At 36.9% G+C, this 57671-nt stretch carries 41 protein-coding genes, 1 tRNA gene and 2 pseudogenes (1 of these 44 running past the window's edge); 23 read left to right on the top strand and 21 right to left on the bottom strand.

From position 1 onward, the window contains the following. Positions 1 to 919 precede the first annotated feature (919 nt). Together ACFINR_RS00925 and ACFINR_RS00920 are read left to right on the top strand one after the other, a co-directional pair. Positions 920 to 1295, top strand: a pseudogene (locus tag ACFINR_RS00925) (DUF5330 domain-containing protein). 108 nt (positions 1296 to 1403) lie between these two features. Continuing rightward, complete coding sequence (locus tag ACFINR_RS00920) at positions 1404 to 1814, top strand: SufE family protein (RefSeq protein WP_375611146.1); 411 nt, start codon at positions 1404 to 1406, stop codon at positions 1812 to 1814. Between the two features lie 98 nt (positions 1815 to 1912). On the opposite strand, the gene ACFINR_RS00915 is transcribed toward ACFINR_RS00920, so the two are convergent. Beyond that, a complete protein-coding gene (locus ACFINR_RS00915; protein ID WP_012754848.1) occupies positions 1913 to 2350 on the bottom strand; it encodes a MucR family transcriptional regulator in 438 nt (145 codons plus the stop codon). A gap of 855 nt (positions 2351 to 3205) precedes the next feature. Here ACFINR_RS00915 and ACFINR_RS00910 point away from each other — a divergent pair. Continuing rightward, positions 3206 to 5299 carry a S9 family peptidase gene (locus ACFINR_RS00910; protein ID WP_375652317.1) on the top strand — a complete coding sequence of 698 codons (2094 nt, stop codon included), beginning with the start codon at positions 3206 to 3208 and terminating at the stop codon, positions 5297 to 5299. Between the two features lie 82 nt (positions 5300 to 5381). On the opposite strand, the gene ACFINR_RS00905 is transcribed toward ACFINR_RS00910, so the two are convergent. Beyond that, complete coding sequence (locus ACFINR_RS00905) at positions 5382 to 5984, bottom strand: superoxide dismutase (protein WP_375628283.1); 603 nt, start codon at positions 5982 to 5984, stop codon at positions 5382 to 5384. Between the two features lie 875 nt (positions 5985 to 6859). On the opposite strand from ACFINR_RS00905, the gene ACFINR_RS00900 reads away from it, so the two are divergent. Continuing rightward, positions 6860 to 6934, top strand: a tRNA-Gln gene (locus ACFINR_RS00900). Between the two features lie 229 nt (positions 6935 to 7163). Here ACFINR_RS00900 and ACFINR_RS00895 read toward each other — a convergent pair. The 8 genes and pseudogenes from ACFINR_RS00895 to ACFINR_RS00860 form a co-directional block, all read right to left on the bottom strand. Further along, positions 7164 to 7628 (bottom strand): toxin-activating lysine-acyltransferase, encoded by a 465-nt coding sequence (locus ACFINR_RS00895; RefSeq protein ID WP_375645519.1) that lies wholly within the window; start codon positions 7626 to 7628, stop codon positions 7164 to 7166. A 295-nt stretch (positions 7629 to 7923) separates the two neighbouring features. Continuing rightward, positions 7924 to 8667, bottom strand: coding sequence for an HlyD family efflux transporter periplasmic adaptor subunit (locus tag ACFINR_RS00890; RefSeq protein ID WP_375652316.1), 744 nt, complete (start codon positions 8665 to 8667; stop codon positions 7924 to 7926). Between the two features lie 78 nt (positions 8668 to 8745). After that, positions 8746 to 13140: an autotransporter outer membrane beta-barrel domain-containing protein gene (locus ACFINR_RS00885; protein ID WP_375652315.1), complete on the bottom strand. Its 4395-nt coding sequence runs from the start codon at positions 13138 to 13140 to the stop codon at positions 8746 to 8748. A gap of 392 nt (positions 13141 to 13532) precedes the next feature. Then, a pseudogene (locus ACFINR_RS00880) lies at positions 13533 to 13934 on the bottom strand (DUF1499 domain-containing protein); the annotation flags it as partial. 1081 nt (positions 13935 to 15015) lie between these two features. Next, complete coding sequence (locus ACFINR_RS00875; RefSeq protein ID WP_375652314.1) at positions 15016 to 15801, bottom strand: DUF1499 domain-containing protein; 786 nt, start codon at positions 15799 to 15801, stop codon at positions 15016 to 15018. A gap of 535 nt (positions 15802 to 16336) precedes the next feature. After that, positions 16337 to 16876: a hypothetical protein gene (locus ACFINR_RS00870; protein ID WP_375652313.1), complete on the bottom strand. Its 540-nt coding sequence runs from the start codon at positions 16874 to 16876 to the stop codon at positions 16337 to 16339. Then, a complete protein-coding gene (locus tag ACFINR_RS00865; protein WP_375652312.1) occupies positions 16869 to 17465 on the bottom strand; it encodes a DUF1214 domain-containing protein in 597 nt (198 codons plus the stop codon). The genes ACFINR_RS00870 and ACFINR_RS00865 overlap by 8 nt, the downstream gene beginning before the upstream one ends. A 17-nt stretch (positions 17466 to 17482) precedes the next feature. Next, the gene (locus tag ACFINR_RS00860; RefSeq protein ID WP_375652311.1) at positions 17483 to 19633 is read right to left on the bottom strand and encodes a transglycosylase domain-containing protein; all 2151 of its coding nucleotides are present in this window, start codon (positions 19631 to 19633) and stop codon (positions 17483 to 17485) included. 346 nt (positions 19634 to 19979) lie between these two features. Between ACFINR_RS00860 and ACFINR_RS00855 the strand changes: the two genes are divergently transcribed. The 12 genes from ACFINR_RS00855 to ACFINR_RS00800 all read left to right on the top strand — a co-directional run bounded on the left by ACFINR_RS00855 (position 19980) and on the right by ACFINR_RS00800 (position 34441). Then, positions 19980 to 20216 carry a hypothetical protein gene (locus ACFINR_RS00855; protein WP_375622279.1) on the top strand — a complete coding sequence of 79 codons (237 nt, stop codon included), beginning with the start codon at positions 19980 to 19982 and terminating at the stop codon, positions 20214 to 20216. 21 nt (positions 20217 to 20237) lie between these two features. Then, the gene (locus ACFINR_RS00850; RefSeq protein ID WP_375652310.1) at positions 20238 to 20903 is read left to right on the top strand and encodes a response regulator transcription factor; all 666 of its coding nucleotides are present in this window, start codon (positions 20238 to 20240) and stop codon (positions 20901 to 20903) included. Further along, positions 20903 to 22321, top strand: coding sequence for an ATP-binding protein (locus ACFINR_RS00845; RefSeq protein ID WP_375611158.1), 1419 nt, complete (start codon positions 20903 to 20905; stop codon positions 22319 to 22321). Before ACFINR_RS00850 ends, ACFINR_RS00845 begins: the two co-directional genes overlap by 1 nt. Before the next feature lie 234 nt (positions 22322 to 22555). Next, a complete protein-coding gene (locus ACFINR_RS00840) occupies positions 22556 to 23326 on the top strand; it encodes a tetratricopeptide repeat protein (RefSeq protein ID WP_375652309.1) in 771 nt (256 codons plus the stop codon). A 77-nt stretch (positions 23327 to 23403) separates the two neighbouring features. Further along, the gene (ccmE, locus tag ACFINR_RS00835) at positions 23404 to 23883 is read left to right on the top strand and encodes a cytochrome c maturation protein CcmE (RefSeq protein WP_375611160.1); all 480 of its coding nucleotides are present in this window, start codon (positions 23404 to 23406) and stop codon (positions 23881 to 23883) included. A 7-nt stretch (positions 23884 to 23890) separates the two neighbouring features. After that, positions 23891 to 25870 carry a heme lyase CcmF/NrfE family subunit gene (locus ACFINR_RS00830; protein WP_375652308.1) on the top strand — a complete coding sequence of 660 codons (1980 nt, stop codon included), beginning with the start codon at positions 23891 to 23893 and terminating at the stop codon, positions 25868 to 25870. Position 25871: 1 nt separating this feature from the next. Then, on the top strand, positions 25872 to 26282 hold the full coding sequence (locus ACFINR_RS00825) for a cytochrome c-type biogenesis protein CcmH (protein WP_375652307.1): 411 nt from the start codon (positions 25872 to 25874) through the stop codon (positions 26280 to 26282). Between the two features lie 218 nt (positions 26283 to 26500). Next, complete coding sequence (locus ACFINR_RS00820; protein WP_375611163.1) at positions 26501 to 28012, top strand: Do family serine endopeptidase; 1512 nt, start codon at positions 26501 to 26503, stop codon at positions 28010 to 28012. 72 nt (positions 28013 to 28084) lie between these two features. Beyond that, positions 28085 to 28771: a response regulator transcription factor gene (locus tag ACFINR_RS00815; RefSeq protein WP_273791552.1), complete on the top strand. Its 687-nt coding sequence runs from the start codon at positions 28085 to 28087 to the stop codon at positions 28769 to 28771. Then, positions 28768 to 30150 (top strand): ATP-binding protein, encoded by a 1383-nt coding sequence (locus ACFINR_RS00810; protein ID WP_375652306.1) that lies wholly within the window; start codon positions 28768 to 28770, stop codon positions 30148 to 30150. The genes ACFINR_RS00815 and ACFINR_RS00810 overlap by 4 nt, the downstream gene beginning before the upstream one ends. A gap of 90 nt (positions 30151 to 30240) precedes the next feature. Then, entirely contained in the window at positions 30241 to 33165 is a 2925-nt protein-coding gene (locus ACFINR_RS00805; protein WP_375652305.1) for a bifunctional [glutamine synthetase] adenylyltransferase/[glutamine synthetase]-adenylyl-L-tyrosine phosphorylase, read from the top strand. 451 nt (positions 33166 to 33616) lie between these two features. Beyond that, a complete protein-coding gene (locus ACFINR_RS00800; RefSeq protein ID WP_375612993.1) occupies positions 33617 to 34441 on the top strand; it encodes an outer membrane protein in 825 nt (274 codons plus the stop codon). A gap of 1365 nt (positions 34442 to 35806) precedes the next feature. Here ACFINR_RS00800 and ACFINR_RS00795 read toward each other — a convergent pair. The 5 genes from ACFINR_RS00795 to ACFINR_RS00775 all read right to left on the bottom strand — a co-directional run bounded on the left by ACFINR_RS00795 (position 35807) and on the right by ACFINR_RS00775 (position 44118). Further along, on the bottom strand, positions 35807 to 36691 hold the full coding sequence (locus ACFINR_RS00795) for a metallophosphoesterase family protein (protein ID WP_375612992.1): 885 nt from the start codon (positions 36689 to 36691) through the stop codon (positions 35807 to 35809). A 595-nt stretch (positions 36692 to 37286) separates the two neighbouring features. Continuing rightward, positions 37287 to 39383 (bottom strand): glutamine amidotransferase, encoded by a 2097-nt coding sequence (locus ACFINR_RS00790; protein WP_375652304.1) that lies wholly within the window; start codon positions 39381 to 39383, stop codon positions 37287 to 37289. Then, the gene (locus ACFINR_RS00785) at positions 39380 to 42178 is read right to left on the bottom strand and encodes a DUF4159 domain-containing protein (RefSeq protein WP_375652303.1); all 2799 of its coding nucleotides are present in this window, start codon (positions 42176 to 42178) and stop codon (positions 39380 to 39382) included. The genes ACFINR_RS00790 and ACFINR_RS00785 overlap by 4 nt, the downstream gene beginning before the upstream one ends. Continuing rightward, entirely contained in the window at positions 42175 to 43086 is a 912-nt protein-coding gene (locus tag ACFINR_RS00780) for a DUF58 domain-containing protein (RefSeq protein ID WP_375612989.1), read from the bottom strand. The genes ACFINR_RS00785 and ACFINR_RS00780 overlap by 4 nt, the downstream gene beginning before the upstream one ends. Further along, entirely contained in the window at positions 43087 to 44118 is a 1032-nt protein-coding gene (locus ACFINR_RS00775; protein WP_375612988.1) for an AAA family ATPase, read from the bottom strand. A 245-nt stretch (positions 44119 to 44363) separates the two neighbouring features. Here ACFINR_RS00775 and ACFINR_RS00770 point away from each other — a divergent pair, with 245 nt between their 5' ends. Continuing rightward, positions 44364 to 45617: a CCA tRNA nucleotidyltransferase gene (locus ACFINR_RS00770; RefSeq protein ID WP_375612987.1), complete on the top strand. Its 1254-nt coding sequence runs from the start codon at positions 44364 to 44366 to the stop codon at positions 45615 to 45617. A gap of 485 nt (positions 45618 to 46102) precedes the next feature. Here the strand turns inward: ACFINR_RS00770 and ACFINR_RS00765 are convergent, their stop codons facing one another. Beyond that, entirely contained in the window at positions 46103 to 46579 is a 477-nt protein-coding gene (locus tag ACFINR_RS00765) for a tRNA (cytidine(34)-2'-O)-methyltransferase (protein ID WP_375612986.1), read from the bottom strand. A 726-nt stretch (positions 46580 to 47305) separates the two neighbouring features. On the opposite strand from ACFINR_RS00765, the gene petA reads away from it, so the two are divergent. From petA to ACFINR_RS00745, 4 genes are all read left to right on the top strand, one after another. Beyond that, positions 47306 to 47854 (top strand): ubiquinol-cytochrome c reductase iron-sulfur subunit, encoded by a 549-nt coding sequence (gene petA, locus ACFINR_RS00760; RefSeq protein ID WP_375611173.1) that lies wholly within the window; start codon positions 47306 to 47308, stop codon positions 47852 to 47854. Positions 47855 to 47858: 4 nt separating this feature from the next. Beyond that, positions 47859 to 49115 carry a cytochrome bc complex cytochrome b subunit gene (locus ACFINR_RS00755; RefSeq protein ID WP_375612985.1) on the top strand — a complete coding sequence of 419 codons (1257 nt, stop codon included), beginning with the start codon at positions 47859 to 47861 and terminating at the stop codon, positions 49113 to 49115. After that, a complete protein-coding gene (locus tag ACFINR_RS00750; RefSeq protein WP_375631636.1) occupies positions 49109 to 50005 on the top strand; it encodes a cytochrome c1 in 897 nt (298 codons plus the stop codon). The genes ACFINR_RS00755 and ACFINR_RS00750 overlap by 7 nt, the downstream gene beginning before the upstream one ends. Positions 50006 to 50115: 110 nt before the next feature. Continuing rightward, positions 50116 to 50556, top strand: coding sequence for a PRC-barrel domain-containing protein (locus ACFINR_RS00745; protein ID WP_375611176.1), 441 nt, complete (start codon positions 50116 to 50118; stop codon positions 50554 to 50556). 159 nt (positions 50557 to 50715) lie between these two features. Here ACFINR_RS00745 and ychF read toward each other — a convergent pair whose 3' ends face one another. Continuing rightward, entirely contained in the window at positions 50716 to 51819 is a 1104-nt protein-coding gene (gene ychF, locus ACFINR_RS00740; RefSeq protein ID WP_375652302.1) for a redox-regulated ATPase YchF, read from the bottom strand. Positions 51820 to 52084: 265 nt separating this feature from the next. On the opposite strand from ychF, the gene ACFINR_RS00735 reads away from it, so the two are divergent. Next, on the top strand, positions 52085 to 52828 hold the full coding sequence (locus ACFINR_RS00735; RefSeq protein WP_375611178.1) for a L,D-transpeptidase: 744 nt from the start codon (positions 52085 to 52087) through the stop codon (positions 52826 to 52828). A 176-nt stretch (positions 52829 to 53004) separates the two neighbouring features. Here ACFINR_RS00735 and pth read toward each other — a convergent pair whose 3' ends face one another. Together pth and ACFINR_RS00725 are read right to left on the bottom strand one after the other, a co-directional pair. After that, positions 53005 to 53631, bottom strand: coding sequence for an aminoacyl-tRNA hydrolase (gene pth / locus ACFINR_RS00730; RefSeq protein WP_375620694.1), 627 nt, complete (start codon positions 53629 to 53631; stop codon positions 53005 to 53007). Between the two features lie 75 nt (positions 53632 to 53706). Beyond that, positions 53707 to 54336: a 50S ribosomal protein L25/general stress protein Ctc gene (locus tag ACFINR_RS00725; protein WP_375611180.1), complete on the bottom strand. Its 630-nt coding sequence runs from the start codon at positions 54334 to 54336 to the stop codon at positions 53707 to 53709. Between the two features lie 292 nt (positions 54337 to 54628). On the opposite strand from ACFINR_RS00725, the gene ACFINR_RS00720 reads away from it, so the two are divergent. Further along, complete coding sequence (locus tag ACFINR_RS00720; protein WP_375611181.1) at positions 54629 to 56128, top strand: helicase HerA domain-containing protein; 1500 nt, start codon at positions 54629 to 54631, stop codon at positions 56126 to 56128. Here the strand turns inward: ACFINR_RS00720 and ACFINR_RS00715 are convergent. Continuing rightward, entirely contained in the window at positions 56125 to 57057 is a 933-nt protein-coding gene (locus tag ACFINR_RS00715; protein WP_375606345.1) for a ribose-phosphate pyrophosphokinase, read from the bottom strand. The genes ACFINR_RS00720 and ACFINR_RS00715 overlap by 4 nt on opposite strands. Positions 57058 to 57529: 472 nt before the next feature. Further along, on the bottom strand, positions 57530 to 57671 hold the 3' portion of the coding sequence (pgeF, locus tag ACFINR_RS00710; protein WP_375652301.1) for a peptidoglycan editing factor PgeF. 650 nt of this gene lie beyond the right edge of the window; the window shows 142 of its 792 coding nt (coding positions 651-792); its start codon lies off the right edge, out of view; it ends in the stop codon at positions 57530 to 57532.

Genomic DNA, 57671 nt, shown 5'->3' with positions numbered 1-57671 from the left:
AAAATGAGCGGCTTCATTATATCAATTTATAAGTTGATAAATCAACAAGAGTTCTTATCAACGTTTATTCATTTTATTTTATACAAATCTTTAATGTGTATAAAGAGAGCACCAAATGATTAGCATTCAAGATCATTTTGGTGTTTGCAAACTGCATTATCACATATAATTATCTAAACAATAATGCCACGTTATTCTTCATTTTGGGGCATATGTTTGCCTATTATTTAAAATAAAATTGAAAATATTTGCCTATAACGCTAAAAAGATGACAATCATTATCTATTCTTTATAATTTACATATAGATGGTTACTTATCCATAAACGGTTTGGTAATAATAATTATCTCTTAATATTATTATATTTTGGTATAAATTCCTTCTATTAAATAATTTTCATAAGTATTAATTAAATTGATGTTTACAATGTTATAGAAAAAACTGGCTTGAGATGTAATCATAAGAGATGCAGTTATTTTTTGATGTTTTTATTGACAGGTTGACTATTTTCATAACATTCCAGTAAAAATTTTATAGATAATATAAATATTTTATCGACACTAGAGTCAGAATAACAGAGTTTACTCTTTTTAGCTTTTTCAACTAAGCTAAGATGGTGGACTATTATTTAAAATAATTATGTACACCACACGATTATCTCTCTCATTTTTTATCATAGTATGTTCATTAACATGACCAGCTTGTAAGTGTATAATTTTGATGTTAATTTTTTACTGAATAGACAATGTATCCCATTTTATACAGCGGAATTGTGCCATATTTATAAAAAAGCCAATGATATAGATCCAATACATGAATACTCAATTTTATAAAAAGCACATTTTATAAATTGTTTATAAAGCAACAGTGTATAAAATGCTTCTTTTATTGTATTTACCACTGCGGTACATTGATTGTCCATGATACGTTTTTTAATCAAATTATCATTTTTTTTATTTTTTATTTTTGTCATTATTTCATTTTTTGTAGCAGATCCAAGCAGTAATCATTCTTCTAGCCCCCAAAATAATGAGACAACAACGAGCGATGTGATTGTTGCTTTTAAGGAAGCCTTAAATGACTTAGGCGCATTTTGTGACCGTAATATAAAAACCTGCAAAGTAGGAAAATCCTTTTTAAGTTCACTTGGTGAGCGCGCATATTACGGTGCAAGAGCTGCTTATGAATATTTAGGGAACATATTAGGAAACAAAAATGATATCAGAGACTTCCCCTAATGTTTCTTACAAAATCGAAATACAAGAGTTCTTACAAAACCATGCAATGTTATCTTGAAATAAGGATTTTTAACGTTCTTCGTGTTATTTATGTTAGGAAGAATAAATATTTATTTTTTATAAGTGTATTCAAGAATGATTATTCAAACGAAACAGGACTAAAATAATGGCGGAAACAATCGGTAATATTATAGAGAACTTTTCGCTTTTGGATAATTGGGAAGATCGTTATCGTTATGTCATCGAGCTTGGCTATGAATTGCCACCTTTTCCAGAAAGCGCTCGAAACGATGCTCACAAAGTTCCTGGTTGTGTTAGCCAAGTGTGGCTTCTATCTTCACGTAATAACTCAAAAGATCCAATATTGACGTTTCAAGGTGATTCCGATGCTCATATTGTGCGTGGACTCATTTACATACTTCTTGCTTTTTATTCAGGCAAAAAAGCTTCTGAAATTCGCAATTCTGATGCTCAAGAGCTCTTTGAAAAACTTGGTTTAAATGAAAATCTTACACCACAACGATCAAATGGTTTGAAATCAATGATTAAACGGATTCGTAACGAAAGCTATATGTAATCCCCTTGGTAGAAATTGCTATATATACAAAAGCTTCACACAAAACATGTATACTAAAATCAACTTTATGCACGAAACCATTTTTTCGCAAAATAAGATTATTTAGTTTTTTTCCGTTTGCTTTTGCGTCCAAGCCCCATTTCTTTGGCCAAAGCCGATCGTGTTTTTGCATAATTAGGCGCCACCATAGGGTAAGAACTATCTAACTGCCATTTTTCACGATATTCCTCTGGTAACATTCCATAATGTGTCATGAGATGACGCTTTAGAGATTTAAACTTCTTTCCATCTTCAAGGCAAATGAGATAATCAGGAAATACTGAACGCTTCGGATTAACGGCAGGCCTTTGTTTTTCAACTTCGACTTCTGTTAACTCTAGATTCCCTGCTTTACGAAAAGCAGCATGGACATCAGCAATTAAACTTGGCACTTCAGTCGGTCGAATAGAATTATTACTCACGTAGGCAGCAACAATATCAGCAACCAATGTAATAACTAAATTGCTTTCAGTCTCTAAGACTGCACGATGTTCCATTCTTGTTTCCTTTAATTTAAAATTGAGTAATTCAAAATCGAGATATAGTGCATATACTCATGATATAAAGATCTCATGCACATGAGTTTCATATTGTACAAAAATCTTTTTTGTCAATTCAATTATTCTATAAAATTGCCAAAACACAAAAAAATCAAATAAATACCTATTTTTTGTCATAATATACAATAAGAAAAACGAAATTATTACATGCTAAAATATATTTTTACCCTATAACATATCATACATAATATATAATACATCACAAATATAAAAAAATATATGATAAAATTTATTTATTTTTTTTGAGAACGTAAAAATAAAATTACTAATTATAAAAATATAATATATAAATTATTATATTTTGTTTTGAATACTTATAGTTTAGTAAGTTTATGTTTAATAAGTTTTAAATTTGTTTTTATTATTTATATTTATAAAATTTAATAATAAAAAACATGATATATTATAAATATGACATAATAGTATTATTTGTAATATAAAACTATTCATTAAAAGGAGATAGGACATTTTTATTTTTTATACAGTAATAATAATATTTTAGATATATTTATTCCTTTCTGTAAAATTATGCGATTATACTGTTTCAAAAAAAATCAATTCTTTTTCTAATAGTTTAATTGTTTTACCAGTCACTTTCATTATAAAAGTGGTGTTATATCCCTAGAAAACAATAGCTGTGATATGTAATGAACAGAAAGGTATTAGTTTTAAAAATTATCATGGTGCTATTTTTGCAAGTGAATAGAACTTATAGATTTTTACACTTGCATCAATCATTGTGATTCTAACATATAAACGAAGCTATTAACATATTTTAATATAGGATTGTGTATGACTCGCACTTTTGCAATTCCTCCCAAAGCATCTAGAATCACTCATAAGGAAATATATCATGGTATTTTTCGTGATGATCCCTATCATTGGCTACGTGCGTCTAACTGGCAAGATGTTTTTAAAGATCCTAACTGTCTTGATCCCAATATTCGACATTATCTTGAAAAAGAAAATGCTTATCAATCAGCTCAAATGGCTGATACAAAACCATTACGAGATTTGCTTTTTACCGAAATGAAAAACAGGATCCAAGAGAATGATAGTTCTGTTCCTATAAAACATGGTGCTTTTGCTTACGGATTCTCTTATGTTACCGGAGGCCAACAACCACATTATTTTCGGACACCAAGGAATGGCGGAGAAAAAAACGTGTACCTTAATGGTGATGTCCTAGCAGAAGGCAAAGAATATTTCAAATTTGGTTCAGTTCAAGAATCTCCTGACCATACACATGTGGTATGGACCTATGATGACAAAGGATCAGAGTTCTATACAGCTAAAATTCGTAATTTTGAGACATTGTCTGACTGTATGGACACAATTACTGATACATCTGGTCAAATTGTATGGGATGCTAGGTCTGAAGGTTTTTTCTATACTAAGATGGATAAAAACCACCGACCTTCAGAGCTCTATTATCATCAATTAAACACAGATCAATCACAAGATAAGCTTATTTTTCGTGAAGACAATCCAGGTTTTTTCTTAGATGTAAGCGGTTCTAAGCTTCATGATGTTATTTATATTAATATTCATGATCATGAAACATCCGAGATCTGGTTAATTCCTGCTGAGGCGCCTTTTACTGTTCCCCAATGTGTACGGAAACGACAAAAAGGTATTGAATATTCACTTACAGAGGGTGGTGATGTCTTTTATATTCTAACCAATTTAGATAATGCAAAAGATTTCAAAATTATGGTAGCGCCATATACATCTCCACAATCAGAAAATTGGTCTGAGTTTATCCCACATCAGCTTGGGTGCCTAATATTATCCCATGATGCTTATCAAGATTTTCTTGTCTGGATCGAACGTTTTGAGGGGCTTCCACGTATAAAAGTAATGGAACGTACCACTAAACAAGTTAATTCCATTGCTTTTACTGAAGAGGCTTATTCTTTAGGTCTGCAAGGAGTTGCAGAATATAACAGTCCAACTATTCGTTTTTCCTATTCGTCTATGACAACACCTGATCAAGTGTTTGATTATGAGATGAAAAATTGTAAACGAATGCTTTTAAAAACGCAAATAATTCCCTCTGGGCATAATAAAGATGCATATGTAACACGACGTATTACAGCAATAGCAGACGATGGTGAGAAGATTCCTATTTCACTTTTTTATCACAAAAATACTCCCCTTGATGGTGGTGCGCCTTGTCTGCTTTACGGTTATGGTGCTTATGGGATCTCTATACCTGCCAGTTTCAATAGTAATGTACTTTCTCTAGTAAACAGAGGTTTTATTTACGCTATTGCTCATATTCGCGGAGGAAAAGAAAAGGGAGTAGAATGGTATGAGAAAGGAAAACATCTCTTTAAGCACAATACATTTACAGATTTTATTGCTTGTGGGCGTTACCTTGTAAACAATAAATTCACTTCTCACGACCGGCTGATTGCTCATGGTGGTTCAGCAGGGGGGATGTTGATGGGAGCCATTGCCAATATAGCTCCACAGGATTTTGCTGGGATCGTAGCAAATGTGCCTTTTGTTGATGTCTTAGCGACAATGTTAGATGCTTCATTGCCACTCACTCCTCCAGAATGGGCCGAATGGGGGAATCCTCTTGAATCAGAAGAAGATTATAAGCTTATTGCTTCCTATTCCCCTTACGATAATGTCAAAGCTCAAAACTATCCCCCTATACTTGTGATGGCAGGATTAACAGATCCTCGTGTAACTTACTGGGAGCCTGCAAAATGGGTGGCAAAATTACGAGACCTAAAAACAGACGATAATGCAATTTTATTACGTATTAATATGGATTCAGGGCACGCTGGTGCAGCTGGACGTTTTTCAAAGCTAGAAGAAGTTGCCTATATCTATGCATATATTCTAAAGATAGCAGGAAAAGACTTTTGCTAATCCATAATATTTTGGTATGAAAGTCTCCGATAATTTATTGGATTATAGGGACTTTCATACACTAAAAAATTATTGAGACAGTTTAAAATTCACATTCTTCATAAAGTTTCAAAACATAGTCCCAATTAATTAAATGGTCTACAAAGGCTTCGAGGTACTTCGGTCGAGTATTGCGATAATCAATGTAATAGGAATGTTCCCACACATCGACACCCAAAATAGGGTGAGCATTGTGAATTAAGGGATTTTCGCCATTAGGCGTTTTCATAATTTCAAGCTTGCCATCTTTAACAGCAACCCACGCCCATCCAGAACCAAATTGGGCACTAGCAGCAGCAATAAAATCAGCGCGGAATTTGTCGTAACCACCTAGATCAGCGTCAATAGCTTTTGCTAACTTTTCAGGAAGTTTTTGGCCACCACCATTTTTTTTCATCCAAAGCCAAAAGTGGTTATGATTGTAATACTGCGCTGCATTATTAAACAAACCAATATTTTTTCCAAAACTTTTTTTAACAATATCTTCAAGGCTTTCATTTTCTAAGCCTAACTCTTTCACAAAATTATTGGTGTTGGTAAGATAAGCAAGGTGATGCTTATCATGATGATATTCAAGCGTTTCGCGTGACATATAAGGCGAAAGGGCATCGTAATCATAAGGCAACGGGGGCAATTCAAAAGCCATTTAAAAATCTCCTCGATTCTAATTGTTAAGCTTATTTCATAAGCCTAATTTGCCATTTACCGAATTTAAAAGCAAATGTTGAATACCTAGTTTGTATGAAATTAGTTTTAATGTCTCTCTTTTTGTAAAAGAAGCTTTTAGGAAATGTATATTCATCAATCAAAAAGGGTATTGGTCTACATAAAGATTGCTTCTGAAGATTTTTTACATCTATGAGCGGGTAATAAATATCATTATCTTTTGAATAAAAAGTAAATGGAAATAGCGATTATTCCTTGTTTTGGTATCTCTATTTTTTCAAATACCATATAAAATGTTTTTAATTTTTGCAAAACTTTTCCAGTTTATTGGTGTATCATAATGTTTTCAACAGAATATTAAGTGTTATTTTTAGGAAATATTTTTCAATGTGCTTGATTTCATTTTATGGAGCTACCCATGAATAATATAATGTAAAAATTAGTGGACATTACCATCTTTATGCTTAATGCAAGAGCACAGCAGCACTATCATACACTTACCGGTTGCCAATGTGGTGACAGCTTTTTTCTTAAATTGAGCAAGATGAGATTTTAATATATCAAGAAAAGTAAATCATATGCAAATTTATTAGATACATGAGTAAACTGCAAGATTTTCATTTTCTGTTCCTAGAAAATCAATACAAAGAGCAAAATAATTGATGGATAAATGGTTCCTACTTATGTTAAAATCACAACTGTATATCAGTTTCTGCTACGAATTTGTATCGATGGCAATGCCATACAAGACTCAGAAATTTTATGATAAAAAAGTAAAGTCTTTGATTTTCAGATATTGCGTCCAATCACAGGAATCGCTATAAGGTGCAAGAGTCGCTATAAAGCGTGTTTTTTTGGGGTATAGCCAAGCGGTAAGGCACCGGTTTTTGGTACCGGCATTCCCTGGTTCGAATCCAGGTACCCCAGCCAGTTCCGGTAAAATGTTAATAAAAGTTCGGCTTGAGAGTGGATCAATCCCCTTAACTATCTATTGCTATTCATAGAAAGTCTGGTAAGCTGAAAAACACCCATTTGTAGCGGGTTAGCTCTAAATATGGTAAGGTTCTCTTGCTATAGCTATCGCTTAAAGAGCTCTTTTAAAAGATTCTTTTCTATAAGACGAGGGGTAAATGATTTATGCGCACTTGCTTTAGAAAAACTATTTGGCTGGATTTTGCGCTCTATAGCAACACCAGCGTGCAATTTTTCGTATTCCACCATCTTCATTACGTCGTACAGCATAACAATAACGCTGATCAGGAAATATATTTCGTTGCATATCGCGTACAATATGAGCAGTATGGCCATAGGGTGCTACACAATCAATAAACCATACGTATTTTCCATTCTGCCAATTGGCATCAGGTAAAAATTCTCCCTTATCAAGCATAGATTGATGATTTTTCTCATCTAAAAAAGCCCAAGTGATAAAGGCACAAAATTCTCCGCGTTCATTTTTATAGAGCTTGTATTGCCCAGTCTGTAAAGCTGGTCCTAAATTTCGTTCGATATCCCAGATTCGCCAGCGGCGGTATAAGGGAGATGTGAGCATTAAAACAACCATGGCACCCAAAGCCGTAAGAGGGTCTATGAATGATGGTGATGAATTTTCATTTACAGACATTATCTTTCCTTTAGAGATTGTTCTAAAACTTTGGTAATAGGTTCAAAGAAATAGGAAATGAGACGCCGTTTTGAGGTGATGACATCCGTTGCCACAGTCATGCCAGGGATAAATTTAAGATGTTTGTTATTCAAAGTGATGTGATCTTGGTCAATTTTGATTAAAACAGCATAGACACCATTAATTTCTTTATTATAGCGCGCTGTAGCGCCTACATTAACGACTGTACCGTGGATAACACCGAAACGTTCAGGTGGAAAGGCAGAAAACTTGATGTAAGCACGTTGACCCTTTTCTAAAAACCAATATCTCGATTATCAAAAAACGCTTCAACAATGAGACCACCTGCATCAGGGACAATACGCATAAGCGTTTTACCAGCTTCTACAAAGCCGCCCAAAGTATGGATACTTAAATCATCGATATGTCCATCAACAGGCGCATAGAGTGATAAGTGGTCAAGATGGTATTGAGTGCTATCAAGCTTTGCTTTTAATCCTTGAAGATTCAGTTCTGTTTCACGCGAAAGTTGCCGATAGCGGGCGATTTCATCGGAAATGAGACTTTTCCGTTGTTGGCGGAGGGTGTTTATTTCGGCGGCATTTTCTTCCAAACGTCTTTGATTGGTTAAAATTTCATGCTCGACATTTTTAAAATCATGTAAACGCTCTAAATAAACGGCTTGGCTAATGACTTTTGTTTCCATCAGGCTTTTTGCAGCTTTTAATTTTCCTTGGCTTAATTGACGATCATCTTCCAACCTATCTAATTGCGCATGTTGTGTTGCACCGCTGCGCTCGACGCGGTCCGCTTGTGCTTTTAGCGCTCTTAATTTATCTTGGAGAGATTGAAGGGTAGCGCTAATAAGTATTTCTCCTTCTATTCTTGCAGTCTGATTGCCAGAAGGAGGAACTGGAAGATAGGCAAGTCCTTTGGTCACAAAATCTTTATCCAAAGGATTGCTTTCAGCAAGAAGTGTTGTAGGTATGTTATAAAGAAAAGAATAACCGGTATTCCACGGTAGGTTTGTGCAAATCAAAAAGGCCACACAGTATGGAGTTGTCCAGCCTTTTTATGCAAGCAAATGGGAAAATAACGCTCACTTTACAGCATTTTCTTAGAACTGATAACGTATTCCACCAGAAAAGCTCGCTCCTGTTATACCCGTTTTTTGTAGCTTTTGTTGGTAACTAACATCACCATGAAGTACGATATTGTGGGAGAGTTGTGCATTGATGCCCAAACCGCCTTCAATGGCAGTTCCGGCAGGATCAAGGTCAAATTCCTTACCAATCTGTATTTTCCCATCATCACTAAAGGTTTTAAGAAAGTTCACTTTTCCATAAAAAGAAAAGGGATAATCACTTTCGGCAGAAACAGTTTTAGTTAAACGTCCGCCAATCCGAACCAACCATTGGGAAGGATTTTTCATATCAATTTCTAGATTATCAGCATCTTTCATGGTGTCAAACGACAATTGTTGATAAACAATTTGTGCTTGTGGCTCAAACTCTATCCCTGCCATTCCTGTAGCAAATTCTTTTCCAATGGTAACCAAAGCGCTCAAGGTTTTGGCACCCTTCAAGTTTGCGGCATTCTTGATATCAGCCGTAGTGATATTTCCATCGATCATGCCATAGGAAGTTAGGACATCGACATATAAGCCATTGTTGTGTTGTATACTGCCATAAGCTGTAACCGCCCATTTATTGAGTGTGCTTTTGTCTGCACCCTCCATATCATTAGGTGTGAAAGAGAGTTTCCCATAGGTTCCCATAAGTCCAAAATGCATGGTGATATTTTGGCTTTCCATTGCAGCTAATGCACCACCTGCTTGTACGGCAGCATAGCGAATATCAGCGCCATAGCCATATTTGAAGGGACCACGCTCAGAGGTTAAGGTAGCATTGCTACCATAGGGTGAAAAGAAGAAAGAATAATTTTGTGTTGTACGGATATCAGCTAACAATTTGCTTTGCTTAGTAATGTCGGTAAAACCAGCGTAGAAGAGAGCGTTAGGCATCACGATATAGCTTGCCACTTGCGGTACGACAGCTTCCACATGTGGACCAGGGACAGAGCCACCGGAACCGCTACCGCCACCGGAGTCAAGAAATGCTTTATGCAAGCGAAAATCCCAGAAGTTTTCATTTTTTTCATCAAAGAGGTTTTGCTCAATATTGGCTGTGCCATGGCGTGATTCTGGTCCATAAGCAGTTAGTGTGTATTTATAAGGCAAACCATCTCTTGTGATATAACCATTGGCTAATTTGAAGGAGTCTTCCATCGCTTTTCCAGAGACTTGGATAAGGGAAATACCGCCTGTATTCGAGGGGGCCGCAGCATTTTCTACACTGTTTTTATCCCCTACATCACTCTTGATATAAACTGTTGTTGTACCTGATGCATCGCCATGAATGAGAACGCGATCGGTTTTTTGATCATCTACAGCAACCCCATCGTTCCATGCCATGTTAAAGTGGATTTCTGCGTTTCCAGAAGCGTTATAGATCTCTGGAGTATCTTTTTTACCAGAACCGATATGTAATGTGTGATAATGGTTTTCTACTGGCTTTTCAAAAACAATTTTGCTGTCATTGAGGTTGAGTGCAGAAACATCAGAACGTGATCTTTGAGTGATATCAAGTAACTTGCCCGCATCATCTTTTTCTTTTGTGCTGGTGTTCACAAACCATGTTGTATTGTTTTTGAGATCAAAGCTTGTTTGTCCATTTTCGTCATTTCTTACACCACCTTGTAAGACAGAACGGTCTGCGGAGAGTGAAAAGATTTGATTAGGTTTTGGTGTATCATGGATTATCCCTACGAATAACCTATCGGCTCTGATTTCTGAATCTTTGAGGTTGAGTTTACCATTTGATGAATTGTTGGCAACAATACCCGTTCCATCTTCGATGAGAAGGTTTGTATTGGTCAGGTTTATTTCTAAAGTTTGATCGTTTTTTGAGTTATCAAAGCGTATCCCATTGCGCTGTGCTTTTGCAGAAATATCTGTGACATCAATATGTCCGCCATCTTTTACGACAAATGCTGCTCCTTTTGCACTTACACTCCCTCCCGTCATTGTGATTTTGGCTTCTTCACCATCTACATGGAGTCCGTAATTTTTAGATGTTACTGTGACATTATCATTTAAAGTAATTGTGCTACCTTGCAGAGTTTGTACTTCTCCACCAAAGGAACCTCCGCCCATTACTGTTATTTGGGAATTATCATTAGCCAAGAGAGCTTTTTCTGCATTCTTAACGGTTACATTATTTAAAGAAACCATGCTTCCTTTGTCAGCACTTATTCCTTTCTCCATAAGAAAGCCATCTTTACCGCTTGATATTTTCACATCTTTCAGCGTGTTTTCTTTGCTTGTGGTTTCAAGGAATAATGCACCTACTGCTTCGCCTCCTGTGACCTCAATAGATCCTCCTGTCATCTTGATTGTCGCATTATCACTTTGGGCTTTAACACCGATCTTAGCATTTTTAATTGTTGTGTTTCCATTCAATTCAATGGTGCTGGAACCTCTTGCAAATGCGCCGAATTTTGTTCCTTTTCCATTTGCTGTGAGAGCAACGTCTTTAACATTAATATATCCACCAGCTTTTGTATATAATACACTATTGCTACCGGTAACAGTTCCCCCTGTCATAAAAATTTTTGATTGCTCACCAATTGCATGGAGGCCATCACCCTCAGATGATGTGATTTTAGCCTCATTGTCCAAAGTAATGGTACTACCACTTTGAGCATTGATTGCATCTTCTTTTGCCTCAAAAGATCCACTAGAAACCATTACTTGAGATTTGTTATCTGCATAGATGCTGCGTTTTGCTTTTGTGACGGTTACATTATTTAAAGAAACCATGCTTCCTTTGTCAGCACTTATTCCTTTCTCCATAAGAAAGCCATCTTTTCCACTTGATATTTTCACATCTTTCAGCGTGTTTTTTTTGCTTGCGGTGTCAAGGAATAATGCACCTACTGCTTCGCCTTCTGTGATTTCAATAGATCCTCCTGTCATCTTGATTGTCGCATTATCACTTTGGGCTTTAACACCGATCGTAGCATTTTTAATTGTTGTGTTTCCATTCAATTCAATGGTACTGGAACCTCTTGCAAATGCGCCGAATTTTGTTCCTTTTCCATTTGCTGTGAGAGCAACGTCTTTAACATTAATATATCCACCAGCTTTTGTATATAATACACTATTGCTACCGGTAACAGTTCCCCCTGTCATAAAAATTTTTGATTGCTCACCAATTGCATGGAGGCCATCACCCTCAGATGATGTGATTTTAGCCTCATTGTCCAAAGTAATGGTACTACCACTTTGAGCATTGATTGCATCTTCTTTTGCCTCAAAAGATCCACTAGAAACCATTACTTGAGATTTGTTATCTGCATAGATGCTGCGTTTTGCTTTTGTGACGGTTACATTATTTAAAGAAACCATGCTTCCTTTGTCAGCACTTATTCCTTTCTCCATAAGAAAGCCATCTTTTCCACTTGATATTTTCACATCTTTCAGCGTGTTTTTTTTGCTTGCGGTGTCAAGGAATAATGCACCTACTGCTTCGCCTTCTGTGATTTCAATAGATCCTCCTGTCATTTGAATGACACCATTGTCTTTTGCTTCAAGTCCAATGACAGTCTCTTTAATGGTTGCATTATTATGCAAATCAATCATGCTGTTAGGACCAGTGGATTTTGCGCCTGTTCCTTTGTTATATGCGGTGAGAGTGATATCGGCGACATCAATATATCCGCCATTTTCTGTCAACAGAGCACTTTTTTTCCCCTTTACAGTTCCTCCAGTCATTGTGATTTTAGATTGTTCACCATCTGCATGGAGTCCATCATTTTTAGATGTTACTGTGACATTATCGTTTAAAGTAATGGTACTGCATTGTTTAGCTTGTACCTCACCGCCAAAGGAACTGACAGATATTATCACATGTGCATCAGAAGATGCTGCTACGGATAAATCTGCTTCATTAACGGTTACATTTTTTAAAGTAATTATGCCTTTTCTAGCGGAGATTCCTTTGCTCATCGAAGTGTTGTCTTTACCGCTTGATAATTTCACGTTTTCCAATATCGTTGTGCCACTGTCATCAGTGTCTGATATAACGCCATAATCGGCTGCAATAACACCTCCTATCATCTTAAATGTACTACCATGCCATATTCCAACACCACTATGCAGCTGAGTATCGTTTGCACTTTTAATGGTTGTATCCCATAACTCAATTGAAGATTGGGTTCTAAGGACTACAGCATCCAAATCGTTGTTTATTGGATGACCTCCGGTCAGTGTTAAGTTTTTACCGATGACTTTTCCACCATTTGTTGTTTGAATATATTCATAAGTCTTGTTTGATACGTTTTTTACTTCTCCTTTATCAACTTCAAGAGATTCAGCATGTACGTTGAGATTTTTGCCAAAAAGCATAATTGCTGCGATAGCTGTACAGGAGAGTAAAGATTTTTTAGACATAGCTGTTCCTCCCTTATAAGCTCCGCATGTTCTCCCCGCTTAGAAGTAAGAAAAATAAACAATTTAAATTTTAATTACAATACTTACCTATTAGTTAATTTGTTATTATTTGTCAAATATTATAAATTTACTTTTTAATAAAATAAATCATTTTTATTGTTTAATACATAGTATATTAATAGTTAATATATATTAATACTTAAAATATTTTAAATAAAAACATCAAATGAGAGACAAAACAATATTTTTGTTATGAAATAAGTTAGGATTGAGATATTTTCGTTTAAAAGCTTTGTCCTGAAAGAGTAAAAGCACTTTCAGTAATAAGTAATAATAGTGCAAACAAATGACAGGTTGGTAGGGATTTTTCTGTTGGAAGTAAGTACAAGTTTCTACTCATCATCTTGAGAAAGAGGAAGTGACGAGATTTCTGTATCAAGCGCATCCATAAAATCGATAATAAAAACAGCATTAGTCCCCAAATCTCTTGGCGAATAACGAGAAGCAGAACGCATATCAACAAAAGTTGTATCCCCTTCACCAGTTAAACGAATAACAATATCTGAAATAAAGCCAAGGTAAAAAGTTTTTGCCATTGTTTCAATATAAAGCGCATCTTCTTCACCTTTAAACTTTTTTTGAGCCACAACTGGCCAATCATACGCAGCTAAAACATTGAGAACGGATTCGCGAATACGGTCAGGTGATCCATCATAACGGCGCCCCGATATTTCTGGCCATTGTGACATCTGTAATGTTGTTTGTTCAGTCAAAACACTTTTGAGCGGTAAAGCAATGCACAAGCTTGTAGGCATAATTATGTGTCTACAAACTTGACAGGAAGGTTTAGGTGCATAATTTTACAAAATTATATATTTAATTTGGATTTTTTTTATGAATGAGATTATTAGTATTATTGTAGAATTATTATTTTCTATAGGTGCTTTATTTATATTTTTCTATACATTGTTTTCATATTATAAATCTAAAGGTTATAGTAACAAAGAAATTGTGAAAAAAATGTTGTTAAGCACATTTTTGTTCATTATATTTGTTATATTACTTTCTATAACAGTTTTTATTTGTATACGTTATTTATATGAAAAATGATTATTTATTATCTTTATATAATAATGTTTTTGATATTTTATTTTCAATATTTGTTTTTATATTTTTATTAAGTTATAGATAAAGTGATGACAGTTGGAAAAATAGTATAAAGGAAGCAATTAAGACATTTAGTGGGTTATTTTTGGCGTTTTGTTTTATTTATGTTGCGTTTAAATATATTATATATTAGTATTTATATTTAAGTTATGTTTGATGAAAAATTATTTTCATTTAAATAAGTTTCTATTATTTGTAATAATATATATTTTTTTTTATTATTATGAAATTTCTTTATAAAATTGAAATAATCATTTATTGTAAAATACAGATGAATTTATGTGTATTTTATTGTTAATTTTTTCTGTAACTATATTACATATGCATCATATTTTATGATAAATGTATTTCATCTTTCTTGATGAGGGTGTATTTTTCTATTTTCATTGGAAAAATGCGCCTGTAAGAAATGCTTAATTTCCTTATTAGAGAAGTCTTCTTTCCTACTTTTATGATGAGATTTCTGAGCATAAAAAATATATGTAAAATCAATTATAGTATTTAAGTTTAGAATTTGAATTCAAATATTTTATCTATATGTCACGCGCTAAAAAGAGGCTATAAGTTGCTTTTGGGTGTTTAAAGAACTTGTCAGTAATGCTTATGGCCGTCGAGAGACGATAAATGTTTTGTGCGTTTCTGCACGTCTCAAAATTTATTTTTGAAATAAGCTAATTTAGTAAATGTAACTTACTATACTTCTAACCTCTACTCATTATCTTCAGAAAGAGGAAGTGAGGCGATTTCTGTATCAAGTGCATCCATAAAATCGATAATAAAAGCAGCATTTGTCCCCAAATCTCTTGGTAAATAACGAGAAGCAGAACGCATATCAACAAAAGTTGTATCCCCTTCATCAGTTAAACGAATAACAATATCTGAAATAAAGCCAAGGTAAAAAGTTTTGGCCATTGTTTCAATATAAAGCGTATCTTCTTCACCTTTAAACTTTTTTTGAGCCACAACAGGCCAATCATACGCAGCTAAAACATTGAGAACGGATTCGCGAATAAGGTCAGATGATCCATCATAACGGCGCCCTGACATTTCTGTCCATTGTGAGATCTGTATTGCTGTTTGTTCAGTCAAAACACTTTTGAGCGGTAAAGCATCACTGGGACGTATTGTGCGAAAAAAAGCCGGCGGGTTTTGTGTATCGGTAGAAATATCGTAAAGAGCTGGTAAGGTAAACCAAAGTCCCCAAAAGAGCATCAATGGTGTTGCAGTTATTAACGAATAAACGATCCCTTTTAAAGCTTTCATTCCCCCTAGGGCTCCATAGACCCACAAACTATGAAGTGCTTTAATAGCCAGAAAAAGAGAAATAATTACACAGCCAGTAGAGATACCTATCAAAATTATGAAATCGGTTACGTTAATAACGGAAAAACGTTGTAAAATGACTGAAAATAATAAAATAAAGAACGACAATCCACCAAATCGAGGGGACCATACTGCTGCTCTTGAAACGAACCGAACATATCTCTTCTTCATGAAGTTTTTTCCCCTCAATTGTAAACTATAAGCCAAGTTTTTTCAGAGTGCCTATCGTACAAAAAGCTTCTGCTTATAAGAGAAAAATAAAGCACTTATTTTTGAGGTCAAGGATGCGTAATGTCTTATAAGTTTCCAGCGATTATTTTCGCACTTTATTGAAGGTAAACAGTATTTCTTCTATAGTTTATCATGTCATTGATGCGAATTTTATGGGAATGTTTGTAAATAAAAAGAAATAAACTCAAATAACAAGTTTTACAATTGTTAGCAGCATATTTTTTTAGAGCTTTACTCTTGATTTTTCTCTTCTGATTGCGGGGAGTTTTTTCTGTCAGATAATGCGTATCAAATAGGATATGATGATGTGCAATAGAGATTTCATTCTACCTCAATAAAAAATTGAGGGATCTACAATCAGACAAATCTGAATTCGAATATTCAATTAATAGAGAAAAAAGATAACCATTTTGATAGGCTTCATGTATTTTGTATAGAAAGTAAGGTGTTGTACAAATGAGAGGTTAGTCGGTTTTTATTCATAAAATATACGGCAGGTCGCAGATGAAAGGAAAGCTTCACTTTCTTTTTTCGCAAGGGAAAAAGGGACAAAAGTACGTAAAATAACAAACCCTTCATTCAAATTTTTAGCAACCAAAACTGAATTGGTATTTTTTTTAGGTTTTGATTTTTTGAGTTCTATGATTTGTATTGGTTTTCCAATGATAAGATCGAGTGTCGCATCAGGGGCTGTTCGGTCATTAAGGCTATAGAAAATAATTCCGTTGTGTGTGTAGGCTGCTAGTGACCAAAATTGTCGTGTTTTCAAAGCTTTTAAATGAACAGGTCCATTTTCAAGGTTAAATCTGCAGACTTTAAGAAGAAAGAGGGGATCAGCAGATTGTTGAATAGGATTATCGGGAGTAAAAGCAACAAATTGATAAGGGGCTCCGGATTTTTTAAGTGCTGTCCATATATTATCCTGTGCCCAATAGGGGATCAGAAAGAGAACGCAAATATGAACGATAATAGCGCCAATGATTGCAAGAAGTGCGGTATGAATAAATCTAGTCACAATTTATTTGTCCTGATGGAATTTGTTCTATTGATGGCATTGTAAGCTTTTGTAATGCCGTTGCAGAGATGATTGAGGTATCGTATAAGGTAAGAATAAGCCCGAATTCTTTTTGACTAACTGTTGCAAGCCAATTGCCGGTTTGCGGTGTGGGTGAAATATTAATGCGCAATGAGCCATCATGCTCATAAATAATAGCGTTCGTGTGGAGTTCAAAAGGTATTTCTTTGGATGAAGTATAGGGTTTTAGGGATTTGTCAGCTGTATAAAGGGTAAAAAGACGGGTTTCAGGGATGGTGCCTTTGAGTAAATAATGACAGTGGGGGTGGAGTGGACGCCCTTGGTTATCTTGCCAAATCTGGAATTGAATACCTTCAGTTCGTCCGAGTGAAACAATGCCTTGTTTAGCGGTGCGGGCGCGGGTATAAGGATCCATATTGGCTGTTCCCATTTGTGGATAAGCACTCCATTTTCCAATTCTAAAGAGTCCAAAATGAGGAAAGGAATTGAGCACATAATCGACACTCAGTTTTCCACATAAAATGGAAAAAGCGAAGATAAAAAAGAAAATGGTGATATTAAAAAACATCAGTGAATATCTTGAATTCAAAATGTTGTATCTCCAGTTGTTTTCATTTTCAAAGAAATTGCAGATGTTTTTTTCAGATCTTTGTTAATCAATCGCACGATATTTAATGTTTCAGGAGAAAGCGTAGAGGGTATTGGAGGAGGAACTTCAGAATCTGCATGGGAAGAAAGTACTGGGGGCTGATAAGGAAGGAGAGAATCTTTAACACCATAGAGCTGTTTGAGCATGATATTTTGATGTGCAGCAAGCATGATGCGATGCCATATCATGGCAGGAACGCCACCCCCAAAAGCACGATTCATCGGTGAAAAGTTATCATTTCCCATCCATACCGCTCCTGTATAATTGCCTGTAAAGCCAACAAACCAAGCATCACGATAAGATTGTGATGTTCCAGTTTTCCCAGCGACGAGAGTCATGGGTAGAGCAGCACGCTTACCAGATCCTCGTGTCGTGACACCCACCATCATTTGGTTCATATAAGCTGTTGATTGTTCACTCAGAACTCGGTGTAGTTTTTTTCCGTTATGTTCGAAATCCCATACCACATGCCCATCGATTGTTCTGATTTGCGTGAACCCATGACGATTACCAGCTATCCCGCCATTGGCAAAGACATTAAAGCCAGTTGCTTGATCCATGGGGGTCATGTTGGAAGTACCAAGAACCATTGTTTTGTGTGATAAAATATGCGCGTTAATCCCCATATTCTTGATGAGATCTATGATGGGTTGGGTATCACGGTTAAGATATTGATAGGTGAGATACACAGGGACTGTATTAATAGAAAAAGCTAAAGCTGTTGCTAAATCAATTTTTCCCAAATAACGACCAGAATTATTTTTTGGTGTCCAACCTCCCCAATTGATAGGAGCATCTAAAACGATTGTCGAGGGAGACAGTCCGTGTTCCAGTGCGGTTGCGTAAACATAAGGTTTGAATGAAGAACCAGTTTGCCGTCCGCCTTGTGTTGCTCTGTTAAATTGGCTCTTTTTATAATCTTGTCCTCCAACAATTGCGCATACGGCACCGTTATTATCGAGTATAACGGTGGCAGCTTGGGTTACGCGATATTGTTGACCATATTGATGTAAATGATATGCGATTGATTCTTCTGCTGCTTTTTGAATATTCGGATCAAGGGTCGTTTGAATAATTAAACTATGGCTTGGAAGTTGATTACGCATTTTTTTGACTTCCTCGAATGCCCAATCAAGAAAATAATCTGGCTGATTATTTTCTCTTTGGGGAAGTGCCTTAGCAGGGTGGCGATGCGCATTGATAATTTGGCTCTTCGTCATAAAGCCACTATTAACAAGATTAGAAAGGACGATATTGGCACGTGTTTGAGCTGCAAAGAGATGACTATGAGGAGCATATTTTGTTGGAGCTTTAAAGAGTCCTGCTAACATAGCAGATTCACTTAAAGAGACATGACGTATGTTTTTTCCAAAATAAAATTTTGCCGCTGCGGCAATACCAAAATTGTTTCCTCCCATATAGGCTCGGTCAAGGTAAAGTTGTAAAATCTGCTTTTTGCTAAAATTTGCTTCTAGCCAAAGAGCAAGATAAGCTTCTTTGATTTTACGTGTTATGGTTCTTTCGTTTGTTAAAAATAAATTTTTAGCCAATTGTTGTGTGAGAGTTGAACCACCTTGCACCACACCTTTAGCTTGCATATTTTGTGAAATTGCCCGTGTAAGTCCTTGAAAATCAATGCCCCAATGATCAAAAAAACGACGGTCTTCTGTAGCGAGAACCGCTTTAATGACAGTGTCAGGCATTTCTTCAACGGGGATAGAGATTGCCGGCAGTGCACCACGGTGCCCAATGGAATTTCCATAGCGATCTAGAAAAAGAATGGAAAAGTTTTTAGGAGAAGACCAATCTGTTTTGGTCAGTTCAAAAACAGAAATGCCCAAAATAGTGAAAAGAGTAAATCCCATCAACCCTAATGTCAGTATTTCATCGAGAACTTCAACGATAAAACGTTTCCATCCTTGAAGATGAAAATTTTGTGAGACGATTTTTGCCTTTTTCCAGAAAAAACTGTTAGCAGAACGAATGTGATAAAGCGCTGTGTCTAATCGTGCGTCTAATTCAATGAGAGCAGGACTATGAAATGGCTTACGGTGTTGCCCTTTCTTTTTTTTAAAAAAATCAAACATTTAAAGAGAGCCTATGGCAAAGCAATACAACCAAACAAATCTACAATAATTATATGGAGTAGAAGTATTTTTTTTCTATAGTGCTAACAGAGAAAGAATTTGTTTTAGAATTATGCATTTTTTGTAAGATAGTATATTAATATTTTATTATTTTATTGAATAAATTTTATTCTCATTATTAAAAATATTTTTTTGATTTTTTAAAAATTTGGAGTAATGTTAATATGTTCTTCTGTAAGATAGAGGATAAATTGTTTTCATTTGTGATTTTTTAATCGACTAAAAAAAACCATTATTTCTTTTATCCTTTATCAAGGAAGAGAAGAGATGGGTTATTGAAATATTTATGATGAAAAAAAAATTCTTGTTCGTAATAATAGCAGCTTTTTTAGAAGCAGATTCTGTTCTAGCTTCTGGATGTGCTGAAGTAGGTAAGAAGGCTGCCGCACAAGAGAGCGGGGTTCTCGTCCGTTCAAAACCGGTTGTTCAGGATGGAAAGGACATGTGTGCAATTGTGGTTGTTGTACCAGCCCGTAATGGTGAAAAGTTACGTCGTGTTGAATTTTTTGTTCCTGCTGATTAGTTTTTGGCAGATGGTGTTGTGATGCGTATCTTAATCGTTGAAGATGATCGGAATCTTCACCATCAATTAGCAGAAGCTGTAAGACGTGCAGGATATGTTTCCGATAGTGCTTTCGATGGTGAAGAGGCTTATTTTTTAGGGAGCACAGAGTCTTACGACGCGGTGATACTTGATATAGGTTTACCGCAGATTGATGGTATTAGTGTTGTTGAAAAGTGGCGTCAAGAAGGGCTCTCCATGCCTGTTTTAATGCTAACGGCGCGAGACCGTTGGTCTGATAAGGTGCAAGGTATTGATGCTGGAGCTGACGATTATGTTGTGAAGCCATTTCATTTGGAGGAAGTGATAGCGCGCTTGCGAGCATTAATTCGTCGCACTACGGGACATGCGACAAGTGCATTATGTTGCGGAAATGTTTTGTTGGATACAAAGACGTCTCGTGTTTTTGTGGATGGTCAATTGATTAAACTAACATCTTATGAATTCAGACTGCTTTCGTATCTCATGCATCATTGTGACAGGGTCATTTCAAGAACAGAGCTTACTGAACATCTTTATGATCAGGATTTTGATAAGGATTCGAATACGGTGGAAGTCTTTGTAGGTCGGTTACGGAAAAAGCTTGGAGTGAATTTGATTGAAACTATTCGAGGAATGGGATATCGCGTGAGAACGCGAGGTGATTAATGAATGTTTTTGAAGAGAATAATTGGTATAGGAGGTTCTTTTTTGTAATTACTCGATCTCTCAGTTTACGTGTTATGATCTTATCAACATTATGGGTTGTTATTTCTCTTTTATCGATTTCTGCAGTAAGTATTTTATTTTATAAGCGTTCGACTGAACAAAGCCTAGAGCGTATCCTTTCTGCTCAACTCTACAGTCTTATTGCAACAGTGACGGTGTCATCGGAAGGTACTTTGATAGGAGGGGCTGGGATTGATGATATTCGTTATTCTGATCCAACAACAGGATGGTATTGGGAAGTTGTTGCGATATCCCATAATTTAAAAGGAAGATTGACATCTCCCTCATTGGGAACAGGCGAGATATTTACACCAAGTGATGTTGATATACCTTTTGACAATAAATTCTTTCGCTCTTATCGGATAACGGGGAACAATGGTCAAAAGCTACAAGTGATTGAGAGTGATGTTGTTCTTGATAATAAAAATCATATTGCACGTTTTCGGCTTGTTGGGAATATCGATGAAGCTCATGCCCAGGTAAAGGAATTTAAGCGAACTTTGCAAATTTTTCTTTGGAGTTTCGGTATCGGGAGTGTTCTTATTAATATTGCTATTATTTTCTTTAGTTTTCAACCGTTGAAGCTTATTCGACGTGCATTGAATGATATTCGCGAAGGAAGAGTTCATTATGTGAATACGGATTTAGTAAGCGAAGTGATGCCGCTTGTACAAGAGATGAATGCTCTCATTAATAATAATCAGCGTATTATCGAGCGATTTCGCACACAGGTTGGTAATCTCGCGCATTCATTGAAGACGCCTCTATCCGTGATTATGAATGAGACAGATAAGATGCGCGGAGAAAAGGCTAGTTTGTTGAGAGAGCAAACGCAAATAATGCAAGCTCAAATCAATCATTATCTTCAGCGTGCGCGGATTGCAGCACAATGCGATAGTGTTGTCTATCATACGTCTGTTCGCAGTGTGCTTGAACGCTTGGTGCGGGTTATGAAAAAGCTTAATCCTGAAAAACAAATTCAATTTATTATGGATGTTGATGATATTGTTTTTTCTGGAGAGAAGGAAGATTTAGAAGAAATTATAGGGAATTTGATTGAAAATGCTACTCAGTGGTCTCGCGCAAAGGTTTTGATCTCTTGTTGTTTAGAAGAAAATGCTGAAGAAACAGAATATTTTAGTATCTTTGTAGAAGATGATGGTCCTGGTTTAACAGAAGACAAAATTGATGAAGCATTAAAAAGGGGGCGGCGGTTTAATGAAAGTAAACTAGGATCAGGCTTAGGGTTAGCAATTGTTTCAGATATGGTCAGTGAATATGGTGGGAATCTCTTTTTATCCCGTTCTGATTTGGGTGGGTTGTATGCAAAAGTTTTATTACCTAAGATGGGAGAATAACATATTTTCTCCTTAAGCAAGAAATGTCTATAAAGTTTGTAAAGCAGTATTTTCAGATAATACATCAAAGAGTAGGGAAACATTGTTTTTAGTTTCTTTGTTTAATTGATATATATAATAGATTTTATAATATTCTCCATGAAAAAATGAATTTTTATTGATTCACATCACTTTTCTCATGAAGAGGATAAAATGTAAGCGAGTTATTCTCTGTTCGTATTGGAAAAAAACGATATGCTCTTATTGATTTTTGCAGCATTTTTTCTGATTTTTCTGGCAAGTGTTCTTTTTCTTTCACTACGTTTTGATGATGAGATAAAAAAAGAATGGAAAGTTCAAACCGTGGATGGTTATAGAAGCCATAAGCGTATGATTGAGTTTAACAAGCTTTATATGCATTATAAAAAAAGAAATATTCTTAAGGCTTTAAGTATCTTGTTTGTTCTCCTTATGACATGGAATATTTATGGGCTGACAGGCAATCCAGAAGTGAAAAGTTATTTTTTTAGCGAATTAATGGATAAGGATCCTCAAACTCTTAGTAAGCAAGAAAAGCTTATTCGTTTACAAGTGCTTTTTTTCCGTGCACCTCATGATGGCAAGCTAGCAGATGCGTTAGCGGTAGGGTATCTCGAAGAAAGCCTTTTTCAAGAAGCAGTGAATACTTATTTAGATGCACTTCGTTTGAATGGAGAAACAGCTCCAAGGCTTGTAGGATACGGTTTAGCATTGGTTGGTTATGAAGGGGGAGTGATAACGCAAGAAGCGCAAAATGCTTTTCAAAAAGCAGCAGATTTAGCGCCAACAGATTTTTATCCACGTTTATTGTTAGCCGATGCATTGCATCAAGCAGGAAAAACTGCACAGGCAGTGCAATTTTTACAAAGCTTTCTTGATACAATGCCTGAAAATTTTTCAGGACAATCACGTGTTAAAAAAATGATGATTCAGTTACGTGATTTATCGAGTAAGCATACAAAGAAAAGAAATCTTGCACCTATGTAGAAGATGTGCAAAGCTCTTAAAAAATAAAATATTGATACTTAATTATAACGTATTTAAAATTTTTTCGCAGAGTGTCTATGAACAGTCAATCTTTAAAGAATTCTGCCTCATGGAAGGTTATTTTAGAGCAGCGAAAAAAAAAGCGCTTACTGATCATATTATTATGTTGTTTGGTTATGACAATTGCAGCAAGTCTCATAGTGTATGCAATGCGTCATGCGGTCAGTTTTTTTAGAATGCCCTCTGAAATTACAAGAGAAGATATTTTAACGGAGCGCCCTTTGCGTTTGGGTGGCTTTGTTGAAAAGGGAACTGTTCAATATGTTGGAGAGAGAGGCGTTGTTTTTTTTGTAACGGATAACAAAAAACATGAAAAAGTAGTTTTCAATGGTGCCTTACCGGATCTTTTTCGTGAAGGTCAGGGGGTGATCGTAGAAGGGCATTTCGATAAACAGGGCTTTTTTATAGGGATGCGTATTTTAGCAAAACATGATGAAACTTATATGCCTAAAGAAACAGCTGATCGTTTGAAAAAACATTACATTATGGAGAAATAATTCGATTGTGCTTGTCGAACTGGGTCATATTTTTTTAGCTGCAGCATTTTCAGTAAGCTTATTAGGGGCATTTTTACCTGCTTTAGGTTTTTGGTGGAGAGAGCGTTTGTTAATGCAAACAGTTGTTCCTCTAACATATATTACTTTTACATTACTGCTTTTATCTTTTTTAGTGATAATTTATGCTTATGTTGTATCTGATTTTTCTGTTTTGAACGTTGTTGAGAATTCTCATTCAGAAAAACCGATGCTCTATAAAATTACAGGTGTTTGGGGCAACCACGAAGGCTCTATGTTGTTATGGGTTTTAAGTCTTGCTTTTTTTAGCGCATTGATGGCTTTTTTTAGCCAACATTTGCCAGAAGATTTTAAGACGCTTGTTTTAATTTGCCAAAGTTGGATTACAACTGCTTTTCTTTTATTTATTCTTTTTGTATCCAATCCATTTTTACGCGTAAATCCACCAGCATTGCAGGGAAATGGTCTCAATCCTCTTTTACAAGATATCGCATTAGCAATTCATCCACCGCTACTTTATTTAGGTTATGTCGGTTTTTCACTTTGTTTTTCTTTTGCCATTGCGGCATTGATTATGGGACATGTTGATAGAATTTGGGCGCGTGGGATTCGTCCGTGGCTTTTACTTTCTTGGTGTTTTTTGACATTGGGTATTATGGTTGGCTCTTATTGGGCTTATTATGAGCTAGGATGGGGAGGCTATTGGTTTTGGGATCCTGTTGAAAATGTTTCGTTTATGCCGTGGCTTTCAGGAACGGCTCTTTTACATTCTGCTCTTGTTCTCGAAAAACGAGAAATATTGAAAAGTTGGACTCTGTTTTTAGCGCTGCTTACTTTTTCCCTTTCTCTGATGGGAACTTTTCTTGTGCGTTCTGGGCTTTTAGTTTCTGTTCATAGTTTTGCTGTTGATCCAGCACGCGGGCAAGCAATTCTTGCTCTTTTATTTTTTTTTACGGGAGCTGCTTTTCTTCTTTTTGCTTTGCGTACCCCTATTTTAAAAACAGAAAGATTTTTTCAACCAATTTCACGTGAAGGGTTTATTGTTTTAAATAACTTGTTACTGACAACAATAACAGCAACAGTATTGATTGGTACGCTTTATCCTTATTTTATTGAGATATTAACAGGGCAAAAAATTTCTGTAGGGGCTGCTTTTTTTAACCTTACCTGTGGACCGCTAATGGTTTTGCTGTTGTTGTTTGTTCCATTTGGGACAATGATGGCATGGAAACGCGGTGATTTTCTTGCAGTTTTTGAACGCTTGTGGTTTGTTTTTGTATTGGTTGGTATCGTCTGTTTTATAATATTCTATGCGACATCTGTGCGTGATATTTTTGCAGTTTTAGGGATTGGGCTTTCAGCGTTTGTTTTTTTAGGCAGTTTAGCGGATCTATGGGGAAAGAGTGGATATGGCAAGAGAGCTTTTTCAGTACGCGTTAAGAGATTTCTTGGATTGCCATGGTCTACTTTTGGTGCAGCAATAGCACATATGGGATTAGGCGTTACATTATTTGGTATTGTTTGCGTAGCAAGTTTTGGGCAAGAACGTATTTTAATCATGAACGTAGGGGATAGGGTGACGATAGCGGATAAAACGCTTCATTTTGATGCAGTGTATGATGGTGTTGGTTCGAATTATTCGACAATGGAGTTTTATTTTAAAATATATGAAAATAAAAACATTGTAGGTCATGTAACAGCCTCAAAGCGATTTTATTCAAGCCAAAATACATCAACAACAGAAGTTGGTCTTAAAAATCATGGCTTATCACAGCTATATATTGTACCGGGACATATTGATAATCGGGGTCTCGTTGTGCACGTATGGTGGAAGCCTTATGTAATATGTATTTGGTTAGGGGCATTCATGATGGCTATGGGGGGATGTCTTTCTCTTCTGGGGTATTGGTTTCGCATTGGCATGTACAATAAGGTAGTGCTTGCTTTAAATTTTGGGAAAAGACATTGAGATGAAAAAAATTCTTTGGATTGTATTTTTTTTAATTGCAACGTTTCCTTTTCAATTAGCAATAGCAGTAGAGCCGGATGAGATTTTAAAGGATAAGATTCTTGAAGCGCGAGCACGCCATATTTCATCGCATTTACGTTGTCCGGTTTGTCAAAATCAATCAATTGATGATTCAGATGCTGCTTTAGCACGTGATTTACGGCTTTTAATTCGGGAAAGGCTAAAAATGGGCTATAGTAATCAGCAAGTCACTGACTTTCTTGTTGAGCGATATGGTGAATTTATTCTCTTGAAACCACCATTGAATAAAATAACTTGGTTTTTATGGTTCTCGCCTTTGATCATTATTATCATTGGCATAAGTATCATATTTTTCCACTTCAAACGGGATAATCATGCGTTATGTGAATGAAAAAGAACAGTCAAAAATATCATTGCATTAAAAAAAATGTTACATAAAAGAAAAAAATCAGATCATCTGCAATGAGCAGACAATCTTATTGTAATTATATTAGGGAATACTGAAACCTTACAAAACTTTAATAATTTAGACAGAAAACGGTAAGGTCTGGTATTTTATAAGTGATCGGAATTGAAATAAAGGTATGATTGAATAGGAGCATAGAATAAATGGTTAAAAAGGCTTTCTTTAAAACATTTGTCGCAGTGAGTTTTTCTGCGATATTGGAAAGTGCACTGTTTTTTAGTGGATGTACATCAAGCTTGTGGATGACAAAGGCTCATGCAAGTTCTGTATTTACTTCGTTAATGCAACAACAGGGATTTGCCGATATTGTTGCTCAAGTGAAACCAGCCGTTGTAGCAGTACAAGTAAAGAGCAATAAAAAGAAAGAAGATAGGTTCTTTAGCAACTTTTTTAGTGGTCCAGGGCTTGATCAATTACCAGATCAGCATCCTTTAAAAAGATTTTTTAAAGAGTTTTATGATTTTGATAAACCTAAAAATAAATTTCCGCACCAATCGCAGAGACTCCGTCCTGTTGCTTTTGGATCGGGTTTTTTTATTTCATCTGATGGTTACATTGTGACCAATGATCATGTGATTTCTGATGGAACAAGTTATACTGTTGTTCTTGATGATGGTACAGAATTGAACGCAAAGCTCATTGGGAAAGACCCAAAAACCGACCTTGCCGTATTAAAAGTGAATGATAAAAGAAAATTTTCTTATGTTGATTTTGGTGATGATTCAAAGCTTCGTGTTGGGGATTGGGTTGTTGCCATTGGGAATCCATTTGGTCTTGGTGGAACTGTGACAGCAGGTATTGTTTCTGCACGTGGACGTGATATTGGCACTGGTGTGTACGATGATTTTATTCAGATTGATGCTGCTGTTAATAGAGGAAACTCTGGTGGTCCAACGTTTGATCTTAATGGAAAGGTTGTTGGGGTTAATACAGCAATTTTTTCTCCTTCTGGAGGAAATGTTGGGATTGCTTTTGCTATTCCAGCAGCGACTGTAAAACAGGTTGTACAACAACTTATTGAAAAAGGTTCAGTTCAACGTGGTTGGTTAGGTGTTCAGATTCAGCCGGTAACAAAGGAGATTTCCGATTCAATAGGATTGAAAGAAGCCAAAGGTGCTTTGGTTACTGATCCGTTAAAAGGACCGGCAGAAAAGGCTGGTATTAAAGCGGGTGATGTAATTATTTCAGTGAATAATGAAAAAGTTGCTGATGCGCGTGAGCTGGCGAAACGTATTGCAAATATTAAACCAGGAGAAATGGTAACCATAGGGATTTGGAGATCAGGTAAGGAGGAGAGTATAAAGGTTAAACTCGCTTCAATGTCTGAAGATGAAAGTAAGAAAGAGACTTCAAAATATTCAAATGGACAGAGTGATTTAGATGAAACATTGGAAGATTATGGTTTGATTGTTATGCCTTCTGATGATGGTGTAGGGGTTGTCGTAACGGATGTCGATACCGATTCAGATGCTGCAGATAAAGGGATACGCCCTGGTGATATCATTGTGACAGTAAATAATAAACCAGTTAAACGAGTCTCTGATATTATTAACACAATCAAAAATGCTCAGCAGTTAGGACGAAAGGCTATACTCTTACAAGTGCGAACAAATGATCAAAATCGTTTTGTTGCTCTTCCAATTTTCAAAAAATAAAGCTTTAGTTGTAGGACAAATATTTATTAAACATTTGTCCTACAACATAATAAAATAATGGAGATACGTTTTATGAAGATACTCGTTATTGAAGATGATCATGAGACGGGGCATTATCTCGAAAAAGCATTTTTGGAAGTAGGGCATTCTGTTGATGTTGCTTATGATGGAGATACGGGATACGCTTTAGCAACCACGGAAAATTATGACGTTATGGTTGTTGACCGAATGCTTTTGCATCGTGATGGTCTTTCTATTATTGCTGAATTGCGCGCTAAAGGCAATGAAACACCGGTTCTTATTCTGTCTGCTTTAGGGCAAGTTAATGATCGTGTAACGGGGCTGCGTGCAGGGGGAGATGATTATTTGACAAAGCCTTATGCTTTTTCTGAACTTCTTGCGCGTGTTGAAGTTTTACAACGGCGGAAAAATCCTAAAGAAGCAGAAACTGTTTACTGTGTAGGTAATCTTGAGCTTGATCGGTTAGCACATACGGTAAAACGAGGTGATAGAAACATTCTATTGCAACCACGAGAGTTTCGTTTACTTGAATATTTGATGCGTTATGCGGGGCAGGTTGTTACACGCACTATGCTTTTGGAAAACGTTTGGAATTACCATTTTGATCCACAAACGAATGTCATTGATGTCCATATCTCTCGTTTGAGAGCCAAAATTGAAAAAGATTTTGATGTTCCCCTTCTCCATACAGTGCGTGGAGCTGGATATATGCTGAAAGTACCAGATAACAAAGCATGAATCGTTTGATTAATATAATGCGCACGACGGCGCTAAGGCTTTCAGCACTTTACATTTTATTGTTTGGATTGGTGGCAACAGGACTTTCTATTTATATGACGGCATTTTCTGCTTCATTGTTAACAGAGCAAACTGAACAGGCTTTACATGAAGAATTAAAATATATTGAAAATGCTTATAATTATGGGGGATTATCCTTATTAATGCGCACTATTGATTATCGTTCAAGACAACCAGGAGCATTTCTTTATCTTGTTACAGATTCTATGGGGCGTATTTTAGCAGGAAATGTAGCACGTATTGAATTAGGTCTTTTGAATCAGAGTGGTTTTATTTCTACCTCTTTTTTGTATTCCCGTTTTGGAGAACATGGCAAAACAAGTGAACATCGCGCTTTGGCGGTTATTGTTGATTTACCTAATGCTATGAAGATTCTTATAGGACGTGATTTGGATGAGCCAGAACGTTTTGCTGTTGTTATTCGCAAAGCTGTGATCATTGCACTTGCTGCAATGGTTGGAGGCGCTTTACTCATATGGTTTTTTGTTGGCAGGAGAGCTTTACAAAGGATTGATCATGTAACGGCTGCATCACAGCGCTTGATGGATGGTGATTTCAGTGGGCGTTTACCTGTTTCTGGAGTAGGGGATGAGTTTGATCGATTGTCAACCAATCTTAATGTTATGTTAGACCGCATTGAAGAGTTAAATATTGGTTTACGTCAAGTATCAGATAATATTGCTCATGATCTGAAAACGCCGTTAACGCGTCTTAGAAATCGCGCTGAAGAAGCGCTTTCAGGAAATAAGACAAAGCTTGAATATCGTCAGGTCCTTGATAGGGTTATTGCAGAATCAGATCAACTTATTTGTACGTTCAATGCGATTTTAATGATTTCACGTATTGAGGCCAGCAGTGCAATTGAACATCTTGAAATGATGAATATGAAACTGATCCTTGAGGATGCTGTTGAGCTTTACGAACCTTTTGCTGAAGAGTCAGGTGTTTTACTTCAGTTGGGAGATATATTTGATAAAGAGCTAAAATTGAATCGTGAGCTTGTTGCGCAATCAATTTTTAATCTTATAGATAATGCAATTAAATATGCGCCTAAAGGTGGAAGGCAAGCGAAGGTTTGCTTATCAATGGAATATCGTGATGAACATTTATTAGTTGTTGTGAGCGATAATGGACCAGGAATAGCAGAGGATAAACGTGAAAAAGTGACAGAACGATTTGTTCGTCTTGAAGAAAGCCGCACACAACCTGGGTTTGGGATTGGTTTAAGTATAGCAAAAGCGGTTATGAAGCTTCACGGGGGTGAATTGTTACTTGAAAATGCAAATCCAGGGCTTAGGGCTGTTTTGTTATTTCCCTAAAGATATTTTTCTTCACTTTCATACGTAACAACTATTTTAAAAGTATAAAGCAATAGAAAGGAAAGCAAAATGCTTTTCAAGGGAGCAGAGATGAAACAAGCTTTTTTAAAAACACAGCTTCTCCCTTTATGTCCTCTCGATAAAAGTGGTTCCCAATGGTTAAAAGACATGGAAGAACAAGCAAGGAAAGAAGGTTTAGAATCGCTTGTTTCCATCATTTCAGAGAGTGGAACGCAGATTGATTTTATCAGTTCGGTTATGACCTTATCTCCTTTTTTGCGTGAGGTTTTAATTGCCAACCCATCATATCTTAGTGCTTTATTAAATGTTGATATAGAAACAAGGCTGAGCGAAATTATAGATGATATTACAGCTATTGATAAAGATGAAGCTATAAATGAAACTTCATTGATGGCTGCTTTAAGGCGCAAAAAACGAGAAGCGCATGTTCTTATTGCTTTAGCTGATTTGGGTGGTGTTTTTACTTACGAAGTTTCATGTGCTTGGTTGACACGTTTGGGCGAAGCAGCATTAAGTGTAGCACTACGTTTTCTATTAAGAGAAGCGCATGATCATGGTAAGATCAATTTATTAAGCCGTGAGAATCCAGAAAAAGACTGTGGTTTAATTATTTTAGGGATGGGAAAGTTAGGAGCAGGGGAACTTAATTATTCTTCTGATATTGATCTTATTGTTTTCATTGATGAAACATCATCTCATATTGGTAATCTTTCTGAAAGTGTTAACGTATTTTCTAAAATGGTACGCCGATTAATCCGTATCATTCAAGAACGCACTGCGGAAGGATATGTTTTTCGTCTTGATTTTCGTCTTCGTCCAGATCCAGGTTCAACCCCTTTGGCCTTACCAGTAAGGACTGCATTGCGTTATTACGAAGGGCGTGGGCAAAATTGGGAACGAGCAGCCATGATTAAAGCACGTCCAGTTGCTGGTGATAAGAGGGCAGGTTTTAACTTTCTCAAAGAGCTTTTTCCCTATGTGTGGCGGAAATATTTAGATTATGCTGCTATTGCTGATATTCATTCGATCAAACGTCAAATTCATGCGCATAAAAATTACGGTCAAATTGCAGCTTATGGGCATAATATAAAGTTAGGTCGTGGTGGTATTCGTGAGATTGAGTTTTTTGTTCAGACACAGCAGCTCATTGCTGGTGGACGTTTTCCTCAATTACGTGGACGTCAGACAGTTGCAATGTTAGCAGAACTTCACACGCTTGGTTGGATCAGTGAGAAAACGAGAAATAGCCTTATAAAAAGTTATGCTTTTCTTCGAAATGTGGAACATCGTATTCAAATGCTTTTCGATGAACAAACACATCTTCTTCCAAATGATACTGCTCAATTCACGAGTGTTGCCTATTTAATGGGTTATCAAGACAGGAGCAGTTTTATCCGTGATTTATTAAAAACACTTCAGATTGTTGAAAAACATTATGCTGCACTGTTTGAGAATGAGCAAGAACTTGGTTTAGAAATTGGTAATTTAGTTTTTACCGGTGAAGAAGATGATCCGGAGACATTAATAACGTTAAGCCGTTTAGGCTTCGAAAGAGCAAGTGATATTTGTCGTATTATGCGCACGCTCCATTTTGGTCGTTATAAAGCAACGCAATCAGCCGAAGCACGCGAGAGATTAACGGAATTAACACCAGCTCTTTTGAAAGCTTTTGGTGGGACAAAACGAGCTGATGAGGCGATGTTGCGTTTTGATGGTTTTTTACAGGGCTTACCTTCAGGAATTCAGCTTTTTAGTCTTTTGCAGTCTAATCCTTCTCTTTTGGATATGCTTGTCCTTATTATGGGGGCTGCTCCACGTCTTGCAGAAATTATTGCACGCAGGTCCCATGTTTTTGATGGAATGTTAGATCCGAATATTCTTTCAGAATTACCGACCAAAACGTACTTAGAAAAACGGCTTGAATATTTTCTTGAAAATGTTCTTTCTTATGAGGAAATTCTTGATCATTTAAGGATTTTTGCAGATGAACAACGTTTTTTGATTGGTATTCGAATTTTAAACGGTACAATTACAGGAGAAAGAGCGGGTTTTGCTTTTACTGCGCTTGCTGATCTTATGATTACAAAAACATTTACTACCGTTCAAGAGGAATTTTCTCGTCTTCATGGTCGTATTAAAGGGGGGCGTGTTGGCATATTGGGTATGGGGAAGCTTGGAAGTCGCGAATTAACAGCAGATTCCGATGTTGACCTCGTTTTGCTTTATGAACACGATGATGATGCAGAAATATCTGATGGAGAAAAGCCTCTTTATATCTCTCAATATTATACGCGTTTAGCACAGCGCCTCGTTTCTGCTTTATCCACTCTTACAAGCCAAGGTATTCTTTATGTCGTTGATTTAAGGTTACGGCCATTAGGCAATAAAGGAGCTATTGCTGTTTCTTTTCCATTTTTTAAAAAGTATTATCGCCAAGAAGCATGGATATGGGAATATCTTGCTTTAACAAGGGCTCGAGGCATTGCAGGAGATCCTGATTTTTTACAAAAGCTAGAAAATGAAGTGTGTGCAATTATTGCTATTTCTCGTGATAAGAAGGAAGTTGCAAAAGAAGTATGTGAAATGCGTGCCTTGATTGCAAAAGAAAAGCCGCCAAAAAATCAATGGGATTTAAAAACGATGTCTGGTGGCATTATGGATTTGGAGTTTATTGCTCAATTTTCTCTTATTACGCATGTCATTGAGTTTCAAATTGGAGCGACGACAGCGGATATTTTAGATCACTTACCAAACAGTTTTCTTAATCAGTCATGTATTGCTGATTTACATTATGCCTATCGTCTTTATACAAATTTGAGTCAAATTATACGGCTTTGCTTAAATGATTCTCTTGATCCCAATGACATGCCACCTGGATTAAGTGACCTTTTGTTGAATAGTGTTGGGGAACCTGATTTGCTTCGTGTGGAAAAATTAATTGCAGAAACTGGGCAATTGGTCTGTTCAGTTTTTACAAAAATCATGAAACATTAAAATAATTCTATAAGAATAAATAAAAATTATTAATTCCATTTTTATATATTAATTTTTGTCGTTCATTTCATAGACGCTTGAGAGGGTTAGAGTGAAGTTCTCTACTGTTTTTTCAAGTGTGATGAAAAAATTCTCCATTCTAGGTATCATTCTTTATACAAAAAGCGATGAGTGATTAATTTAGTTAATCATATTTTTTATGAGCGTTATCTCATTTTTTCAAAAAATTGACATTATAATTTTTTATATAATTTCAGATAATAACGATCAATATGAAGCTATAAAAGCTACTATAGATTAATAGCTTCTGGAAATTATAAATAATATTTAAGCTTTATTTAAAACTAATTTTAATTTTTTAACTGTGTCATTTTTGCTATAGATTTTTTCAAAAAATTGTGAAACGATTTATCATTATTTATGTATCACATTAGCTTTTAGGGGAGCAATTATGATTACAAAGTATTTAGCCTCAACATCTATATTTTCTTTAATTTCAATTTCTGTAGTACAGGCGTCGGATATCGTTATTCCTGAACAACCTGTTCCTGTTATTCCAGCACCTGCTTTGTCTTGGACAGGATTTTATCTTGGAGGACAGATTGGTAACTTTTCAGGTAAAACAACTGCAAGTTATTTAAAACATGAGACAGGGATATGGAATCCAATTGGAAAGGAGAATTTACCTAAACTTTCTGGTTTTATCGGGGGAGTTTATGCAGGTTCCAATATTGATATCGATAATAGTTTTATTATAGGTATTGATACAGATATTATGTGGTTTGGTAAAAAGGATTCTAAAGATGTCAATCTACCGAAAAAAAGTCCAACTGAAGAAACACCAAAACTTGTAGAAAAAACAAGTCTAACAAGAGATTTGCATGAGGAGGATTCGACAACACCTATTAAAGCTGTACGTCATACTTTAAAACAAAAATGGGCTGGTGCTACACGGGTGAGAGTTGGTTTTGCGATTGAGCGTATGATGCCTTATATTTCTGGAGGGATTGCTTATACGCAGCTTCAGAATATTTTTGCGGCAGTAGCTGATAGCAAAAATGGAGAAGTTGATTTTTCTGATTGGTTGCATGATGAAAAAAAGACCATGATTGGTTATACCCTTGGAGGTGGTATTGATTTTGCAATGACTGATAATATTATTGTACGTGCAGAATATCGTTATTCAGATTTTGGCAAAAAGAAGTTCATACAGGATAAATTTGAAATGGGCTACAAGACAAATGATTTTCGTGTGGGTGTAGCTTATAAATTTTAATTTTTTGCAGAATTAAACACTTCAAAAGTCTCATTTTCGAATGAGGCTTTTATTTTTCAGATATGTTCTAGTAAATATCCTTTACTCAAAAGAGCTACTATTTTATTCGAACAATACTTTGATTTGTAAACATAAATTACTTTTTGTCATGTTGAGTGAGAGACCCAAGTGTCATAAGATTTTCTCATTTTAATTGAACCGATCAAAACCATGTCTTTTGCACGTCAAAAAGAGGGGGGCGTCGTGAGATAAAAACATTAAAGAAAGAATAAAAATGCTTCTTATGAACCATTTTAAGTGCTAAAGGCTGTCGCTACATTAGGGGGTGGCAAAGTGTGAGATTTTGATACTAGCTTGCTTTTCCATAAACGTGAAGATGGTGTTGCTAAATGGACTTAACATTACATCATTCATAGGTACCGTCGGGAAATGGGTTTGGGTGCTTTAAAAGATGCTTTTTTAAACCAACATGTGAATTGGCAAGCTAATGGCATTTTATTTTATTTGAAAGATTTTTCATACAATCAACTTTTCTGTTTTGCGGTATCGTAAAATATTTTATTTAATAACAAAAAGCTCGCAAAAAAATTCTAAAGAACGTAAAATTACATCCGCAATATAATTCAATAATAAAATAATTATAAAGAGTATTATAAAGTGATTTATAGGAAAAAATAGAGAGAAAATTAGGAATTTATTGAGACATAAAAAACATTATTACCTATGTCTGTTATCGAAATATAATCTATTATTTTCCTAATTTTTTAATGTACGATAATAAATTTCGAGTGAAATAGTAATGGATCATTTCAAATCTATTTACGATAAATCAATCAACATCATTTGTTTATGAATCACAAGTAGGTTGGGTTATTTAAATTATATACTTTAGTTATTATTTGGCTTTTTTAGCCATTGATTTTCAGGTATAGAAGCTGAATGAGCTTCTCTATTATTCTATAAAATATCATCATTGTAATAATATAAGGATTTTAGGCATTAGATGCTTTTGGAGGAGTGGATGATGAAATTCAAAGCAGGGTTTATGTGTAGAGCTTTGTGAAGTAAATCACATGCGCAATTAGCAGCTGGAACCCGTGAGACAAGAATCCGAATTATTTATAAATCAGATGTGGTAGAATTTTCGTCCTTTAGAGCGGGAAGGAAGAAAACCGATAAGTTTGTAAAAAGCTAGTCACATAAGTGGGGCAGCAGATGGAACTGTCTGAGAAAAATTGATCTATTGACAGAGAAGGTGAAACTTTATCTTTTAAGGAGAAAAAGGGAAATAAGAATTATGATTTCCAAAGGGATGTGAAATAAAAATGTTTTTATTTTTGGTTGTTTGGGCAACTATGAAGGTGTTTAAAGATTAATTTTTTCAGTACATGCAATCTCGTTTTTGGGGTTGATAATGCTATAACGTTGTAATTGGCAATGCCATTGATTTTGTAAGCGTTCAATGGAAAATAAATTAAAGCCTGCGGGCGGTTTTTTATCACCAAAAGCTTGTGATGCGGAAGGAACACCAACAATAGGAATTTTTTTAATTGGTCCTTCAATGTAATTCAATGTGGGTAAATGAGTATGTCCGTGAAGAATAAGCTCACAACCGTGGTATTTGATAATGTCTAGAAAACGTTTTATATCCCGTAGTTTTTTATGCCAAGACGTTGCCTTTGGAAAGGGGGGGTGGTGAATCATGACGACACGAAAAAGGTTGCGCTGTGCTGCTTCCTTTAAAAAGAGCGGTAAAGTTTGCGCTTGCATTTTACCAAAATAGCCAGAAGCTTGAAAAGGCAATGTCGCAATGGCTGAAGAAGCTGCTATGATGGCAACATCTTTGCGAATGCGCATATAAGGAAAGGCACTTTTTTGAGGGATGTCACCTGTAATCCAAGGTTTAAAGAGAGTGCATGCTTTTTGTAAAGCGCCGCGGACATAGGCATCGTGATTTCCAAATGTCAAAGAAATATCTTGAGGTTTTCCTAGGTTAAGTAGCCAACGATGAGCTTGTACAAATTCTTTATCGAGAGCAAGATTTACAAGATCACCAGAGATCACAAGGTGATCAGGTTTTGTTTTGTTCAAGGCATCTATTAAAGTTTCTAGGACATCTGTTGCCATCTGACTCTTACGTTTTTTTTGCCAGTTCAGATAACCGGTAAGACGTTTCCCAGAAAGTTCAAAAAGGGAAGGTTGCGGGAGAGGGGAAAGATGTACATCCGATATATGGGCAAGATAAAACATAAAAGCTCGTAAAGTATTAAAAACGATTTAAAGAGTAAACATAAGATAAGTTAGTGCTTAAAGGCAAGAAAGATTGTAAAATGAAAATTAGCTTGCAAAAAAGAATGTCTCAAGCGGAATGTTCCAAATAGAATATCCCTAATAAAATATCATTGTGTTGTAGATTCACATATTTGTAAAAAAACATTTCTCAATGCGTTTGAGCTAATTTCACGATGGTACTCGATATTATAATGGAAAGCTTCTGTGAACTATATAGGGCTTACTGTACACTACCATCTCTACACTTATACAAGGTGCAAATAAAAAACATCATACTATTTTCCCCCAATTTTATGAAAATCCTTGCTTTGCTTTAAGAGGATTCATAAGAGGTATTTCACTCTTTTCTTCAATGGTTTCTATCCATACAGCATCCCTTCTAATAATACGCAAGAGAATGTTTTTTATTGTTTTAATATGAGGATATTGGAAATAAGGAGAATTCCACTGTATTTTGAGTTATAAATCAATACGTTATCTAATTACAAAAGACAAGCAAATACGTAAAAAGATAAGCTGAATTTTAAAACTATTATACGAAATCTCAGACTTTTTAACGGCCTTCATAATACCACATGCTGCTCAACAGTAAAAGGCAAGCAAGCAGTGCAAAAAAACCAGAAAATATCGAAAAATAAAAGGTATTGATTAAACGGGTTTCTGTTGCTTCTTTCAGAACAATTGAATGTGCTGGGGAAGAGGACGGACTTGTTTTTGATTGAATCAGCTTAAATGGAGGAAGATGAATGTTTTCTTTTCCTTCAGGGTGTAAACGTCCGATGTAGCCACCAGTGTGCTTAATAATGGGGGCTAGTTTTTCTTGTGTTGAAATCAAGTCAAACAACTCAAGATTATCGAGCATCCCTACAGAAGAAAGTATTGTTAAACCGCCATTTTTAATGTTAAAAATTCCTGTCTCATCAGTGGTCACAGTTGCAGTAAAAAGGCCTTCTTTCTCTTTGGTCAGAGTAATATTTTCTTTTTTTCCAGAGGGAAAGATTATTTCAGCGGGTTCTGGATGGTCTTTTAGAGTTTGGCGGCGAATTGTTAAATGATGATGGCTGCTGGTCGCACTTAATTTTTCTTCCTCAAGTTCTGGTTCTTTCATGAGCCAATGGGCAATACGACGATAAAGAGCAGCATAAGGACCACCGCCTTCGAAACCTCGTGCCCAAAGCCAACTTTCATCAGAAAGCAACATACCTACACGTCCTTTATCAACATGCGAGAGAAGTAAAAGTGGTTGTTCATCCGCTCCTTTCATGAGGGCGATTCCGTTATTTATGTTTTGAATAGCAATTTGTCGCAACCATTGCCCCCATTGAGAAGCGGGAAGGTTAAGTGTTGCAAGACCCCTTGTGACAGGATGGCGCTCACCTTCTTTGGTTAATGTGGGGCGAAAAGGTTTTTCAATAATAGTTCCATTGGGCAATGCCGGTAGAATGCTTATTAAAGGTGTTTTCGCAAGTGAGTTTTTTTGGGTAAATTCAGGTCCTGTTACCATCAACAATGCACCCCCCTTTTGTACATATTGGGCGATATAATCATAATAGATTAAGGGGAGAACAGTAGAGTGCTGGTAGCCATCAAGGATGATGAGATCAAAGTTATTAATTTCTTCAACAAAGAGTTTTCTTGTGGGAAAGACCACTAAGGATAATTGGCTTGAGGGCGTATTATCTGCTTTGGTGGGGGGACGCAAAATAGTAAAGTGAACAAGATCAATATTGGAGTCACCCTTCAAAAGGTCTCGCCATGTCCGTTCTCCATTATAAGGAGCACCTGAAATAAGAAGAACGCGTAAATTTTCTCTGATTCCTTCAATAATTGTTATGGCGCGGTTGTTTTCCAAGCTTAGTTCACCTTTGTGTGGATCAGTTATAACTTGGATAATATTTTTTTCAGCATGAGGAAGGGTAATTTCAGTTTGAAAAATCACGCCAGGAGTTACAGAATAATGGCCAATGTCTTGTCCATTGACGCTTAGTGTAATATTTACTTTCTGTGATATTGTTTTTTTGGCGGGGCCTTTATCTTCTACCAAAATGGAGAGCGTTTGTGGTTTGTTGACAAGGGCAAAGCGTGGAGGAGAAATAAACTTGATTTGGCGATCAAATTCATCTGAGTATCCTGTAATCAGGGCATTGAGAGGTGCTTCATGATGAAGATCTGATAGGTCAGGGATGTCATGCACTTGTCCATCGGTGATAAAAATGGTTCCTGCATAACGAGAGAACGGTATATCAGATAATGCTTGTGTTAAAGCTTCAAACAAATTCGTTGAGGGTGCATATTGATTATCAGCAAGTTTCCCAGCTTCAATAAAGCGTGGTTCAAATTGTGGATAATGCGCCAGTGTTTCGACTAATTGCCTGCGCGCTTCATCACTATCATTTGTACGTGTTCCAAATGATTGGCTTTTGCTGCGGTCAATGACAATGCCTACTGTGCTTTTCAGTGGTTCGCGCTGTTCTTTTATGATCATTGGATTGAGCAAAGCAAGGATAAGGGCGCTTAATGCCATCAGACGAAATAAAGAACCTTGCCGTTGCGTAACAAGACCAACAACGACAAAAAGAATCGATATTCCGCTTAAGAGCAGAATCCAAAAGAGTGGTAAAAAAGGCTGAAAAGTGAAAAATGATATCATTGCCTTCTTTCTCTTTTAAAGCGTTCCAAGAGTGCTGGAACATGCACTTGATCCGCTTTATAGTTTCCTGTAAGCACATAAAGGACAATATTTAAACCTGCACGAAATGCCCATAGACGTTGCATTGGATCATTGGGAACAAGGGGATATTTCCATGCCCCTTTTTCATCGAGTGCCCAAGCCCCAGCAAAGTTATTTGCGGTGATGAGAAGGGAGCTTACGTTATCGCCGTTGGCAAGAGAGTTTTTATTTTTTTTGTTTGTTGATGAGGATTCAACCCATAAAGGTGAACCACGGTAGAGACCAGGAAAATCTGGCATAATATAAAAAGAACGTGCAACAACATGATCTGTTGATGCTGGCTCAATGGATGGAATATTTAACTCTTTTAAGATATCTCGTAATCTTTGCGTTTCTGGAGTAGCGTCTCCTTCAAGATTAAGATTGCTCTTTATCTGATCGCGCGTGTCAAATAAAATTGTTCCCCCATGTTTCATAAAGTTATTTATTTTTTCAAGGCTTTTGGGGGTTGGTATAGGACTCTTAACATCAATTGGCCAGTAAATAAGAGGATAAAAAGAGAGTTCATCTTTATCGAGATCAAGTGCTGTAACAGAGCCAAGGGTAAGCATTGTGCGCTCTGCGATAAATTGACTTAACGCTTCTAGACCACTTTTACTCGTTGTATCAATTTCATGATTATTGGTTATAACATAGGCAAGATGTGTTGCGCCAGCAGCTTGTACACTATCATGATGATTTTCTTTCGTTTGTGCATGAAGAGTTGGATCATATGAAAACAAGGCAATAAGACTTATAAAGGGGACGAGAAACATATTACGCCGTTTCATGAAAGAAAAAATATCTCCCATCCATAAAATGAGAAAATTGTCAAAGGCGAATAATAAGATGGCTAATCCTAAAAGTGGACCGATAAGATTTTTTTCTTTTGTATCGTAAGATAAAGGGCTTTTATTAAGAGAAGTTGGCAATGATGATTGTTTCATCAAGTGCGACGAATGAGTTAAGAGATTGAGTGCATAAAAATTGTTTTTGGCACCATAAAGTCCTGGGGGAGTATGGTAGGAAGGATGGGGTGGATTTTGAGAGTCAAAGATCAAAGGAACAACATCAGAGGGTGGTACTTGTAATTGTCCGTCAACGGCTATAGTTCGCCAAGGGTTTTGTATCACTGTTCTTTTTTCTCTGTGTGTTAGGTTTGTGTTTTCGTTAGAACCTAATGTGATTAATTTTTGCAGCATTTGTGCAAAAAAGCCAGAAAGAGGAAGGTTAGACCATGTTGGGTCAGGAGCAACATGAATGAGAATGAGGGTTCCTTTACCACGTTTTGCTGCGGTAACAAGAGGAGTTCCATCCGAAAGGCTAAGCCACGTTTTTTCAAAAAGATCTGGGGTTGGTTCTGCGAGGATTTGGCGCGAGACAGTAACATCTCCTGGAAAGGGAAGACCAAAGAAAAAGCTATTTTTTGCAAAAGGGGCAAGCTTTTGTGGTTTTGTCCAAGACATAATACTTCCAAGGGAACGTTGACCTGGGCGCAGTGGTATCGGAAGAAGGTTATCGTAATGTTCTGCGCTACTGAGTTTTTCTCCTGCAAAGCGGATGAGTGTTCCCCCTTTATTCACAAAATCAGAAAGTTTTTTTTCTGCTTTTGGGGGTATGTTAACAATGTCACCCATAATCAAAACAGATGGATTTTGTTTAAGCAAATGATCAATATCCGTTGAAAGTTCTCTTCCACCGGCTGTTATAAGCTGTGTATGACCTTGTAAGGCTTTGATAATGTAATAAAATGGAGCAAGTAAAGGCTGTGCCATTTCATTGGTATCGGGTGAGAGAAGAGCAACACGGCTTATCCTGTTATGGCTATCTACCAAGAAGGTTGCTGCAGCATGGTTTTGATTGTTTATTTTTATCCAAGCGATATCATTGCGTAGTTCAAGTGGTACATTAAAAGGAACAAGTGCTGTTGTTTCTCCTTCAGAGAACTTGTTCGTAAATTGACCGAGAAGTTGATTATTTGAATCGTAAAGGCTGAGTATAGCGGGAGTATTACTGTGTGTTGTTGAGCGGATAATACGCGCGCCCATGTTTCCATTGTTATTTTCTATGGATGTTATGCCGGTTAAATCGGAAATATCAGTCAAATACCACAAGAAGTTTCTAGGTTTTAATTCTTCAAGAAGAGCAAAAGCTTGCTCATCTTCATTTGTTTGTAATCCATCACTTAAATAAGCAATATCAAGAGGTTTTCCTTTGGTTCTTTCGCTGAGTTTTTTGAAGGCATGCACACGGTTGACAGGCCAAGGACGCGGTTGCAAATGCATTAAATGCTGTTTTATAATCTTGGCTGGTTGGGGCTCTATATTGGAGATATTATTTTCAGCCGTTGCAACAAGATAAATATTTTTTTGCTGTTTTTCTGCCTGTGCAAGGAGCATTTCAGCGATAGAGATGCGCTGTTTCCATTCTTTTACAGAAACCCAACCATTATCAATAATGAGTGCAAGGGGTTGAGACCCAGAAAAGCTTATTGGTTTTTGATTCCAAGTGGGGCGTGCTAGAGCTATGATAACAAGTGCCGCTATGGTTAAACGCAACAAGAGCAACCACCAAGGTGTATGTTTTGCTGTTTCTTGTTGATGAGTTGGTTTGGGTAAGAAGCGAAAAGGGGGAAAAAGCTCTTTACGCGGAGATGGAGGAGTTATCCGCAACAGCCACCAAATGACCGATAGGAACAAAAGCCCTAGTAACAGAAAGGGAGCAGCAAAACTCAAAGTGCCCTCCTTTTTTGCAATGGAGAGTCGCTCATTGTATTTGCAAGATGAAAAATGGTCTCTGTTAAAGGTTGATCTGTTGTACTAACGTGATAAGACCATCCTTGGCGTGCGCAAAAATTTACCAATTCTTGTCGCCTTGCGTGATATAGTTTACAATAGCTCTTACGAAGATCTTCTGCTTTAGTGGAAACATGTTTCTCTTTCGTTTCGGGATCCAAAAATTCTGTGTGACCTGTGTAGGGAAAGCTTTCTTCTGCGGGATCAGAAATTTCAATTAAATGCGCTGTCACTTGTTTTGTAGTTAAAACGGTTAAATATTGGATGATTTTTTCAGGATAGTCGAGAAAATCACTCATTATAATGACATGTGAAAAGCGTGTAATCGTTGAAAAATCCGGAAATAAATTTTCATCTGAATGATTTTCTAAAGCAAAGGCTATTCGTTCTACGACATTGGATGTCATTGTGGGGGACATTAAGTTAGGAATAGCAATATGTTCGCCACTGCGTGCAAGAAGGGATGCCAAGGTAAGGGTAAGAATAATGGCATGATTACCTTTAGAGATTTTAGAAAAGCGCGAACAGTAATGCATTGATGCGCTCTGATCAGGACAAAGCCAAACGGTTTGTGTCGTTTGCCATTCGTGTTCGCGCAGATACGTATTTTCATCACGCGCTGAGCGACGCCAATCAATGCGGGTAATGGATTCTCCTTCCATATAGGGACGAAATTGCCAAAAGTTTTCCCCATTACCGCTTTTACGTTGTCTGTGCCATCCGGTTATCAGTGTATTAGCGATATGACGCGCTTGTAAAAGGAAATATGGCATTTTGCCAGTATCCTTATGCAGTTCATTTGCCAGCGACAATGGAGGCTTTTGTAAAACTTTTTTGCCAAGTGCCATTCAAAGAGCATCTTTCACAAGGTTATTGATAATATCTTTTACGGTTATATCTTCAGCACGGGCAGAAAAATTAAGAGCCATGCGGTGTTGTAATACAGGATAGGCCAATGCTTCAACATCATCAAGTGAAGGGGCTAAGCGTCCATAATAAAGAGCACGGGCGCGAACACAAAGTGAAAGGGCTTGTGATGCCCGTGGACCAGGTCCCCAAGAAACATAAGTATTAGCAAGGCTATTGTCTTTATGAGGGCGAGATGAGCGGACAATTTTTAAAATAGCTTCGATCACACTTTCTGAAAGAGGCATTTTGCGAACGATATTTTGAATTTTTTGCAATTTTTTGCCGGATAAAATTGGTTTTGCATTTGATTTTTTTTCTTTTGTTGTTTCTAAAATAATCCGTCGCTCTGTTGTGAGGTCAGGATAGTCAATATCGATTTGCATCAAAAAGCGATCCAGTTGTGCTTCAGGAAGTGGATAGGTCCCTTCTTGTTCGAGAGGATTTTGCGTTGCAAGAACATGAAAAGGTTGTGGCAAATCATAACGGTTACCTGCAACAGTAACATGATATTCTTGCATAGCTTGTAAAAGGGCTGACTGTGTCCGTGGGGAAGCACGATTGATTTCATCGGCCATGAGAAGTTGCGTAAAAATAGGACCTTGAATGTATCGAAAAGAACGTTTACCGTCTTTATCGGAATCCATAATTTCAGAACCAATAATATCCGATGGCATTAAGTCAGGAGTGAATTGGATGCGTTTTTCATCAAGCCCTAAGACTGTTCCCAATGTTTCAACAAGACGTGTTTTTGCAAGTCCTGGAGCACCGACAAGAAGGGCGTGACCACCAGCAAAAATAGCGATTAAAGCATATTCGATTACCTGATTTTGCCCAAAAATAACTTTGTCAATTTCTTTTTGTAAAATATCCAATTCTTTGTGTGCCGTATCAATATCATCAATAATGACTTGAGCTTCATGATTGATATTGACCTTTTTTATAGAATTGGATGATGGATCATGTTGACTCATATTTCTTCCTTAAGGCGTTTGTCGCAAAAATGGTAATTTTCTCTGCATGATAATGGATATCTTATTGTTTGTAACAGAAAATGAGAAGAAATGAAGTATCATATGCCGTTTTTTTTCATATTCGTATAGAAGAGAAAAGTTTCTTTGGAAGAATAGACGTGCTTTATAAGGGATGTCTTAAAAAATTTGTTTTATGAAGAGAGTTTTTTAAAGCAATGAAGACAACTTTTTTGAAAGGTTAAAGGGTGAATATAAGACAGAACTTCAAACAGGTTGCGTGGTTACAACAAAGTGATATCCAAACACTTCTTCGTGTTTTGTCTGTGGAGGGGGAAGAGGCGCGTATTGTAGGGGGAGCAGTGCGCAATCAACTGCTAGGGCAGCCTATTAGTGATATTGATATTGCAACAACCTGTTTGCCGCAACAGGTTATTGCACGTGTAGAAGAAGCAGGATTTAAAGCTATTCCTACAGGGATTGCTTTTGGTACAATAACAGTAGTTGCTCATTCATGTTCTTATGAGGTTACAACGCTTCGCTGCGATATTGAAACAGATGGTCGTCATGCAAAAGTGGCATTTGGTCGTGATTGGAAAAAAGATGCTGAACGACGAGATTTTACGATAAATGCGCTTTATTGTGATGCTGCTGGCAACCTTTATGATGATGTGGGAGGTTTGAGTGATATTGCTAGCCGAACAGTTCGTTTTATTGGGGTTGCAGAAGATCGTATTGGCGAAGATTATTTGCGTATTTTACGGTTTTTTCGCTTTTTTGCGTGGTATGGAGCAGGGCGACCTGATGTGCAAGGATTGAAGGCATGTGTTCGTTTAAAACACGGTTTAAAAAAACTTTCTTCTGAACGTATTTGGGCAGAAATGAAAAAGCTTCTTGCGGCGTTTGATCCAACGCGTGCTCTTTTATGGATGCGACAAAGCAGAATTTTGGCACTCATTTTTCCTGAAACAGAACGATGGGGTATTGATGCAATTCACGCATTGGTGAAGACAGAACAGGATCTTGGTTGGAAAGTTGATCCATTGTTACGGCTAGAAAGCCTTCTTCCTCCTGATCCCATGCGTCTTCATGAAATGGCACAGCGCTTGCGTTTTTCTCTTAAAGAAACAACGCGATTAAAAGAATGGGCAGAGTTAGAAATAATAAACCAAAACTGTTCTGATCATTTTGTGCAAAAACTGATTTATTTTCATGGACGACAGCCAGTTTTAGATCAATTATCGTTGTCTGTCGCTGCATCACATCTTGATCATCTGGAAAAAAGTGATGCTTTGCAAAAAGCAGAGGGTTATGTCAAGCTTTATCAATTTGCCCAAAAATGGCAAATTCCAACTTTTCCTATTAATGGTAACGATTTAATAAAGAAAGGTTTTACAAAAGGTGTACTTTTAGGAAAAAAGCTTAAAGAGCTAGAAATGATATGGATTGAAAGCGGATTTTTAATGGATCGTCATGCACTATTAGAAAAAATTGATTTATAATATTTCTGTTTATAAACTCACTGTTGTTTATATTTTTTAAGTCAACATATTAATTTATAATAATCATTATTCATGTGAAATAAGAGTTCACAATATTGTAAGGTTATTTCAAACCTGTTCATATTACATCAATCAAAGTTATTGCCTTACACGTCACAAGTGAGGAAAAATGATTACAGAGAGGAAAAATGTCTCTTATGAATCATCTCAAAGATAAGGATTCTCGAAAATGAGAACGAATAAAGAGAATAGTGGTAGCGGTTTGCACCTTGTATGACCATAAAGAGGGGGATGTTCACTGGATTTTTACTATGAGGAGTATTTAATCATTCATAGGTGGTGATATGAGGTGATATGAAATGGATGTGATGGGCACTAAGAAATGTTTATTTTACCAGCACTTAATTGTTGGAAAATGATAGGCATTATACGCTCTAACTGTTCTTTATATGTTGTATTATTGTTTTTCGTGATAATTTATGTTTTTATAGATTACAGTTTCTTTCATGATAACCAATTTGGCGTAATGCTTCTCCAGTTGTTATGGCTACGCTCATGGCGAGATTTAGAGAGCGTGCCTGTGGTTGCATGGGAATTTTTAATGTGTAATCGGCCGCTTCATGAACATAATCGGGAACGCCAGCTGTTTCACGACCAAAAAGTAAAACATCATTTCTTTGATAGCATATCTGCGTATAGCATGTTTTTGCTTTTGTACTTAAAAGCAACAGGCGGCGGTTAAAGTGTTTCATGGAGCTTATAAAATGTTGCCAATCAATGTGTCGTTCTAAGGAAGCATATTCGAGATAATCCAATCCTGCGCGTTTGAGATTACGATCCGACAGATTAAAGCCTGCAGGTTCAATAATGTGCACATGTAAACCAAAGCAAGCGCTAAGACGTAAAATCGTTCCAGTATTACCAGCAATATCAGGTTGGAAAAGAGCTATATGAAGTGTCATGTTCTCTGTAATATGATTTTTCTTTCGACTTTGTAAAGAAGCACCACAATTTATTCGAAAAATATGCTTTGAGAAATACATGTTTTTTACGGTTCATTTTTATTCCCTTTAAATTTCAGGGAAAAAGTTATGTATACAGGTCTGTTTGGGATCAGAGAGAAGCTCCCTATTAGGGACTTCCTTTTATTGAGCAATCCATGAAATGACTTGGCTCATTATGTTGAAAAGTGGGATATTTAATGAGGTTAGATCATCAATTTTAATTAAAATCAACAAAATATGCTTTTTATGCAAAAACAGAAGCGAAAAAAATACTCATGCAACCAGTTGGAATTGAGGGAGGGAGAGATGCTGTAAATGTGTTAAAGAAATAACCGATAAGCTCAACTTGTTTACTGAGATATGGTCATAACAAGACTATGTTTCTTTCTTTAGAAGTGTTTATTTACATGCTATCTCTGATTTTCACGGGCGGGGGAGTAATTTTGATTGATTAATATGAATAGGTTTGAAATGAAAAAACCTTACGGTGTTTAGGGATTTCATTCACTCTGTAAAACGATGAATTATCATTATAAAACAGTTTTTTGTATAAACCATACAAATGGCAGGAGTTTTTTACGGGGATGTTTTTATGGTTGAGGTAACGGAGTGATCAAGCATTGTACAATGGGAGAGGGTATGGTAAAAGAATGTTTTAGCAAAGTGTCTCTTTAAGTTAAGGCCATGGGTGAGCAAACGAGGCGGGATTTTCTGTTTTTGGTAACAGCTGTTGCAGGAGCAGTTGGAATGGGAGCGGTTGTGTGGCCTTTTATCCGTCAGTTGCGTCCAGATGAAGCTGTTTTGGCATCTTCCTCTGTTGAGGTTGATCTTTCTGGTATTGAAGAGGGGATGTCAGTAACGGTAAAGTGGCGAGGACAGCCTGTTGTTATTCGAAATCGTACGGCAAAAGAAATTGCTGATGCGCGCGCTACTGAATTGAGACTTCTAAAAGATCGTCAAGCGCGCAATCCTAATCTTGAAGGTGAAAAAGAAGCGACGGATTTTGCACGTTCAGCAGGTAAAGGACGTGAAAATTGGCTTATTGTTATTAATCTTTGTACGCATTTAGGCTGTATAACACTTGGGCAATCTGGGAAATTTGGAGGGTGGTTGTGTCCATGTCATGGGTCTGTTTATGATACAGCTGGAAGAGTGCGGTCGGGTCCAGCTAACTATAATTTGGCTATTCCTCCTTACCAATTTCTTTCTGATACTTTGCTCAAAATAGGATAAGGTTATGACAAGGTTTTCTCCTTATTGTCCTAAAAATGCACTTGCCCGTTGGTTTGATAAGCGTTTTCCTCTTCCTCGTTTTTTTTATAATGCATTTGTGATTTTTCCTGTTCCGCGTAATCTTAATTACTTTTATACATTTGGCGGTATTTTGACCATTATGCTTGTGTCACAGCTTTTGACTGGTATTGTCTTGGCTATGCATTATGTTCCGGATATTCATTTGGCTTTTGAAACCAGTGAACGATTTCGGCGTGAAGGGCAGTTTGGTTGGCTTTTTCGTCCATGGCATTGTGTAGGCTCTTCGTTTTTTTTTATTGCTGTTTATATCCATTTGGCACGTGGACTTTATTATGGTTCTTATAAAAATATGCGAGAAATGGTATGGGTTACAGGTATTTTTATTTATATCATCATGATGGCAATAGCATTTTTTGGTTATGTGCTTGTTTGGGGGATGATGTCTATTTCAGCGGCTTCAGTGATTGCAGGGCTTTTAAAAACGATACCTTTGGTGGGGACATGGTTGCATGAGACACTTCTGGGTGGTTATGTCGTAGGACAACCAACGTTGAATCGTTTTTATGTTTTCCATTATGTTTTATCATTTATTTTGCTTCTTTTTGTGGGGCTGCATATTTGGGCAATTCATTGTGTTGGGCAAGGCAATCCAACGGGTCTTGCTATACAATCAGATAAGGAAACAGTTCCATTTTCGCCTTATGCGCTTATCAAAGATATTTTTGCTATTACTGTTTTTCTCATCTTCTTTGCCTGGTTTTTGTTTTATATGCCCGATTATATGGGGCAGGCTGAAAATTATAGTGTGGCAGATCCTTTAAAGGCACCTCTTCGTGTGGTTCCAGAATGGTATTTTTTGCCTTTTTATGCGATGCTTCGTGCTATAACTTTTGATATCGGTATTTTCTCTTCAAACTTTGTTGGCTTTGTTTTATTCGTCAGTTCGATTTGCATTTTAATTTTTGTGCCATGGTTAGACCGCTCTAAAATATGTTCAGCAAGATATCGACCTGTTTATAAAATTTTCTTTTGGGCGTTGGTTATTGATGTCGTTTTTCTTGGTTGGTTGGGGTCAAGAGAAATAAGTGACAAAATTCTTTTATGGACACAATTGGCTACGGTTTATTATTTTATATTTTTTTTGGTTATTTTGCCGATTTTGCCAGCGTTTGAAAAAAATTGTTCTCTTCCTTCTTCAATTATGCAAGATTTAAAACAGAAAAAAAAGAGACTATGGTAAATGTTTTTGTCGGGCTGGTTGTTATTGTTGCTATGAGTTTTTCTGCTCAGAGTTTAGCGAGTGATGCCTCTGATCAGGAAGAAGGATTTATTTCTTTTCCTTTACAGGTTCCTAAAAAACAAGAATGGAGTTTTTCAGGTCCATTTGGGCTTTATGATAAGGCGCAATTGAGGCGCGGATTAAAGGTTTATAGACAAGTTTGTTCCAGCTGCCATGGGCTAAAATATGTGGCTTTTCGCAATTTAAAAGATCTTGGGTATGATCAAGAACAGATCAAAGCTTTGGCGGGGCAATATGAAGTGCGCGATGGTCCTAATCGAGAAGGAAAATTTTTTAAACGTGCTGGGGTTGCAACGGATTATTTTCCTTCTCCCTTTTCACATGAAGAAGAAGCAAGATTTATTTTGAATAGTGCTTATCCTCCAGATTTGACATTGATAGCACGTGCACGTGGGGTATCTTTGCCGTTTCCTGCTTTAATTACTGATGCATTGACTCATTATGATACAGCTGGTCCAGATTATATTACAGCTCTTTTAACAGGATATCAGAAGGCACCGAAGGAGATAAAAATTGCGAATGGTTATTGGTATAATCCTTATTTTATTGCCGGTAATTCTTTAACTATGGCTCCTCCTTTGAGTGATGGTATGGTTGCTTATGAAGATGGAACCCCAGAAATCATTGAACATTATGCGCGCGATGTTTCTGCTTTTTTGATGTGGGCTGCCGATCCTCATATGGAAATTCGTAAAAAAACCGGTTTTCGTGTTATTTTATTTTTAATCATTTTTGCAGGGTTTGTTTATATTTTAAAAAATCGTATTTGGTGTGGTTTAGAAGAAGAATTAGAGAAAGAAATAAAAGACGAAATAAAGAGAAAAGGGTAAAGCGATAAGGCTCAAAAGAGTATAGAGTATAAAGAGCATAAGGAACAAATCTTTTTATGATGCATTGAGGTTTTATAAAGTAAAAGCAAAGTAAAAATGGAGATGTTAAAATGAAAAAAATTGCATGTACTACTCTTATGTCAATTTTGATGGTTTCTAGTACTTATGCTCAGTCTTTTGAAGTGCCTTCAAAACCTGAAATGATCTCTTCGACGGGTATTGTACAGGTGGGGATAGATAAGTCTGTGCGTTATGTGACACCTTTAGCAACGGATTTTGTTGCTTCCAGTCTTATAGGCGCCAATGTATATAATATAGAAGATGAAAATATTGGTGAAGTAAAAGATATTATTTTACGTGAAAATAATATTGCAGGATTTGTTATTGCTGTTGGTGGTTTTCTTGGCATAGGCGAGAGTTATGTGGTCGTTTCTCCAGAAACAATCCAGATGACAAATGATTATGGTAAATGGAAACTTATTACAAATGCGACAAAAGATTCTTTAAAGAACGCTCCAACATTTAAATACGAAGGGCGTTGGACACGCTAATTTTATATTTCTATTCTTTAATGGACCAAGCTGTTGCTATCACAATCATATGCTAGCAACAGTTTTTTTGTTCTAAAAACTCTTGAGAATTTTTGCGACAAGATTCCAAGGAGCTATTACCAAAGTTTTCAAGATAAACTATTAAGACAGAGTGAAGATTTAAGTATTATGTTTAAATAACATGATATCGCCATCTTGCACAATGTATTCCTTTCCTTCATCGCGGGCTTTTCCTGCTTCCTTTGCACCGCTTTCTCCACCCAGAGCAATATAGTCATTATAGCTGATGGTTTGGGCACGAATGAAACCGCGCTCAAAATCTGAATGAATAATACCAGCTGCTTGGGGAGCTTTTGTACCACGCGTAATTGTCCATGCTCGTGTTTCCTTAGGCCCACAGGTGAAGTAAGTAATGAGATCAAGTAAACGGTAACCAGCGCGAATGAGGCGATTGAGACTCGGTTCAAAGAGTCCTAGCGCATTGAGATATTCTGATGCTTCAGCATCACTCAGTTGTGTAATTTCCGCTTCGATAGAAGCAGAAATGATAATGCTTTGCGCATTTTGCTCTGTTGCCATTTTTTCAACTGTTTGGGTAAAGCTATTTCCACGAGCGGCGTCATTTTCGCTTACATTACAAACATAAAGTACAGGCTTGGAGGTTAAAAGATTCAAACTCTTAAGAATGTGGTGTTCATCGGAAGAAATATCTTTGAGTAATAACCGGACAGGGGTTCCCTGTTGCAGTATGTTTAATGCTTTTTCCATAATAGGTAAAATTGTGAGAGCTTCTTTGTCTTTTCCGGTTGCTCGTTTACGGATTTGTATGATTCGTCTCTCAAGACTTTCAAGATCCGCAAGCATGAGTTCGGTTTCAACCGTTGTCGCATCACAAACAGGATCAATACGTCCCTCTACATGGGTAATATCTTCATTTTGAAAACAGCGTAAAACGTGGACAATAGCATCGACTTCGCGAATATTGGCTAAAAACTTGTTTCCTAAACCTTCGCCTTTTGAAGCTCCTCGCACAAGTCCCGCAATATCGACGAAATTAATGCGTGTAGGAATCATTTCTTTTGAACCAGCGATTGATGCAATTTTTTCCATTCGTAAATCTGGAACAGCAACTTCTCCGGTATTGGGTTCAATGGTACAAAAAGGATAATTGGCAGCCTGTGCAGTGGCTGTTTTTGTTAATGCATTAAAAAGAGTTGATTTCCCGACATTAGGTAATCCGACAATACCGCATTTAAAGCCCATGAGAGTCTTTCTTTTCTATTAATTTTATGGTCAAGATAAAGCTTCCTTTTTATAGCATATTTTCAGAAGAGTTATAGTCCTGGTCTTGCGATAAGTGAGAAAAAAGTCTAAAGTAATAGGTATCTACTTTTTTACCTTAGTTCTTCTTACCTTATTGTTCTCCTTAGTTACAAGGATAAGAAAACTTCGAATTAATGTTAATATTGTGCTAAGTTTTTCATGGTATGCAAATCTGCATAAATAATTAATCGGAGAAAATAGAAGAGTGTTATCTCGTTGTGCCTTTTTAATTGCAGCACTTTTGGCTTTGGCTGGATGTGCTACACGTCAGTCAGATATGTCATCGGTACCTTTTCAACAAGTTCGATACATTCCACCAGAAATACAGGCTTTGTATGGTCCTGTAACGAATGAGACCTATTCGTTACCTGCTGTTGATCTTGCGACAATTGATCCAAAATATTGGCGACAAGAGGTGATTTATTATACATCTTATGCGCCTGGAACATTGGTTATAGATACGCAAGAGTGTTTTCTTTACCTTATTGGTGAAAATGGAAAAGCTTTGCGTTATGGGATTGGTGTCGGTAAAGAAGGCCTAGCATTTGAAGGTGAGGGGGTTATACAGCGCAAGCGTCGGTGGCCAAATTGGGCTCCTACTGCAGCTATGATGGCTCGAGAACCAGAACGTTATGGTCATCTTGGGAAAGGAATGCCACCAGGGCCCGATAATCCATTAGGTGCGCGGGCACTTTATTTGTTCAAAAATGGGAAAGATACACTTTTCCGTATTCATGGCTCACACGAATCGTGGTCAATTGGGCGTGCTATTTCAAGTGGGTGTATCCGTTTGCTTAATCAAGATATTATCGATCTTTATGATCGTGTTCCCATTGGTTCGCGTGTTGTGGTATTGCAAAACAATAGGAGTATTCCTACAGTTTATAGTCAACAATCAAATGGTTACGATCCGCTACAGTCGACCATTCAGCCAAATGATTTTTTTTAATTTAGGGGAGAAGATTGGAGAGAGCTGTGTTTGCTGTTCAATCTTCTCTTTCTCTCAAAAGAGAATATAAGCCTTTCTTTTTCAAAGATGTATACAAGCTTGTATTCTGTTCTATTTTCTAGCTTCTCACGTTGCCAACAGATTTTGCCTTTGAGAAAGTTTATAAGAGGATTTTTTTAAGAGTTCTTATCCATATTCTTCACGCGACTGGGACACGCAAGCCAATGGTTCTGATTGTGTTTTATCGTTTGTGAAACTTCATTCATAAAGAGGGATTTATCATCTTTTATAAGGAGAGCGATATTTTTTGCAATTGTCTCTAAGAGAGGGGATAACCATTCTTGATCAGATTTGGTAAAATTTCCCAGGACATGCTGATGAACAAGTTCTTTGCTTCCAGGATGACCAATTCCTATGCGTATACGACAATAGTCAGTACCACAATGGGCATCAATAGACTTAATGCCATTATGCCCATTATGTCCTCCACCAATTTTTATACGAACTTTCCCCGGTGACAGGTCTAGTTCATCATAAATGATGATCAAATTCTTTAAATCTAATTTATAAAATCGCAAAGCTTCACCGATAGCTTGACCAGAAAGATTCATGAAAGTTTGTGGTTTTATAAGAAAAATTTTCTCATTATTTATGAAACCATTGGAGATTTCTGCTTGAAACTTCTTTGACCATGGAGAAAAAGAGAAGGACTGATAAATGGCATCAACAGCCATAAAACCGATATTATGGCGGTTATTTTGATATTGTAAACCAGGATTGCCAAGACCAGCAATAAGCCACATGTGTATCTTCAGTCAAAGTATGAGTAAGGGTAATGTCTCATAGATTAAGGCGGAAAAATTCCCGCCTTTTGAGTTTTATGAAGTTTGTGTGTCTTCTTCATCATTTTCTTGTTCAGAAGTTTCATCGCTGACATCCATGCCAGCAGGAGCTGCAATGGTTGCAATGGTAAAGTCTCGATCTTGGATGATGGGAGTCACATCTTTTGGCAGTTGCACTGCTGAAATGTGAATAGAATCACCAATAGAGTAGCTGGAGAGATCAATTTCAATAGCTTCAGGAATAGCACTTGCTGGAGCTGTACATTCAATTTCGTGCCGAACAATATTGAGGACACCACCCTTTTTAAGTCCAGGTGCCGTATCTTCATTGAGGAAGTGGACAGGAATATTCACTTCTACAACCGATTTTGCTGAAATGCGCAAAAAGTCTACATGGAGGGGAAAGTCACGCACGGGATCTAATTGATAATCTTTTGGCAAAACCATAATTTTTTGCTTGTCAAGAATAATCGTTGCAATGGTGGTGCGAAAACCACCAGCATGAATTTTGTAGAAAATTTCTTTATAGGGAACTGTTATTGCCAAAGGTGGTTGTTTTTCACCATAAATGACAGCAGGAATAAGACCGTTGCGGCGAAGTTCACGGGAGGACCCCTTACCAACCCGCTCGCGTTTTTCGGCCTTAAGAGTGTAGCTTTTGCTCATAATTTAAGTCCTTTTTACATGATTGGAGATCCTTCAAAAACAGTAATAGTTTTTGCATGGATATGAAGATATGCGCTAACCAACAGCGATCACTCCATTCTACGTTGCCTCCAAGGGTGTCTACGCAGAAGTTTGTTCTATAGTTCAAACTATTCATAGATGCAAGAGTTGTGGGAAAAATCGATGATTTCTACCGTTAAAAAGGAGGAAATGTTACAAATTACGGTGTGGATGGAGAATCAACCAATATGTGCTGGCACTGATATGTTCAAAATCAAACACTGGAGATGTTATGAAGGTTGAGATTGCCTTGGGTGAGATGTCAGAAAGTCGTGCTTTGCATAAATCGATGCCAGCACTTCTTGATTTGGAAGAATTATTGGCGACACGTCTTCTTGTACAAGGTAATTCTGGTTCAGGGAAATCACATCTTTTACGCCGTCTTCTGGAGCAAAGTGCTAAGTGGGTGCAGCATTGTGTAATTGATCCAGAAGGCGATTTTGTAACTTTGGCAGATAAATTTGGTCATGTTATTGTAGAGGCTCAACGTAGTGAATTAGAGTTGACTCGTATTGCCCATCGCATTCGACAACATCGGGTTTCGGTGGTATTTAATCTTGAAGGCTTGGATACTGAACAACAGATGCGTGCTGTTGGGGCTTTTCTTGGGGCACTGTTTGATGTGGAACGTGATTATTGGTATCCTATGCTTGTCGTTGTCGATGAAGCACAATTGTTTGCTCCAACTGCGGCAGGAGAAGTTTCTGATGAAGCACGTAAGATTTCTCTTAGTGCTATGACCAATCTTATGTGTCGAGGACGTAAACGTGGTCTTGCTGGTGTTATTGCGACACAACGTTTGGCTAAGCTTGCCAAAAATGTTGCTGCTGAAGCTTCAAATTTTTTAATAGGGCGGACTTTTTTAGATATTGATATGGTGCGTGCTGCTGATCTCTTAGGAATGGAGCGTCGCCAAGCGGAAATGTTTAGAGATCTTGAACGGGGAAATTTTATAGCTTTAGGCCCTGCTTTATCACGACGTCCCTTACCAATCATTATCGGTTCTGTTGAAACTTTGGCACGCTCTTCTAGCCCTAAATTAATGCCACTTCCAACAGAGCGGGATGATGTGCAAGAGCTCGTTTTTACTGCTTCACCAGAGGAAATTTTAACACCATTTAAACAAACACGAGAGCCGATGAGGGAAAAGTCAATGCACGAGATGTTAGAGGAGGTCGTGCATAAAAAACAAGAGTTGTTAGAAGAAAACCCAAGTTTATTTCCTGAACTTTCTGATGTTGAGCGTGACGGGCAAGCAGAACATATTATTCGGGAAATTCTTGAGGATTCTGAAGCTTTTTATCGTTCAACAGCGGTGCTTTATCAAGATTTTTCAGTTCGTTGTCGTATCCATGGTATGTCAAAGGTTCCTTTTAATCTTTCACAATTTCGGCGTAAATTGGCTATTGCTCAGGCTTTTGTTGATGAACAAACGGCTGTCAGTGAACATTGGAAACATATTTTGCAGATATCAGAAAGTTTGGAAGAAGATGTTCAAGGAGTCTTCTTGAACGTGGCACAGGCCGCATTAGGGGGAAAGCCTTGTCCATCTGATGCATTTTTAGCACGCCTTTATGGGACTCATTCTTTAAGCCGTGCACGCCGACTTTTAACCTACTTTGAAGAGCGTGGACTTATTGTTATTCACACGCATTTTAGTGGTCAACGTATTGTTGCCTTTCCTGATCTTGGTGTTGAAACAGCGCCGGGAGACCCCAAGGAACCACTTTAACCAAATAAGCTGGAAACCGATTGTTCTGCTGCTGTCCTTGCTATTGCTTCTCCCATAAGGTCGGCAATGGGCAAAACACGAATATTATGGGTTTTCTCAATAGCTTGTGTTGGCATAATTGAATCTGTAATAACCAATTCTTTCATCTCTGAATTGGCAATTCGCTCGATTGCATTACCAGAAAGAACACCGTGCGTGATATAAGCTGTGACACTATTGGCACCATGTTTAAGCAGAGCACTTGCTGCATTGCATAAAGTTCCACCTGAATCAACAATATCATCAAGCAAAAGGCAATCTTTTCCCGATACATCTCCAATGATATTCATAACTTCTGATTCACCGGGGCTTTCGCGACGTTTATCCACAATAGCGAGCAAACTGTTCAAGCGCTTGGCGAGCGCGCGCGCGCGCACCACACCACCCACATCAGGTGAAACAACGATAACATTTTCAAGAGAATAATGCACTTTGACATCGCGAGAAATGACAGGAACAGCATAGAGATTATCCGTAGGGATATCAAAAAAACCTTGAATTTGTCCTGCATGAAGGTCCAATGTTAAAACACGATGGGCCCCTGCTTCAGTAATGAGGTTGGCAACAAGTTTTGCAGAAATAGGAGTTCGTGGTCCTGGTTTTCTATCTTGGCGGGCATAGCCAAAATAGGGGATAACAGCTGTAATACGACGCGCAGAAGAACGACGAAGGGCATCAATCATGATGAGTAATTCCATCAAATGATCATTTGCGGGATAGGATGTAGATTGCAAAACAAAAACATCTTGTCCACGTACATTTTCATGCAGTTCTACGAAAATTTCTTGATCAGCAAAGCGCTTTACAGTTGCTTTGCCTAAGGGGATGTTCAAATAATTTGCAACATCTTCAGCTAGGCGTGGATTAGAATTTCCGCAGAAAAGTTTCATAGTAGAACCTCTGAATCATCATGGTGGGAATGCGACACGGTTTTTAATTTCTTTTTATTAAATTGCAAGAGAACAATTACAAAAGCCTTACAATTTTATCGATTATTATTAAAGAGCTATGCAGTATGTTTTCTCTTTTTCCAAAAGTTTATTACTTTTAGAGCAAAGTTTTTCTCCATGCGGCAAAGAAATACATATTGATTAAGCTTTTTGGTTATTACTTTATAAAAATACTTTCAATATGGGGAATGCTTCATATTTAAGATGAATGAAGGGGAGTAATAAAAAGAAGTATCATCTTGCCTTCAATCATTATAACCAAACATTGAAAATGAGCATAGCGAAGGCTATCATATTTTATGGGCTGCTAGATAATTTCGTGAAAAAAGCAAAGTACAATGGGATTTATTTTTACATTTGGGTAAAAAGTTTAGTTTTGCAGTTTTGGTATTGTTCTCAAGCATAAAGGGGCTCATCTTTTGTTTTTCAGCATAATAGCAGAAATCTGCCGTCCGTAATCGGGTTCGTTGCGGTGTATTGCACGGCGATAGGAGAAAAAACGCTGTTCATCTTGATAGGTACAAAGCTCTACACAAGAAGCATTAACACCTGCT

The organism is Bartonella sp. AP19HLJMH (assembly GCF_042196245.1).
Classification (GTDB): domain Bacteria; phylum Pseudomonadota; class Alphaproteobacteria; order Rhizobiales; family Rhizobiaceae; genus Bartonella.
Note: the sequence above shows the minus strand (reverse complement) of the source record. Positions and strands in the feature narration are given on the sequence as shown.

What these genes read in the sequence shown, in the direction of transcription:
- ACFINR_RS00715 (WP_375606345.1), bottom strand. Translation starts at nt 57,057, where the DNA reads ATGAAACTTTTCTGCGGAAATTCTAATCCACGCCTAGCTGAAGATGTT.
- ACFINR_RS00765 (WP_375612986.1), bottom strand. Translation starts at nt 46,579, where the DNA reads ATGACACTTCATATAGCTCTTTTCCAACCTGATATTGCTGGTAATACT.
- ACFINR_RS00815 (WP_273791552.1), top strand. Translation starts at nt 28,085, where the DNA reads ATGAAGATACTCGTTATTGAAGATGATCATGAGACGGGGCATTATCTC.
- ACFINR_RS00825 (WP_375652307.1), top strand. Translation starts at nt 25,872, where the DNA reads ATGAAAAAAATTCTTTGGATTGTATTTTTTTTAATTGCAACGTTTCCT.
- ACFINR_RS00820 (WP_375611163.1), top strand. Translation starts at nt 26,501, where the DNA reads ATGGTTAAAAAGGCTTTCTTTAAAACATTTGTCGCAGTGAGTTTTTCT.
- ACFINR_RS00795 (WP_375612992.1), bottom strand. Translation starts at nt 36,691, where the DNA reads ATGTTTTATCTTGCCCATATATCGGATGTACATCTTTCCCCTCTCCCG.
- pth (WP_375620694.1), bottom strand. Translation starts at nt 53,631, where the DNA reads ATGTGGCTTATTGCTGGTCTTGGCAATCCTGGTTTACAATATCAAAAT.
- ACFINR_RS00790 (WP_375652304.1), bottom strand. Translation starts at nt 39,383, where the DNA reads ATGATATCATTTTTCACTTTTCAGCCTTTTTTACCACTCTTTTGGATT.
- ACFINR_RS00855 (WP_375622279.1), top strand. Translation starts at nt 19,980, where the DNA reads ATGATGAAAAAAAAATTCTTGTTCGTAATAATAGCAGCTTTTTTAGAA.
- ACFINR_RS00915 (WP_012754848.1), bottom strand. Translation starts at nt 2,350, where the DNA reads ATGGAACATCGTGCAGTCTTAGAGACTGAAAGCAATTTAGTTATTACA.
- ACFINR_RS00755 (WP_375612985.1), top strand. Translation starts at nt 47,859, where the DNA reads ATGACAAGGTTTTCTCCTTATTGTCCTAAAAATGCACTTGCCCGTTGG.
- ACFINR_RS00895 (WP_375645519.1), bottom strand. Translation starts at nt 7,628, where the DNA reads ATGTCTGTAAATGAAAATTCATCACCATCATTCATAGACCCTCTTACG.
- ACFINR_RS00810 (WP_375652306.1), top strand. Translation starts at nt 28,768, where the DNA reads ATGAATCGTTTGATTAATATAATGCGCACGACGGCGCTAAGGCTTTCA.
- ychF (WP_375652302.1), bottom strand. Translation starts at nt 51,819, where the DNA reads ATGGGCTTTAAATGCGGTATTGTCGGATTACCTAATGTCGGGAAATCA.
- ACFINR_RS00800 (WP_375612993.1), top strand. Translation starts at nt 33,617, where the DNA reads ATGATTACAAAGTATTTAGCCTCAACATCTATATTTTCTTTAATTTCA.
- ACFINR_RS00750 (WP_375631636.1), top strand. Translation starts at nt 49,109, where the DNA reads ATGGTAAATGTTTTTGTCGGGCTGGTTGTTATTGTTGCTATGAGTTTT.
- ACFINR_RS00850 (WP_375652310.1), top strand. Translation starts at nt 20,238, where the DNA reads ATGCGTATCTTAATCGTTGAAGATGATCGGAATCTTCACCATCAATTA.
- ACFINR_RS00745 (WP_375611176.1), top strand. Translation starts at nt 50,116, where the DNA reads ATGAAAAAAATTGCATGTACTACTCTTATGTCAATTTTGATGGTTTCT.
- ACFINR_RS00860 (WP_375652311.1), bottom strand. Translation starts at nt 19,633, where the DNA reads ATGTTTGATTTTTTTAAAAAAAAGAAAGGGCAACACCGTAAGCCATTT.
- ACFINR_RS00920 (WP_375611146.1), top strand. Translation starts at nt 1,404, where the DNA reads ATGGCGGAAACAATCGGTAATATTATAGAGAACTTTTCGCTTTTGGAT.
- ACFINR_RS00840 (WP_375652309.1), top strand. Translation starts at nt 22,556, where the DNA reads ATGCTCTTATTGATTTTTGCAGCATTTTTTCTGATTTTTCTGGCAAGT.
- ACFINR_RS00910 (WP_375652317.1), top strand. Translation starts at nt 3,206, where the DNA reads ATGACTCGCACTTTTGCAATTCCTCCCAAAGCATCTAGAATCACTCAT.
- ccmE (WP_375611160.1), top strand. Translation starts at nt 23,404, where the DNA reads ATGAACAGTCAATCTTTAAAGAATTCTGCCTCATGGAAGGTTATTTTA.
- petA (WP_375611173.1), top strand. Translation starts at nt 47,306, where the DNA reads ATGGGTGAGCAAACGAGGCGGGATTTTCTGTTTTTGGTAACAGCTGTT.
- ACFINR_RS00885 (WP_375652315.1), bottom strand. Translation starts at nt 13,140, where the DNA reads ATGTCTAAAAAATCTTTACTCTCCTGTACAGCTATCGCAGCAATTATG.
- ACFINR_RS00720 (WP_375611181.1), top strand. Translation starts at nt 54,629, where the DNA reads ATGAAGGTTGAGATTGCCTTGGGTGAGATGTCAGAAAGTCGTGCTTTG.
- ACFINR_RS00725 (WP_375611180.1), bottom strand. Translation starts at nt 54,336, where the DNA reads ATGAGCAAAAGCTACACTCTTAAGGCCGAAAAACGCGAGCGGGTTGGT.
- ACFINR_RS00805 (WP_375652305.1), top strand. Translation starts at nt 30,241, where the DNA reads ATGAAACAAGCTTTTTTAAAAACACAGCTTCTCCCTTTATGTCCTCTC.
- ACFINR_RS00875 (WP_375652314.1), bottom strand. Translation starts at nt 15,801, where the DNA reads ATGAAGAAGAGATATGTTCGGTTCGTTTCAAGAGCAGCAGTATGGTCC.
- ACFINR_RS00865 (WP_375652312.1), bottom strand. Translation starts at nt 17,465, where the DNA reads ATGTTTTTTAATATCACCATTTTCTTTTTTATCTTCGCTTTTTCCATT.
- ACFINR_RS00905 (WP_375628283.1), bottom strand. Translation starts at nt 5,984, where the DNA reads ATGGCTTTTGAATTGCCCCCGTTGCCTTATGATTACGATGCCCTTTCG.
- ACFINR_RS00845 (WP_375611158.1), top strand. Translation starts at nt 20,903, where the DNA reads ATGAATGTTTTTGAAGAGAATAATTGGTATAGGAGGTTCTTTTTTGTA.
- ACFINR_RS00775 (WP_375612988.1), bottom strand. Translation starts at nt 44,118, where the DNA reads ATGAGTCAACATGATCCATCATCCAATTCTATAAAAAAGGTCAATATC.
- ACFINR_RS00780 (WP_375612989.1), bottom strand. Translation starts at nt 43,086, where the DNA reads ATGGCACTTGGCAAAAAAGTTTTACAAAAGCCTCCATTGTCGCTGGCA.